This window comes from Thermoplasmata archaeon (genome assembly GCA_038874435.1).
Taxonomy (GTDB): Archaea; Thermoplasmatota; Thermoplasmata; order Lutacidiplasmatales; family SKW197; genus SKW197.
The window spans coordinates 1-57,671 of the sequence record JAVZCK010000011.1; the positions used below are offsets into that span (position 1 = coordinate 1).

35 protein-coding genes (1 of these 35 running past the window's edge) are annotated in these 57,671 nt (G+C 42.7%); 27 read left to right on the forward strand and 8 right to left on the reverse strand.

Annotated elements, in window-relative coordinates; all coding sequences use genetic code 11:
* Positions 1 to 177: 177 nt before the first annotated feature.
* From QXD64_05520 to QXD64_05555, 8 genes are all read left to right on the forward strand, one after another.
* Complete coding sequence (locus QXD64_05520; GenBank protein ID MEM3396773.1) at positions 178 to 399, forward strand: hypothetical protein; 222 nt, start codon at positions 178 to 180, stop codon at positions 397 to 399.
* 56 nt (positions 400 to 455) lie between these two features.
* A complete protein-coding gene (locus QXD64_05525; protein MEM3396774.1) occupies positions 456 to 1,931 on the forward strand; it encodes a glycine--tRNA ligase in 1,476 nt (491 codons plus the stop codon).
* 62 nt (positions 1,932 to 1,993) lie between these two features.
* Positions 1,994 to 2,161, forward strand: a complete 168-nt coding sequence (locus QXD64_05530; protein MEM3396775.1) for a rubredoxin — start codon at positions 1,994 to 1,996, stop codon at positions 2,159 to 2,161.
* 2 nt (positions 2,162 to 2,163) lie between these two features.
* Entirely contained in the window at positions 2,164 to 3,339 is a 1,176-nt protein-coding gene (locus QXD64_05535; protein ID MEM3396776.1) for an FprA family A-type flavoprotein, read from the forward strand.
* Between the two features lie 57 nt (positions 3,340 to 3,396).
* Positions 3,397 to 3,777, forward strand: a complete 381-nt coding sequence (locus QXD64_05540; GenBank protein ID MEM3396777.1) for a desulfoferrodoxin — start codon at positions 3,397 to 3,399, stop codon at positions 3,775 to 3,777.
* 10 nt (positions 3,778 to 3,787) lie between these two features.
* Positions 3,788 to 4,444, forward strand: a complete 657-nt coding sequence (locus tag QXD64_05545) for a peroxiredoxin (protein MEM3396778.1) — start codon at positions 3,788 to 3,790, stop codon at positions 4,442 to 4,444.
* A gap of 10 nt (positions 4,445 to 4,454) precedes the next feature.
* On the forward strand, positions 4,455 to 5,030 hold the full coding sequence (locus QXD64_05550; GenBank protein ID MEM3396779.1) for a rubrerythrin family protein: 576 nt from the start codon (positions 4,455 to 4,457) through the stop codon (positions 5,028 to 5,030).
* A gap of 106 nt (positions 5,031 to 5,136) precedes the next feature.
* On the forward strand, positions 5,137 to 6,303 hold the full coding sequence (locus QXD64_05555) for an MFS transporter (protein MEM3396780.1): 1,167 nt from the start codon (positions 5,137 to 5,139) through the stop codon (positions 6,301 to 6,303).
* Between the two features lies 1 nt (position 6,304).
* On the opposite strand, the gene gvpD is transcribed toward QXD64_05555, so the two are convergent.
* Entirely contained in the window at positions 6,305 to 7,822 is a 1,518-nt protein-coding gene (gvpD, locus tag QXD64_05560) for a gas vesicle protein GvpD P-loop domain-containing protein (protein MEM3396781.1), read from the reverse strand.
* Positions 7,823 to 7,956: 134 nt separating this feature from the next.
* Between gvpD and QXD64_05565 the strand changes: the two genes are divergently transcribed.
* Positions 7,957 to 9,180, forward strand: coding sequence for an MBL fold metallo-hydrolase (locus QXD64_05565; protein ID MEM3396782.1), 1,224 nt, complete (start codon positions 7,957 to 7,959; stop codon positions 9,178 to 9,180).
* Here QXD64_05565 and QXD64_05570 read toward each other — a convergent pair.
* A complete protein-coding gene (locus tag QXD64_05570) occupies positions 9,177 to 12,044 on the reverse strand; it encodes a NosD domain-containing protein (GenBank protein ID MEM3396783.1) in 2,868 nt (955 codons plus the stop codon). The genes QXD64_05565 and QXD64_05570 overlap by 4 nt on opposite strands.
* A gap of 160 nt (positions 12,045 to 12,204) precedes the next feature.
* Between QXD64_05570 and QXD64_05575 the strand changes: the two genes are divergently transcribed.
* The gene (locus tag QXD64_05575) at positions 12,205 to 19,545 is read left to right on the forward strand and encodes a NosD domain-containing protein (GenBank protein ID MEM3396784.1); all 7,341 of its coding nucleotides are present in this window, start codon (positions 12,205 to 12,207) and stop codon (positions 19,543 to 19,545) included.
* 3 nt (positions 19,546 to 19,548) lie between these two features.
* Here the strand turns inward: QXD64_05575 and QXD64_05580 are convergent, their stop codons facing one another.
* The 3 genes from QXD64_05580 to QXD64_05590 are packed head-to-tail and all read right to left on the reverse strand — an operon-like array spanning position 19,549 to position 22,295.
* Entirely contained in the window at positions 19,549 to 20,859 is a 1,311-nt protein-coding gene (locus tag QXD64_05580) for an ABC transporter permease (GenBank protein MEM3396785.1), read from the reverse strand.
* Positions 20,852 to 21,580 carry an ABC transporter ATP-binding protein gene (locus QXD64_05585; protein MEM3396786.1) on the reverse strand — a complete coding sequence of 243 codons (729 nt, stop codon included), beginning with the start codon at positions 21,578 to 21,580 and terminating at the stop codon, positions 20,852 to 20,854. The genes QXD64_05580 and QXD64_05585 overlap by 8 nt, the downstream gene beginning before the upstream one ends.
* Positions 21,581 to 21,584: 4 nt before the next feature.
* Positions 21,585 to 22,295, reverse strand: a complete 711-nt coding sequence (locus tag QXD64_05590; GenBank protein MEM3396787.1) for an alanyl-tRNA editing protein — start codon at positions 22,293 to 22,295, stop codon at positions 21,585 to 21,587.
* A 102-nt stretch (positions 22,296 to 22,397) separates the two neighbouring features.
* Here QXD64_05590 and QXD64_05595 point away from each other — a divergent pair, with 102 nt between their 5' ends.
* Positions 22,398 to 24,005 (forward strand): DUF835 domain-containing protein, encoded by a 1,608-nt coding sequence (locus QXD64_05595; GenBank protein MEM3396788.1) that lies wholly within the window; start codon positions 22,398 to 22,400, stop codon positions 24,003 to 24,005.
* On the opposite strand, the gene larE is transcribed toward QXD64_05595, so the two are convergent.
* Positions 24,002 to 24,862 (reverse strand): ATP-dependent sacrificial sulfur transferase LarE, encoded by an 861-nt coding sequence (larE, locus tag QXD64_05600; GenBank protein MEM3396789.1) that lies wholly within the window; start codon positions 24,860 to 24,862, stop codon positions 24,002 to 24,004. The genes QXD64_05595 and larE overlap by 4 nt on opposite strands.
* A gap of 399 nt (positions 24,863 to 25,261) precedes the next feature.
* Here larE and QXD64_05605 point away from each other — a divergent pair, with 399 nt between their 5' ends.
* From QXD64_05605 to QXD64_05670, 14 genes are all read left to right on the forward strand, one after another.
* A complete protein-coding gene (locus QXD64_05605; protein MEM3396790.1) occupies positions 25,262 to 25,420 on the forward strand; it encodes a hypothetical protein in 159 nt (52 codons plus the stop codon).
* A 150-nt stretch (positions 25,421 to 25,570) separates the two neighbouring features.
* Positions 25,571 to 27,061, forward strand: a complete 1,491-nt coding sequence (locus QXD64_05610) for a 2-oxoacid:acceptor oxidoreductase subunit alpha (protein ID MEM3396791.1) — start codon at positions 25,571 to 25,573, stop codon at positions 27,059 to 27,061.
* Positions 27,058 to 27,900: a thiamine pyrophosphate-dependent enzyme gene (locus QXD64_05615; protein ID MEM3396792.1), complete on the forward strand. Its 843-nt coding sequence runs from the start codon at positions 27,058 to 27,060 to the stop codon at positions 27,898 to 27,900. Before QXD64_05610 ends, QXD64_05615 begins: the two co-directional genes overlap by 4 nt.
* Before the next feature lie 2 nt (positions 27,901 to 27,902).
* Complete coding sequence (locus QXD64_05620; GenBank protein MEM3396793.1) at positions 27,903 to 28,460, forward strand: 2-oxoacid:acceptor oxidoreductase family protein; 558 nt, start codon at positions 27,903 to 27,905, stop codon at positions 28,458 to 28,460.
* Positions 28,461 to 30,419, forward strand: coding sequence for a CoB--CoM heterodisulfide reductase iron-sulfur subunit A family protein (locus tag QXD64_05625; GenBank protein MEM3396794.1), 1,959 nt, complete (start codon positions 28,461 to 28,463; stop codon positions 30,417 to 30,419). It begins immediately after the preceding gene.
* Positions 30,420 to 30,842, forward strand: a complete 423-nt coding sequence (locus tag QXD64_05630; GenBank protein MEM3396795.1) for a hydrogenase iron-sulfur subunit — start codon at positions 30,420 to 30,422, stop codon at positions 30,840 to 30,842. It abuts the gene before it with no gap.
* Positions 30,839 to 31,312 (forward strand): hydrogenase maturation protease, encoded by a 474-nt coding sequence (locus QXD64_05635; GenBank protein MEM3396796.1) that lies wholly within the window; start codon positions 30,839 to 30,841, stop codon positions 31,310 to 31,312. The genes QXD64_05630 and QXD64_05635 overlap by 4 nt, the downstream gene beginning before the upstream one ends.
* The gene (locus QXD64_05640; GenBank protein ID MEM3396797.1) at positions 31,299 to 31,697 is read left to right on the forward strand and encodes a 4Fe-4S dicluster domain-containing protein; all 399 of its coding nucleotides are present in this window, start codon (positions 31,299 to 31,301) and stop codon (positions 31,695 to 31,697) included. The genes QXD64_05635 and QXD64_05640 overlap by 14 nt, the downstream gene beginning before the upstream one ends.
* A gap of 9 nt (positions 31,698 to 31,706) precedes the next feature.
* Positions 31,707 to 32,582, forward strand: a complete 876-nt coding sequence (locus QXD64_05645) for a CoB--CoM heterodisulfide reductase iron-sulfur subunit B family protein (GenBank protein MEM3396798.1) — start codon at positions 31,707 to 31,709, stop codon at positions 32,580 to 32,582.
* Positions 32,583 to 32,591: 9 nt separating this feature from the next.
* Positions 32,592 to 33,284 (forward strand): 4Fe-4S dicluster domain-containing protein, encoded by a 693-nt coding sequence (locus QXD64_05650; GenBank protein ID MEM3396799.1) that lies wholly within the window; start codon positions 32,592 to 32,594, stop codon positions 33,282 to 33,284.
* A complete protein-coding gene (locus QXD64_05655) occupies positions 33,281 to 34,945 on the forward strand; it encodes an FAD-binding protein (GenBank protein MEM3396800.1) in 1,665 nt (554 codons plus the stop codon). The genes QXD64_05650 and QXD64_05655 overlap by 4 nt, the downstream gene beginning before the upstream one ends.
* 1 nt (position 34,946) lies before the next feature.
* Complete coding sequence (locus QXD64_05660) at positions 34,947 to 35,423, forward strand: PIN domain-containing protein (GenBank protein ID MEM3396801.1); 477 nt, start codon at positions 34,947 to 34,949, stop codon at positions 35,421 to 35,423.
* Positions 35,424 to 35,794: 371 nt separating this feature from the next.
* Positions 35,795 to 41,317, forward strand: coding sequence for a kelch repeat-containing protein (locus QXD64_05665; GenBank protein ID MEM3396802.1), 5,523 nt, complete (start codon positions 35,795 to 35,797; stop codon positions 41,315 to 41,317).
* Positions 41,318 to 43,015 (forward strand): hypothetical protein, encoded by a 1,698-nt coding sequence (locus tag QXD64_05670; GenBank protein ID MEM3396803.1) that lies wholly within the window; start codon positions 41,318 to 41,320, stop codon positions 43,013 to 43,015. It begins immediately after the preceding gene.
* Positions 43,016 to 43,317: 302 nt separating this feature from the next.
* Here QXD64_05670 and QXD64_05675 read toward each other — a convergent pair whose 3' ends face one another.
* Complete coding sequence (locus tag QXD64_05675; GenBank protein ID MEM3396804.1) at positions 43,318 to 46,194, reverse strand: C25 family cysteine peptidase; 2,877 nt, start codon at positions 46,192 to 46,194, stop codon at positions 43,318 to 43,320.
* Positions 46,187 to 50,236, reverse strand: coding sequence for a fibronectin type III domain-containing protein (locus QXD64_05680; protein ID MEM3396805.1), 4,050 nt, complete (start codon positions 50,234 to 50,236; stop codon positions 46,187 to 46,189). The genes QXD64_05675 and QXD64_05680 overlap by 8 nt, the downstream gene beginning before the upstream one ends.
* Positions 50,237 to 50,494: 258 nt before the next feature.
* Here QXD64_05680 and QXD64_05685 point away from each other — a divergent pair, with 258 nt between their 5' ends.
* Both QXD64_05685 and QXD64_05690 read left to right on the forward strand, forming a co-directional pair.
* Positions 50,495 to 52,543, forward strand: a complete 2,049-nt coding sequence (locus QXD64_05685; GenBank protein MEM3396806.1) for a hypothetical protein — start codon at positions 50,495 to 50,497, stop codon at positions 52,541 to 52,543.
* 144 nt (positions 52,544 to 52,687) lie between these two features.
* Positions 52,688 to 57,671, forward strand: partial view of a hypothetical protein gene (locus QXD64_05690; protein MEM3396807.1) — the 5' portion only. The gene runs 230 nt beyond the window's last position; 4,984 of the gene's 5,214 nt are visible here — the first part of the coding sequence; the start codon lies at positions 52,688 to 52,690; its stop codon lies off the right edge, out of view.

A 57,671-nucleotide genomic window follows, 5' to 3' on the forward strand; every position in this document is an offset into this window, starting at 1 on the left:
ATAGGGGTGTAGGCCGGGAAAAAATCAGTAGGTTTCCCGGTAGTATGTCCACATCAATTCCCTTTCTAATGGTTTTTTGGGTAGTAGTGAGTATCTAGCTTTTCCAACTTCTTCGGAGATACTGAAATCACCGAAAGGTTTAAATTTGAGTGTCAGTATAAACGAAAAGGGGAAACCATGAGAACATATGTAAAACTCCTGTTCAATAGCGAAGGTAAACCTCCTCTTGAGGTAGTCAAGGACATGCGGAGCCTTGGGTTCAGACCAGAAGTCGGAGAATTTGATTTCTCCATAGGATGGAAACTTCCATCAGAGTATGGCGAAATAGTCACAAATTTACATAAAATGCTTCACGGGAGCAAGGTTCTGTACTCTCTTGTAACTAGAGAAGAGGATTAACTTCTTTCTGATGATTTTTATTTTGATTTTTTCATCTCTTGTTTAAGGTGCAAAATATGAATGCTGAAGAACTCTATGCAATTTGTAAACGCAGGGGATTTTTGTGGCAATCTGCAGAAATTTACAGCAGTATATCTGGCTTTTACGATTATGGGCATCTCGGTGCAGCATTAAAAAGAAATTGGGAAAATCTCTGGCTTAGATTTTTTCTTTCGCTTAACGAAAACTATCATCTAATAGACACTCCCACCATAATGCCTGAGGCGGCGTTAAAAGCATCTGGCCATGTGGACCTTTTTACAGACTATCTTGTCACATGTAAGAATTGCAGTCAGCCATACAGAGCTGATGCATTGATTGAGGAAGTAACAGGTATTTATGCAGAAAGCCTGGGTGCATCTGAACTGGATGCCAAAATCAAGGAGCTAAAAATTAAATGTCCCAGATGTGGGCATGAGGAATTTACAGAAGCCAGGCCATTCAACATGATGTTTCCTGTTTCAATTGGAGCAACTGGCAAGGATAAGGGTTTTCTCCGTCCTGAGACCGCCCAGGGAGCTTATCTCAACTTTAACAGAGAGTTTGAAACCTGTAGGAGGAAATTACCTTTAGGGCTTGCGATAATAGGCAGAGCTTACAGAAACGAAATTTCGCCAAGACAGGGACTTTATAGATTACGCGAACTAATTCAAGCAGAACTTCAGATATTTTTTGACCCTGAAAAATTCAACCAGCAATGTGAGTGTAGGAAAGTCTCCGAGAAACTATCAGTTGTGCTGGTTTCCCATCGCCCTGAAACTAGGTATTACACTGCAAGAGAATTGATGGAGTTTGGCCTGCCAGAATTTTATGTCTTTCATATGCTCCAAATCCAGAAATTTTACACTGAAGTTCTAGGTGTGCCTTTACAAAAATTCAGATTTTTTGAGAAATCCGAAAAAGAGAGAGCATTTTACAATAGGATTCACTTCGATGTGGAAGTTGAAATGGGAAGTTTGGGTGGTTTCAAGGAAGTTGCAGGTTTGCACTATCGTGGTGATTATGACCTCACAAGACACCAAACAATGAGTAAGGTGAGCCACGAGGTCAACATTGATGGAAGAAAATTTGTACCCCATGTGCTTGAGCTAAGCTTCGGTGTAGATCGGAACATTTGGGCTCTCCTCGACCTTTTTATGGAAAGAGAAAAAGACAGAAATGTGCTCAAGCTTAAGCCTTATCTATCTCCCTATCATTGTGGTATTTTCCCGCTTTTTAAGAAGGATGGACTAGATAAGGTCGCAGTTGAGATTTACGAGAGATTGAAGAGAGATTTTAGGGTTTTTTACGATGATTCTGGCTCAATTGGGAGAAGGTATGCGAGAATGGATGAGATTGGCACACCATTCTGTATCACCGTGGACTATGAAACAATCCAGGATGGTGAATTGAAGGATACGGTAACGATTAGATTTAGAGATACCACTAACCAGGAAAGAGTGAAAATTTCACAACTCCCAGAATATCTGGGTAAATTTTTATTGCCGTCATAGACATCTTTATTAACAATTTCTGCTTTCTCCTTCACAGGCGAATGTTAAAAGGAGTTGGGAAAATGGTGGATAATACAAAATATGTATGTCAGGTGTGTGGATATATCTATGACCCTGAAAAGGGTGATCCGGATGCGGGAATTCCCCCAGGCACAGCATTTGAGGATTTGCCTGATACCTGGGTGTGTCCAGTTTGTGGAGCTAGCAAATCATCCTTTGAGAGGATGTGAGTATGCCAAGAAAACTTGTTGATGGTGTCTACGAGGTTGGAGTTATTGACTGGGACAGGAAACTCTTCGATGAACTCATTCCGCTTCCTCATGGCACGAGTTATAACGCTTACCTGATTACTGGCTCAGAGAAAACTGCGTTGATAGATACTGTGGACACTGGTAGAGCAACAGAATTGCTTGAACATATTCACTCGCTTGCGGTAAACTCAATCGATTATGTGATTGCTAATCATGGAGAGCAGGACCATTCTGGCAGCATACCAGAGGTGCTTGAGGCATTTCCAATGGCAAAGGTTGTGACAAACCAGAAATGTAAGGAGTTGCTGAAGGCACTACTTCATGTTCCTGATGAAAAATTCATTGTTGTTGCTGATGGCGAGAAACTCTCGCTCGGAAACAAAACGCTCACATTCATCCTCGCCCCATGGGTTCACTGGCCTGAAACAATGCTCACCTATCTTGAAGAAGATAAGATTCTTTTTCCCTGCGACTTATTCGGCTCCCATTTAGCAACCAGCAAGTTGTTTGTGGAAAGCAGATGCGGTATTGAGGAACATGCTAAACGCTACTATGCAGAAATCATGATGCCGTTCAGAAACAACATTGTCTCGCATCTGGAAAAATTGAAAAAGTTTGATATAAAGATGATCGCACCAAGCCATGGACCGATGCACGCTAAACCAGAGGTTATTCTGGAGCTTTACAGAGAATGGGTTTCTGAAAAACCAGCAAATAAAGTACTTGTCCTATATGTTTCTATGCACGGAAGCACAAAAAAAGCGATTAACTACTTCGTTGAAAAACTTGTTTCAACTGGAATGCAGGTGAAACAGATTGATTTGGCTCATGCAGACATTGGTGAAATTGCAATAGAGCTCGTAGATTCTGCAACTGTAATTCTTGGAACTCCGACAGTGCTCGCAGGTGCCCATCCTGCTGCCGTTTATGCAACCTACTTACTCAATGCTCTACGCCCAAAGACAAAGTTCGTTGGTTTAATTGTTTCTTATGGCTGGGGTGGGAGAGCGATAGAGCAGATAAAGGGCATGCTTACAAATATAAAACCAGTTTTGCTTGAGCCAGTTTACATTCACGGGTTGCCTGCAGAAGCGGACTATCGTGCGATTGATAAGCTTGCAGAGGAGGTAAAGCATCGTCATGAAACTGAACTTTAGGGTCAAACACCTCAGTTCCGCTGAGGTGATGACAGAAAAAGAAGAAGAGGTGAAAAAATGACAGAATTGGGACAAATATATAAATGCCAGATATGTGGGAATATAGTGGCTGTGGTCCACGCAGGGGCTGGAAAACTTGTATGCTGCGGCCAGCCAATGACCTTGATGGAGCCAAAGAGAGAAGAGCAGGGAAAGGAAAAACATTTGCCAGTGGTGACGAAGACAGCGACGGGAATCCATGTGGCAGTGGGTTCTGTTGCCCATCCAATGGAGGAGAAACACTACATTGAGTGGATTGAGGCAATAACTGAGAAAGGCACTTACATAAGACATCTAAAGCCAGGGGATAAGCCAGAGGCCGACTTTGAGATTTCTGAGAAAGTACTTGCAGTGAGGGAGTACTGCAACATCCATGGACTCTGGGAAACAAGATTGTGAGGTGGTAGAGATGGAAGGAAAAATGCCTTTGCTCGGTGAGAATTTGCCTCCAATGGAGGTGAAAACCACACAGGGAATGATGAAACTACCAGATGCTTTCAAGGGCAAATGGTTCATACTGTTTAGCCACCCTGCTGACTACACGCCAGTTTGTACAACAGAGTTTGTGGCTTTCCAGAAGAGATACGAGGATTTCAGAAAACTAAATTGTGAGCTTATTGGCTTGAGCATAGACCAGATTTTCTCTCATCTCAAGTGGCTTGAGTGGATACAGGAAAAACTTGGTGTTGAGATAACCTTCCCGCTTATTGCCGACGATGTGGGCAGGGTCGCAAACATGCTTGGCCTAATCCATCCAGCTAAAGGGATGAGCACAGTTAGGGCCGTGTTTATTATTGACCCGAATGGAATAATCAGAGCAATTCTTTACTATCCACAAGAACTTGGCAGAAATATGGATGAAATTCTGAGAATGGTAAAGGGGTTGCAAACTGTGGACGCAAATAAGGTGGCAATTCCCGCAAACTGGCCAAACAATGAGTTGATTGGGGACAAGGTGATTGTCCCTCCAGCAAGCACGATTGCAGACAAGAAGAAAAGAGAGGAAAGCAAGGCAAAAGGTGAAATAGAGTGTTTTGATTGGTGGTTATGCTACAAAAAATTGTGAGGTGGTAAAAATGAAGAGTTTGAAAGGCACAAAAACGGAAAAAAACTTGCTAGCTGCGTTTGCTGGCGAATCTCAAGCCAGAAACCGTTATACCTACTTTGCCTCTCAAGCGAAGAAAGAGGGCTACGAGCAAATATCAGCAATCTTTCTGGAGACGGCTGACAACGAAAAGGAGCATGCAAAGCGATTGTTTAAGTTTCTGGAAGGTGGCGAGGTCGAAATCTGCGGTGCTTTTCCAGCTGGGAAAATCGGCACAACTGCGGAGAACCTGAAAGCGGCGGCTGCTGGGGAAAACTATGAACACACGCGCATGTACCCGGAGTTTGCAAAAATTGCTGAAGAAGAAGGATTTTCAGAGATTGCAGCAGTGTTCAGGGCAATTGCAAATGCAGAGAAGCAGCATGAGAAAAGGTATCTGGGCTTGCTAAAGAACATAGAGGAGGGCAAGGTTTTCAAAAAGGACAAGCCAGTTAAATGGAAATGCAGAAACTGTGGCTATATCCATGAGGGCACTGAAGCACCTGAGATTTGCCCCGCATGTGCACATCCAAGAGCATACTACGAACTTTTGGAGGAGAACTGGTAAAACAAAAACTATTCAAATTTTTTTCTAGCATTTTTTCGTAGAAATAGTGACTCAAAAACTGCCATCTACCACAAACAATTTTAATGGGTAAGGTTTGCTCAAAACCATGGAAATCAGCCAGTGCACTTTCTCAAAAAAAGACAGGAACTGCACTCTCTTCATTTCCACTGCTGGCTGGATTTTTGACGCTTACGACATCGTGCTCTTCTCAATTCTCAGCATCTACATCCTGCCAGCTCTCAATGTCACATCTCAAACATACTCAATTATTTTCGGTGTCCAGCTTGCAACTACTGCAGTTGGAGGTGTGCTCTTCGGCATCCTGGCTGACAAGATTGGGAAGCGAGAAGCCCTTACAATTGATTTTGTGGTCTACTCCCTCTCAACCATCCTGATATTTTTCTCCTATGACTGGCTATCTCTCTTGTTCGCAAGATTTGTCTCTGGTTTGGCTATCGGTGGGGAATGGGGTATAAGTTCTTCATTGCTCAATGATGTCTTGGGGAAACAGCACAGGGGACTTGGATTTGGCATCCTTCAATCAGGCTGGAGTGTCGGTGTTGGTGCAGCAGCCCTTTCAGCAAGGTTCGTGGCTGAAACAATTGGCTGGAGGTATTCCTTCCTCATAGGTGTACTTGCTCTTCTCCTTGCCAGCTATGTTTACTTCAATGTGCCCCATATCTCTCCAAAACTTCACAGCTTCAGGAAAGCACTGAAAGGTGTGGCTCTAAAACCGCTGGCTGTTGCGCTGTGCGTTTCAGTTCTCGGCATGTATGCATTCTATCTGGTATGGACCTGGCTACCCAGGGAACTGGTGAATTCAGGCATTCTCACCAGTGAGCAGATGTTCATCTTCATTGGACTTTCTGCCATAACCAATGGTTTAGGCCACATTCTTTTCGGACATCTATCTGATAAGTTTGGAAGAAGGAAAATTTTTGTATTATATACAGCTATTTTTGTGGTCGCTCTTCTATTAATCCTTTTCATCGTGCGAAAACCGTTGCTTGTGCTTGGTTCCCTGCTTTCTCTTCAGTTTGCATGTGGCTTTTTTGCTGGTTTTGGTCCCGCCTTTACAGAAATTTTCAGAGAAGACCTGAGAACAACAGGTACTTCTTTTATTTACAACACGGGCAGAGGTATCTCTGGCCTTCTGATAATGATAAATCTCCTTGGCGCCATCTCAGCAATCTTCAATCTCAGTATCCTCGCAGCCACCGCTGTTGCCTCGATCTCCGTAATTCTTGCAGCAATCCTGTATCAGCGGCTCTAACTTATACGATTGGCACAAACTTTATGTTTGGTGTCCCGAGCAATTCATCCGCCACAATTGCATATATTATTGTTCTTGGTTTGATTCCATAAATGCAGGGTGTCCTGTCTATATCTAGGATCTTGAAATATGTGTCAGCCATGTTTATGATTTCCTGAGTAACCTTCAAACCTGGCTTGAGTAAACCAATCCCAATATCCTTTGAGACCTTTATTCTAGCAACTCCACTGAACAAGCTTTTGATGGCTGGTGCATCTCCCTGGATGTATTCTAGGGCATCGAAGCCAGTGTATTCTATTATTGGTTTGTTTTCCTTACCTCTGATTGCCATCTCATTTTCCCGCCAAGTCCGTATCATTTCCTCTCTAGTCTTCGCAAGTGGCATTACATATGGATAAGGACTGGTTGCAGAGAAGTAGTCAGCGATTCTCACATATTTGTTGAAGAGTTCCTCAGAAACATACCTTGTTATCTCTTTCTTGAAACTCTCAGGATGCTCACCACCAGGCAGCACTGCAATGATGCCTCTTTCCTGCTTAAGGAAGTTTAACATTACTGGAATGAGTACAGCATTGTATTCCTCACTCCCTACATTGTCTGCAATTTCGAACACATTGTAGGAACCCTTTCTAAACCCACCACTCAGCAATCTATCCATATCAGGAATTCCAGTGCTGTAGTAGTTCTCTTTGTCGTACTGGATGTTCCACTCTTTTTGAGAGGGTGGTGGATAATATGGTGTAAAGCTTGTGAACCTTCCATTTCTTAGTGTAAGTAGATAGTACGGCTGCTTAATTTCAGTAGCTCTCAACTTTTCCAGTGTTACATGTCTCACACGTTTCCTGTCAATCTCTCCTCTGCTCAAAGTAATCAGACCATCAACTAGATATTCAAGTCCACCTGCCTCTGGCTTTTCTAGAACAAATACCACATTGGTATTGGAGTTCTCTACAAGGTCCTTCTGGATTGTCATAACAAACTCTTCCATTTCAATCCCGTATTTGTGAGTGATGCCTTCAACGCTATCTATAACGAGCGTGGCTTTGTCTGGTAGCACATGCTCTATTCTCGCATAAATTCTTTCAATTTCTGGCATTCTATTCTGCTCTAGGAGTACAGTTAACCTCGTCCTATCTACTTTTGTTGGAGGGCCTCTTTCCTGGGAAATTGCTTTAAGAAACTCCTTTGCTGTCTCAAGCCGTTGTTCCTCCTCTGGTGGCACTTTTACCTCCTCTTCTTCAGAGGGTTTGTATAGAGCTTCAAGCAAAATTCTAGATGAATCAATTATCCTCCCACGCATTTCTTTTTCTTTAAGCCATGGAAATTGGGTATACAACGCATCATCAGATACCCTTGTAGAGAGGTAAAACGACTTATCTGGTTCTGCAAGTTCTTCAAGCATCTGAAGTGCAAATGTGGTCTTACCAGTACCTGCACCACCCTTTACCATCAAAGACCTACCGCCAGGCTTCTGAAAGAATTCTACGATTTCTTCAGGGATTGATATCTGTTTTGCCATTTGGACACCCCTTGTTTTTCTCCTATATTACAAACTTATTTATAATCTTTCTCTTGAGTGTGCAAGCGGCACATCTTTTTTTTTCTTTAAACAACAGATACATTCATAAACTCCTACCTATAAGCCTATTCCCAATGCGTATAAAGTTTCTTGGTGGTGCGGACGAAGTCGGTTCGCTTGGCATGGTAATGGACACAGGGAGAGAGCGGATGCTCTTCGATTATGGAATCACGCCAGATACACCCCCAGGTCTCCCACTTCCTTCGCCTCATGTTGACTGTGTATTTTTATCCCATGCACATATAGACCATTCAGGGATGCTTCCTTGGATATCAAATCGGTATGAGTGTGAGATTTTTGCAACGCCTCCCACGATAGACGTAACTACACTCCTTCTGGAGGATTCCCTTAAAATCTCCGAGATGGAGGGCTATAGCTTGGAGTACGGTTTGAGGGACATAAGAAAAACCACTTCTCTTATGGAACCAGTTACGTTTGGAGAAACCATTGCTATCAACGATACGGAGGTGACTCTACACGATGCTGGCCATATACCTGGAGCCACTATGTTTGAAATAGTGACCAACAGGGTTTCATTGTTCACAGGAGATCTTAATTTAACCCGGACTAACCTGGTGAATGGCGCGAAGCCAGTTAAATGTGACTATCTCTTCATTGAGAGCACTTATGCTGGGAGAAATCATCCACCAAGGGAGAAAACAGAGTATGGCTTCCTTTCAAAGATAGAGGATATTGTGGATGCAGGTGGAACAGCGCTTGTGCCTGCATTTGCTGTGGCACGAACACAAGAACTTTTGCTTACGCTTGCAAATACTGACTACGAAATCTGGTTAGATGGCATGGGTTCAAAAGTTAGTAAAATTTACCTTGAGCACCCAGAGTATCTAAGAAATGCAAAAAAACTTAGAAATGCATTAAAAAATGTAAATGTGGTTAGGCATGAAGGAGATAGAAAGAGAGCAATGAAGGGAGAAGTAATTCTTACAACGAGTGGTATGCTAGATGGGGGTCCAGTTCTTGAATATCTTGAGGTAATCAGGAGAAGGGAGAATTGTGGTGTTCTCCTTACTGGTTATCAGGTTGAAGGGACTAATGGAAGATCTCTCCTTGAAAAAGGGAATGTTAAAATTGCAGGAGCTGAAGTGGAGGTCAAAGCCCCTGTTTACTTCTTTGATTTTTCAGCACATGCCGGCCACGACGAACTTCTGAAATTTATTGAAATGTGTGACCCAGAAAAGGTTGTTCTAATGCATGGAGAGTCAAGGGAGGAGCTAGCAAAAGTTATAGAAGGAAGAGAGGTTATCCTGCCTGTTAGAGGTATAGAATTTGAAATTTAGGGTTTGTATCTTCTTTTACTTTTGAGATAGAACAATGCAGAAACTCCTATGACGGCTACTACCCACAGCATTGTCTCAAACCCAGGTGTAATTTTTCCAGGTGCATGTGGTGTAACCCCGATTTCGTTACTCCAGTCGGAAATACCAAAATCATTTTCAGCGCATATCTTATAGAAATAGGTTTGTCCATTCACCACATTTGTGTCTTCAAATCCTTCAGCACTCGTGTTTCCTATCAGTGAGTATTCTCCACCTTGCTTGTCACTTCTGTATACATGATACACTTTTGCACCAGTTGATACTTCCCACCGTAAAATAACTTTTCCGTTCAGACCTTCCCCTGTTAAGTTCATTGGTTTTTGTGGCAGATTCCCCACTATCATTTCAAATTCCGAAAAACTATCTGAGTACCCTTGCTTCCGTACATGTGCATAAATTTTTATTTTCGTCTCGAAGTCCAGTGAGGGTATTTTTATAACGCTTATAAACCTGCCGTTGAGGTCGGTAAGTCCTGATGAGGGCGTAAAGTTGCAGTTCATGTCGGATGTTAGTGAAATATTTACTCCAGTTACAGTGTTGTTTTCAGATTTTACGATAATAGTGAGGTCAGTAGAAGTATTAGCCAGTGCTTTATCAACACATGAAATATTTACCTCAAGAGTTTTTAATGGGTTAACGGTTATATCACACCAGCCAGATCCATCAGCAAAGCCTGTTTTTGTCGCATTCACATGCACTCTGAAGACTGTCTGGTTCTCCACAGTTGGAAAGCTGATTACAATTGTTGTGGTTCCATTAACATCAGTGGTCTTTACACTTTCCGAGAGCATGGCATAGGGTTCCACTGTAAAGAAGAGTATCGCCTCTCCAACAGGTTTCTCACTAGAGTGGACTACAACAACCACAGTGGTGTTTTCTCCTCCGTAGAGAGCATAAGCTTCAGGGAAAAGATTTATCTGGAGGTGTGGATATTCAAGGATGTTTATTGGAATTCCAATCGTTTTTGTCACGAAGCCTGGGCGTAGAATTTTTACAGATATATTTTCGATGCCTGGCTCATTCCCACTTGTATAAGTACCAGATAGTGCACCATTCTCATCTGTGTAGCTCAGAGCTGTTACATTGCCAAGTGTCGGGAAGAATTCAACGTACGCATTTGGAATACCAATTTCAAAACAGGATACATAAATTGTGAAGGAAACATACTCATTTGTGTAAATTTCCTGCGAAGAAATGTACCACGTTACTGAAAGTGTCTGGGGAATAGGGTTTATTGCAAGGGGATAATTGTCATAGGAACCACTTTGCCCGTCAATAGGATAAGGAAAATCTACTATCGTGTCATTGTTTGCATCCAGGGACGTCCAGTCGTCCCAGAAGTTCCCACGAGTGCCAATGTACCAATTATTTTTTACACCGTTATCAGAGCACTGTGTCATACCATAGTGATTGAGCAAAAATGCGTTTTCAGCAATCGTGTTGTTTGTAGAACTTGCATCAAGTGTGATTGCATAGTGAGTTGTGCCGATAAACAGGTTTCTAGATATAGTAGTGGTTCTAGAATTTACAAATTTGATTGATATATCATTTCTAATAAATTTTGAATCTCTTATCTGTGAGTTTTCTGTGGCCATGAATGAAACTGCTTGGGTGTTGGATTTAAGGGTTAGGGAATTCAGGCCGATGTTTGTACTCTGGTGTCCTATAATCCCATATGTGCTGTTTTCAAAAATTGAATTTGAAACAGTAGCAGCAGTTGTGGATACAAACGAAATGCCAGTACTTGCATTTGTAAATCTCGAGTTCTCTACAGATAGACTTGTCGAATCTAACATAATCACGCCGTTATCCACATCACTGGCGGAGATCTCAATTAAATGTATATTTGTAGAACCAATACAGTAAATTCCGTTTTCTGCTGACCTTAAAGAAATTGAATTTAAGTTAATCCTTTGGCAATTTGCAACCTCAATTAGCACATCTCCACTACACATGGTGGTGTTAGAAATTGTGGAATCTGTGGTCGAGGCAAGAATAATTTCTCCGTAAGTGCCAGAAATTGTCTGGCCCGTCTGATTTTTTACATATAGAACTCCCTTTCCGTTCACAGTATTTCCAGTAATTGTATGAGTGTTGTAGGCCCAGTTTTCTTCTCCAATGAGGAGAAGGCTGCAATTATAGAAAACATTATTCTGGATTGTCACAGCACAGCAGTCCTCTAATGAAAGGGCATAACCTTCATCCGTTTCAAAATTACATCCTGAAACTTGGGAATTGTTTACGCCGATCAAACGTACACCCGAGTTCAATATTTCTAGATTTGAAATTTGCAGATTCTCTGACTGGGCAAGCACACATGCTGCATTTGTGTTGTTTTTGAAATTTGAATTCTTCAAATCTATTTGAGATACACCGAAAAAGTTCAGTCCAAAGTTGCAATCTGATGCAGAAATAGATGTGATGACCACATTTGATACACCAAAAATTGCAAAACCAGTCATTGTATTTTTTACTGTCACATTCTCGATTCTTGCATTAGTCAGATTGGTAAGATAGACACCATAGAAGCTGGAGAGATTTTCTGCCCAGATTGTCACGTGTCTTATTACAAAGTACAAGCTCGTATTTGCAACCCAGATCCCATGGGCTTCGCTGCAGCTTATTTCCCAATTTTGAATTACATAGGGGTCTGTGGGGGTACCTGAACCTCCTACAACACCATTTGCATAGGTAAAGTTAGAATTACCGTCTATATAGATGGGTGTGTGGACAGCTCTAGTATCGTATCCTGTGCTTGAAATCCCATATAGACCCGTGGGGGTACTCAGCAGAATTCCTATAAATAGTATGATACTCACTTTCATGGATAAATGTAATATCAAGGAAGTTAATAAATGTTGGGAGTGGTACCCGAAAAATGCAGATTTTGGTAGGTTGAATATTTCCAGTCGATGTTATTATTTGATATGAAAAATATAATAATAGTTATATACTATTAATCCATTCCACCGGTTGGTGAACATTATGAAATCAGTAGGTAGAACAACAAAGGGAGTAGTAATAGAAAATGAGAGAAGAATTTATCATGGTTTTACAAATGGAAATGCATGCAGAATGCCTGGAAAGTTTAGCCAGAAAAGAGAGCATGGTAAATTTACTGTGTTTTTTGTAATGATTTTGTTGGTTTTGAGTGTAGTTGCACTGTTTACTTTTCAGAGTAACACTACTAGCGTAGTTAGAATTGATGGCAGCTTTGAAGATTGGCAGAGTGTTGCAAAGACCTCAAAAATAAGGGATGTCAACGTGCCAGAAAATATCGATATCTCAGAGTATGCAACTGTAGAAACAGGAAAGAATGTGGCATTTTATGCAAGGGTTTATGGTAGTTTGCTGGCTGGTGATGGTAGATACATTGTTGAAACCCCATCTGACAATCCAGTTTACATGGCAACTCAGCGAGAGACGACAATTCCAAATGCAAATGGAAGAGATGTGGCTTATGTGTTTGTGGACACGGATAACAATCCGGGAACAGGGTTTAAGCCCTCTGCCAATTTTGCAGTCGGTGCGGACAAAGCGATAGAGATTGTGGGCAAGAACGGAAAGATAGAGGCAAGTCGAGTGCTTACATTCGTGGGTGTGGTGCAGCAGGAATGGACATGGGTAATTGGCGAGAGTGTGGCTGCAGCAACTAATGGCAAAGATATGGAGACGATGGCTGGTAAGAATTTACTTGGTGTTGGTGAAAATTATGCGGTTTACTTCTACATGATTGACTGGCAGAACATGGAATGCAAGCTGGAGAATGCGTTGCGGTGTGAAAATGCGAAAATCTCAGCAATGGATATGTATCTGAAGGCAGTGGATGAAAGAACAGTCCAACTAATTGAGAGCAAACCTTTCACACCTAAGGGGACGCCTCGAACACCAATTAGAATAAATGGAGATGCGGATTTCACACCAATAAACGGTGTTGTGAGCGGCTCAGGGACACAGGCCGACCCATATATTATTGAAAACTGGGACATTGACGCAGCAGGCCAGGGCTGTGGGATTTACATAGGTAACACAACATCCTATTTCGTTGTGAGAAATTGCTATGTAAACAACTCAAGTGGAAATGCTGCACAGTACTACTGGAATTCTGGAATTGCGCTTTACAGTGTGGTCCATGGAATACTCGGAAGGAATTTAATTCTAAATTGCACAAGCTATGGAATTTACATTGCTGGTAGTTCAAGCCAGAACACAGTGTACCTCAACACGGTTTCAAACAACAACTATGGCATCTACCTTTCTTCCTCCACTCTAAACAGAATTGATGAAAACAATGTCTCAGGCAACAATTATGGTGTAATTTTGTCATCATCCTCGACGAACAGGGTTACAAACAACACAATTTCTTCAAATACAAATTATGGCATTTATCTTGCCACTTCAAACACAAATCTGATTCTTTACAATCATCTGAGAAACAATGGTGGCTATGGAGTTTACTTGACTACTGGTTCAAACTCGAATGCAATATGGTGGAACAGTTTCTGGCAGAACAATGGTGCTGGCAGGGGCGTTTCTGGTAACTGCCAGGCATACGATGGTGTCGGTGCTAATGATTGGAATAACACTACAAGGCAAACAGGCAACTACTGGAGCAACTGGGATGGGAACGATTGGGCTAGTGCAAATGCTTATCCGATTGACGGTGGTGCCGGTGCAAGCGACTGGTATCCTCTCAGCAAGCCGGCGAGAGCACCTATAAGAATCAACAGCGATGCAGATTTTACATTGGAGAATGGAGTTGTTGGGGGTTCTGGAACTTCAACTGACCCATACATTATTGACGGTTGGTTGATTGATGGCGCAGGATATGGCTATTGCATTTACATAGGAAACACAACAAAGGATTTTGTTATTGAAAACTGCGAATTACATGATGCTTATGGAAATTCAGATATGTATTACTGGGATGCAGGTTTAGCATTGTATAACGCCACCAATGCCACTATCATCAAGAATCACATTTATAGTTGCACATATGGTATTTGGATGTATCACACAAGTTACCTCTCAATGTACAGCACTTTAAAATACAATGGCATCAACCAGAATAAATATGGAGTGATATGTTGGAATGTAAGGGAAATTACCATATCATACAATAGAATTGATGAAAATGAGTACAATGGTATAGATATTACTTCTGGAATGAATATGATAATCACGAACAACAACATTTCCAGAAATAATTACCGTGGCATTTACCTTCTCTCAACAACAAATAGCGAAATAACTTATAACCAGTTTTACAGAAATGCAAAATATGCGATTGGATTCGCATCCGGCTCTCTGAACAACATAATCTGTTATAACAACTTCTGGCAAAATAATCCTACAAAAGGAATTAATGGAAATCCCCAGGCATACGATGGTGAAGGAAACACATGGTACAATAGCGCATATCATGAGGGCAACTACTGGGATAATTGGGATGGAATGGACTGGGGCACATCAAAAGCTTATCAGATTGATGGTGGTCTCACAAGCGACTATTATCCCCTCTCAAAACCAGCACTGGGTCCCATACAGATTCTGAGCAACGAACAGTTTGCAGAGATGAAGAACCTAATGGACTGGGATGGTGATGGGAGCCAGAGCGACCCCTACCTAATAGATGGATACCTCTGCAATGCCCGTGGTGGCAGCTACGGTATTAAAATTGAAAATACGAATGTAAGTTTTGTAATTAGCAATTGTGATATAATGAATGCTACAGCTACCAATGCAGCAGGAATTTCACTCAGAAATGTCACCGGTGGATTAATTCAAGACAACAGAATCATTAACAATTATGTTGGAATTTATACTACCTACTCAATTATAGACATCCTAAAAAATGCAGTGAGCAACAACATTGTGGGTCTCTACCTATACGAAAATACAAACTACACCAATGTGACAGAGAACGAACTGTCAAACAACAGCAATCATGGAGTATCTATGGTGTACGCCAATAATTGTACAATTGATAATAACACATTCTTTGGTCAGGGATACTACGGACTTGCCACATTTGCCTGTCAGAACATCTCTGTAGCGAGCAACGACTTCTACAACAATTCTATTGGGTTATATGTAACGTCGACCATAAACTTTACGGCTGTTGGTAACAAGGTGTTAAATAATACTAATGCAGGAATTTACTTAGACACTATAGATACTACAATTTCATATAATAATATCTCAAATAACAAAAATTATGGGCTTATCGCAGATATGTGCTACAGAACAAACATCACCTACAATGATTTCTATTACAACACCAACTATTCGGTATATTTCAGGCTAACACCCGCTATGGGAAACTATGTGCATCACAATTACTTCTACGGAAACAACAATGCATCAAAGGGAAACAATGATGGGAAATGCCAGGCAAGGGATGATACAGGAGCTACCCAATGGTATGATGCGGTTACACACGAAGGCAACTACTGGAGCAACTGGAATGGAAGCGGTTGGGGTACACCATTAGCGTATCCGATAGACGGGAGCGCTGGTGCAAGTGATTGGTATCCATTGGGCTATGGCAAGCGTGGGCCAATTCACATAAATGGCAATGCCGACTTTGCTGCACAGGCAGCTGGTGAGGGCTGGCAGGGGGATGGCACAGAGGGCAATCCCTACATAATTGAGAGATTGGAAATAGACGCAAATGGTGGCTCATACTGTATCTGGATTGAGAACACGGATGTGCATTTCATTGTAAGAGATTGTGATTTACATAATACTTCAACAGTTGCCCAACCTTATGCAGCACTTGCTTTCTCGAATGTGAAAAATGGTACATGTGAGAATATAAATATTTATGACGCATTTACTCCAAAGATTTCGAGTTCAAGCTATATCTGGCTGAACAATTTCACTGCAGATGGGGTTACCATCCAAACATCAGATCACATTGTCGTGAACGCCTCAAACACAGGGATGTGGTTCTGGCAATCATGTAGCTACATCAGGATTACAAATAATACTCTAACAGGTGGTAAACGCATTGATGTTTGGGAAACCTCAAACTGTGAAATATTGAACAATACAGTAACTGGGGCTGTCGGTGGAGAGGCAATTAAAATATTTAAATCTACAAATACCACGATAATCAATAACACGCTTACCAACAACAAGATTGGCATCGGATTATCTAGTTCTTCAACTCACAATTACATTGCAAACAACAACATTTCCAGCAACTCTCAGTGCGGAATATATGGCACGGGCTCATATAACGATTACACCACAATTATAAATAACAACATTTCTAACAACGGACAGTACAACTTTGAGGATGGAGGGATAATTCTAGTCGGACATTATAATAATATAACTAACAATTATCTCGGAACCAACAAAGGATATGGAATCTGGGTCTTCAGCAGTGATTATGTAAGTATTACTAACAACACGATAGTTGGTATAGGGAGTACTAGGGGCCTTAATGTTGATGGGGCGTACGGTGTAATAAGTAACAATACGATTACAGGAAACTCAGATTATGGAGTGGTTCTAGAGACAAATTATGCAATATTCATGAACAACAATTGCTCTGGAAATGGTAATGGAATTTATATTCATGGTTCCAACAATACAATAGCACGAAATACGCTCCTCAACAATGTAGTTGGGATTGCCCTTTCGTATATTTCAAGCGACAACAATTTCACAGAAAATTATATAGCATTTACCAGCACCAACGGAATCAAAGCGAGTGATGGAGGTTCACCTGGAGCAAGGCGTAACCTCATAACTTACAACACAATTATTTCCAGTGGTTCCCACGGAATTTACTTATCATCCTCAACAGCAACGGGGAACATAATCCATCACAACCGCTTTATCGGAAATAACGGGGCAACCAAGGGTGTAAGTGGCAATTGCCAGGCCTACGATAGTGTCGGTGGCAACTACTGGTTTGATAGCGTTGCAAAGGAAGGCAATTACTGGAGTAACTGGGATAGAAATGGCTGGGGCACTGCGAGTGCCTACCCGATTGCTGGTGGTGCAGGAGCAAGTGATTGGTATCCATTGAGGACCGCAAGAGGCACAATTCACATAACCAGTAACAGTGAGTTCACCTCAGAAAATGGTGTGGTAAGTGGTGCAGGGACGCAAGCAAACCCCTACATAATTGCGGGCTGGGAAATAGACGCTGCTGGAAGCACCTATGGCATATGGATAGAAAATACGGATGCATACTTCACAATCCACACCTGCCTTGTTTGGAACGCCACTGGTTCTGGTAGTCCTCCATTGGGCGCAGGCATCGCATTGAACAATGTAAGGAATGGCAAAATAGAGAACAACATCTGCAATGGTTCAAGGTATGGCATTTACCTTTATGGTGGCTCCACTTCAAACACGGTAATTAACAACAACGCCTCAAACAACCAATACAGAGGCATATTCCTTGCTTCTTCAAGCACAAACCAAATCTTAAACAATACTGTTTTCAATAACACCATAGGAATTTATCTAACCGCATCCAGTTATAACACTTTATCTGGCAACCAGATAAAGAGCAATTCCCAGCACGGATTCTACATCTCCGCAGCAAGCAACAGCAACACCATAATAAACAACGATATAAAGAGCAACACGCAATACGGAATATATATCTACAGTTCTTCCCAGTACAACGATATAACGAATAACAATATTACTAAGAATGGGGCACAAGGAGTCTACATTTACAGCTCCATTAATAACAACATAACCAATAACTGGATATACAAGAATACAAACTATGGCGTTTACATCACATCTAGCTCTAGTGGTAATACAGTGGTCGGGAACAGGTTTGTTGGTAACAATGGTGCAGGCAAAGGAGTATCAGGCAACTGCCAGGCGTATGACAATGTCGCAGGGAACAACTGGTACAACGGCACCGCCCAACAGGGCAATTACTGGAGCAACTGGGATGGAAATGATTGGGGAACAGCAAGTGCCTATCCAATTGATGGAGGCGTTGCGAGCGATTGGTATCCAATTCAGTATCTACATCATGGTCCAATCCACATAACCAGCAACAGTGAGTTCACGCCAGACAACGGAGTTGTTGATGGCACTGGCACAGCATCTGACCCGTTCATAATAGAGGGTTTGGAGATAGATGCAAATGGTGGTACCTATGCCATCTGGGTAGAGAATACAGACGCATACTTTATTATAAGGAAATGTCTCCTCTGGAATGCAACTAACAGTGGCACTCTACCTGGAGGCTCAGGCATTGCCCTTAGGAATGTGCAGAATGGAGTAGTTGAGAACAACATCTGTAACAACTCAAGGTTTGGCATATTCCTCTACGATGGTTCAACAAACAACAGTCTCTCAAGCAACAATTGTTGGGATAATTTGGCCTATGGTATATATCTGTTTGCTAGCTGGACCGTGTTATCTGACAATGCGATTACAAACAATGTTGTAGGAATCTTCTCTATCGGTGACAACAACACAATCATAAACAACACAATTTCATGGAACACGAATCAAGGGATTGCAATGTATTCATCTAACGACAACATAATAGAGAACAATACGGTGATTGGTACCAGTAGCGGTGATGGTATTTATCTGGAGGATGTAAGAAACACGAAAGTAACCAGAAATTACATGATGGGAAATGGACGTGGAATTCAGATGTACAGTTCTACAGCAAACATCCTGGAGTACAACGAAATCTCTACCTCCATCTGGTGCATTTATTTGAATGCATCCGAAGCAAATGCGATAACTCACAACATTCTCTATGGCTCCAGTAGAGGTATCTACTTATATTCAACAAACAACACAGCAATTTTAGAAAACAATATCAATAACAACACCCAGTGTGGTATCTATCTCTACTCTTCCAGGAACACAACAATGGCCAACAACACCATTGCGGACAATGGCAACTATGGTGTTTATCTTACCCAGTATTCAAACGACAACACAATAACATACAATACAATAAGCCGTCATACAAGTTATGGTGTTTACATCACATTCAGTTCTACCGCTAATTACATACTTAGAAACAATTTCCTCAACAACAGCGGAAACAAGGGATACGCAGGCACTTCTCAAGCATACGACGATGTCGGTGGCAATTTCTGGTATGACAACATAGCTCAGGAAGGTAACCACTGGAGCAACTGGGATGGACATGGTTGGGGCAGTGCAGATGCATACCCGATTGATGGCGGTGTAGATGCAAGCGACAGGTATCCACTTGGTGGCCCTGTCAGCGAGTTCTCGGTTCTACCATGGCTTGCAATTGCTCTGCTCTGCATTATCAGTTTCATGCATGCCAGTAGAAAGAGAAGAAACTGAATTTTATTCCTCTATAACTTTCTTTTTCTTGAACTCTATTTTTGCTGTGAGGATTTTTTCCGAGGCAAAAAGCTTGCCAGCGATATAAAGCATTGCAACTGTGAAAACCACCTGGTAAATTACCCCGAAATAGAGGATGCCATACTCTTGAGTGTAGAGGGACTTTGAGGCAAGAATAGGATAGGAAAATGGGATGGCATAGACAATGACCTGGAGCCCTGTGGGGAGTGCCTCCACTGGCAGCATCATCAGAATGAAAACCGGGAAAATGATTGGGAGATAGAGGACACCCATTAACGCCTGGGCACTCCGCACATCTTTTGTGTAAGCCCCAAGTAACACTGAAATTGAAAGTGCAGAGAGAAATGCCAGAAACAGGGAGAGCATCATCAACAGGTAGCCCTGGGCATCTGGCACGAGCCCGAGTGTGGTCAAATTAATCTCTCCGATTGCCTGGCTGCTCGAGGTGAGCGAGTTCATGTAATAGCTGAAGCCCAGAAGGTAAGAGGCAGTAGCAATGATTGAGAGCACCACAACCCCTGTGATTTTTCCAAAGAGCAAGTAGATTCTGTTGATGGGAAGTGTGAGCAGCACTTCCAGGGTCTTCTGTTCTTTTTCAATTGCCACTGATGTGGCTGCAAGCTGTCCTGCCATTATAAGAAGAATCATTATTACCATTGGCATAGCGAGTCCTGCGGAAAGCACAGTGCCAGAAACAACACTCGGGGGAACATTCTTCACATTCCCCTTTATCACAGAATTTTCTTCCACACGGAGTGGATAGAGCAGTTCATCCGGCTTTGCATCAGGGTAAGCTGCACTGAGTCGAGAGGCGACAATAAAATCGTTAAAGGAGGAGAGGGCAGAAGCCACGACGCTGCTCTCAACCGCCTCGCCAATTCCAAAGCTTTTCAGCATCTGGTAGAGCTTCACATCAGTGCTGCTCCCGTTTACGATTCTTTCCGTAAAATTCACAGGAACCACAATGAGCAGATTTGCACCATACTCCTTACATGCCTCAAGCCCCGCACTGACATCTTCCGCAGAAATGTTTACAAGCGTTATGTTCTGGACTGTGAGAAATTGATAGAGAATGTTGGACAGTGTGGAGTTTCCGTCTTGTGCATCAAACGATAGATAGCCAGCATAAACACTCTTTGCTGACTCTTTCGCTACATCCATGGAGAGATTCACCACAGACCCCATAAGTGGGAAGATGAGCAAAGGCACAACAATCATGCCAATCATTAATCTCGGGTCTCTGAGCATTTCTCTGAGCTCTTTTACTACAATGTTCAGAAATGAGTTATGCATTTTTCACCACCGCCAGAAACACATCTTCCAGGTTGTTCCCATTGTACCTTTTTTTCAGCTCATTGGGACTTCCCTGCGCCAAAATTTTTCCCTGAGAAATCAGGGCCACTCTTGAGCAGAGAAACTCAACTTCCAGCAAGTTGTGACTTGAAATTATGGCTGTCGCTCCTGTTTCTCTCAACACTCGCTTGATTTCATTTCGCACATAATGGGCATGCAGCACATCTAAGCCCGATGTTGGTTCATCCAGAATCGCAAGCTTTGGAGAAACCATGAGAGTTCTAGCAATCTGCAATCTTCGTTTCATTCCCTTGCTGTATTCCTTGATTTTTGAATCTATTCGCTCTCCAAGAGATGCAATTCTTATGCCTTTTTCGACCATTGAATTTCTTTCTCCCTCGAAAAAACCCGCAATGAAGCGGAGGTATTCTCTCCCAGTAAGGTTCTCATAAGCGCCTGCATCCTCTGGCAGATAAGAAATTATTTTTCGAATTTGCTTCTGTTCCCTAGTTACATCCAGGCCATATATCGATGCTTTTCCTGATGTTGGAACCAACAGGGTTGCAAGAATCCTTATTGTTGTGGTTTTTCCAGCCCCGTTTGGACCAATAAGCCCGAAAATTTCACCCTCATCAATCTCCAGTGAGATGCCATCAAGGGCTCTTATTCTCTTTTCATACATTTTTACTAACTTTTCAATTTTCACTGGTTTTCCAGACATTTTTTCACTCCAGGGTATAACTGATTCTGTATCTGTCCTTCCCTTTTCGTTCCACCTTGAGTACCTTGATTCTTCCAAGTTCTCCGAGGGAATTTACATGTGTGCCAGCACAGGGACACATATCATAGCCCGGGATTTCAACAATTCTCAAGACCTTGATTTCTGGCGGAAGCAAATGGAGATTAGCTCTTTCTCCCTCCTCGCATTTTTCAAAATCTTCTCTATTCATCATGTAGATTTTTAATTGCACTTTCCTTTCAACTGCAGCATTAAATTCCTCGCAAATTCTTTTGATATCCTCATCTGTAAAATTGACGGGCATAAAATCTACTCTTGAGCGGTCTGCATAAATCTGGTTACCAACTGTTCTTGCGCTGAAAAATTTATAGACAATACCTGAGAGCAGGTGCTGGGCAGTGTGCATCCGCATGTGTGCATACCTTCGGTCCCAATCGATACACACATGGACTGTTTCTCCGATTTCCGGCATAGGACCATCAAGTTCATGAAACACCCCATCTCCAGCTTTTCTTACAAAGGTGATTTTTGCAACTCCTCTACTGCTCTGCAAAATCCCTGTGTCTGTGGGTTGGCCCCCTCCTTCAGGGTAACATGCAGTTCTATCCAGTAAAACAGAATTTCCATCAATTTTAATAACCTTTGCATCAAAATCTTTCAGGTAACAGCCCTCAGTCATGTAGAGAATCTCGGTCATGTGGTAGTGGAGGCGAAGGAAGTATATGGGATTTGTGATTCACAGCACCGCAATTAAGAATTTTTGGAATAACTTTATTTATCACTGTGCAATCTCCACACCATGGAAGAATACATCTATAAACCCACGCATGGGAAGTGCAGCAGATGTGGAGGGACAAAGCTGGTTTTCTATGACGATGGAAACGGAAAATGTGCTACTTGCGGTTATGAATTTATCTGGAAAAGATGCACGCACTGTGGCAGCAACAATGTGGAATACTTGAGTACTGGTGAGCTTGTTTGTAAAATCTGTGGTGCAAGACAAATTTTTCTCATCTGCCCAAGATGCCAGAGCCGTGATGTGACTTTTGCAGCCAACGGCTTGGGTGTGTGCAGAGCTTGCGGGCATGAAGTTTACTGGATGCGGGTAAGAAAGGAGAGTGAGGAAGCTGGTGAAAAGCCAGTTCAGAAACTTGAGATTATCCCTGCCCTTTACATAAAAGATTCAGCTATTCATTTTGCGTTAAATATCGGTAACAGGACTGCGAAAAAAATTGAGAATTTGAACATAGAGGTCCTTGTGAACAAGGAGAAACTTAAACCAGAAACGGAAACCAAGCAGATAAAATACATTGAGCCTGATGAACACGCAAGAATCATGTTTGAGTTTGAGCCACTTAAAGAGTTTAGAAACGAGCCAGTGCGGGCGAAGATTACATATTCAATTGGTGATGAGAAAACCACTATCGAAACGGAACCAAAATATCTAAGCATAGAGTTTACAGCTCTTTATCCAAGAGAAGTTATAGAGGAGCACTGGCGTGTAGCTACCCAAACGATGCGAAAAATTGAGAAGGAGATAAAGAATATACGGTTCAGTGGTGAAACACTGCACCGCATTGTCTGTGATATGATAAGGGACAAGAACATGTATCAGATTCCATTCCAGAGTGTCAAGGATGGTCGATTTTTCCGTGCTGTAACAAAATTCTTTGCCCATGACCACTGGGACAATCTTTACGCTGCGTATGTAGAAACAATTGAGGAAAGTGGAGAGGCCAGATTGATTTTAAAATTTTATTGTTCAAAGGAGGAACTGATTCTCCCATTTTATGCAAGTGTATATTCAGACCTGAGCGATAAAGTACTGAAGGCAAGACGGGAGGAAACAAAAGAGACAAAACCCTCTCAGGAAAAGGAGACAAAAGAAGAAAAGGAAACGGTGGAGACACCACAACTTCCAACCCAGCAACAGATTGAAGTCCCGCTCGAGAAGGGCTACAGTTATCTTATCTTTGAGTCCAAGACAGAGAAGGCATTTGAAATTTTTGGAGAGATGATAAAGGACTCGCCAGGGTTGTGTATCACTACAACATACCCTGATAAGGTCCGGGAAAAGTATGGGCTTGGGAGTGCTACAATCTACTGGCTTTCAGATACTGAGACCACTGCAGTGCCTGTGGTGAAACCAAGCAGGATGGAATTTGAGATTATGAGGGCAATTACTTCATTCATCAAAAGTAACAAGAATGCTGTGATTATGCTTGATGGTTTTGAAAATCTTGTGCTTGGGAACAATTTTCTGGATGCCCTCAAATTCATGAAAAAAGTAAATGATGTGGCTGCAATGCATCATGCTACAGTGCTTGTTCCGATAAGCCCGAAGGCGTTTGAAGAGAAAGATATGTATACACTGAGAAAGGAATTTGACAAGACAAGGACTGTTTAGACCCGTTTCTCATCTTCACTTTGCCAGAGTGGTGGCTGAGTGATTCCTTCATTCATGCTTCCTGCTCTATAACCATCAAGGTCTATTGAGACATGGACAAAACCAAGTTCATGCAATTTTTTACTGATTTTTTCACAGCATTCTTTATTCAATGCCTTCTCTATTTCTTTGCTTCCCAACTCAATTCTGGCATCGTTTCCATGCACACGAACCCTGACAATTTTGAATCCAAGTTGATGCAAAAATTTCTCTGCCGCTGCCACTTTCTCAAGAAGCTCCCTAGTTATCTTCTGGTTATATGCAATTCTTGATGCAAGACATGCATTTGCTGGCTTTTCAGCGACCTCGATCTCATGCATCCTTGCATACTCCCTCACATCCTCTTTTGAAATCTGGAACTCAACAAATGGGTACCAGATTCCTTCTTCATAACCCGCTTTAATGCCAGGTCTGTATTCCTTGAAGTCAGAAGTGGTGACTCCCATTGCTATGCAGTCAATTCCATTTTTTTCTGCAAACTCTTTCAGCACCTTAATCATTGATTTTTTACAATGATAGCATCTCTGGATTGTGTTCTTGCAAAACTCCTCGTCCAGTGTGCTGTGCTCAATCACTTTTAATTCCACACCAAGTTTTTCTGCTGTTGTTTTCGCATACTCCATCTCATCCTTACTGACAGTTTCGTCCTGGACAAACACACACAATGGCCTTACTGGCTTTGACAGATGTGCAAGCACCACACTGTCCACGCCACCAGAAAATGCAATCAGTATTTTCCCCTTCTCGGCAATTTTTTCCATCAGTGCTCTGAATTTTTCGTCAATGGAGGGTTCCTGCATTGAGAATACAGATATCACGAGCCCAAAAATAGTTTGCGATGTAGTAATAAAAGACCTTTGAGCATAGAGATTTTAAGGAAGGGAAGAAACAGTGTTAAACTCGACATTTTACACCTTTCGTTTTCTTTCAGGTATATCGCCAGGATAGAGAATAGTTATATGGCAACACAAACTAAAGAATTATATTAACAATGGGTTTACAATTTACTAGAATCCACCGTTGCAATTTTATTAGCAGCATATCTAATGTTTACGTTTCCTCTGCCAAGAGGCATCTGAATATGGTTAAACAATAGTGGGATGGGTTAATCTAGGAATTGCTAGGTATATGGTAGCTTTAGTGGTAACTACTGGTATGACAACAGTGTGAACGAGGGCAATTACTAGAGTAACTGGGATGGAAATGATAACGGCAGTGTGAATGCCTATCCAATTGATGGCGGTGCTGGTGCAAGCGACTGGTATCCACTGGGTGGCCCTGTATGTGAATGCTCAGGTCTCTTCTCTGTAGCACTCTTTGTCATCTCCATCATCGGATGCTGTGGGTTTCGAAGACGGATTCTCACAAAACTCTAACCACATTTTTAACTTTCTTTCACACTACTCTATTTTTTCAGTTCCAGTTCTGCCTTTGACAATCACCAGTTGTTTCTACAGTAAATATTAATTACTCCATCAGTTTATGGATTTATTGAAGTCAAAGCCAGTATGAAATGGAGGTATCACATGGCAACAACATATATTATAAAGGACGATGAAAAAACCAGGAAGTGGAAGACCCCTCATGGTGAATTATATATAATCAAGGACAGGTGTAAGGGCTGTGGTTTTTGTATTGAGTTTTGCCCGAAGAAGGTACTCGTGGAATCCAAAGAGTTCAATGCAAAGGGTTACCATCCACCAGAACTGCAGGAAGATGAGACAAAGAAGTGCATAAACTGTGGTTTCTGTGCAATGATTTGTCCTGAATTTGCAATTTTCAGTGAGGCAGATGCCCAGTCAAAAGATGTTGGTCAAATTCCAGAAAAGGAAATCCCAATACCCGAAAGCCCTAAGATACCCGAAATAAAAAAAGCAAGAGATGTGCTTACAGGCGAGCATTTCTGGAATGGGGATGTAGCTGCAGCAGAAGGCGCTATTGCTGCTGGTTGCAAATTCTTTGCTGGGTATCCAATCACGCCCTCCACTGAAGTTGCAGAACACATTGCGGAGCGGATGCCTCAGATTGGTGGCGTCTATGTTCAGATGGAGGATGAAATTGCAAGTATAGCCGCAGTTCTTGGGGCAGCCTGGGCAGGTGTCAAGGCAATGACTGCTACTTCTGGTCCAGGTTTCAGTTTAATGCAGGAAAACATCGGGCTTGGTGCAATGACAGAGACGCCTTGCTTGATAATCAATGTGCAGCGAGGCGGGCCTTCAACCGGGCTACCTACGCTCGTAGCTCAGTCCGATGTGATGCAGGCAAAGTGGGGCACACATGGCGACCATGAAATTATTGCATTAGCTCCAAACTCTCCCCAGGAATGCTTTGACCTTACCATTGAATGCTTCAATCTTGCTTACAAGTATCGCACTCCCGTTGTTCTTCTCATGGATGAATCTGTGGGCCACATGACTGAGAGAGTTGTCGTGCCTGAAAAGAGCAAAATCAAACTTGTTGATAGAAAGAAGCCGAAAGGGGAGCCAGGTAAGGTGAAGATTTATGAAGCAGATGAAGACCTGGTGCCGCCCATGCCCTATGCTGGAGAGGGCTACAACATCCACATGACTGGTCTCACCCATGACGAAAGAGGTTATCCAAGCACAATTGCTGAAACGCAAGAAAGAATGATAAAAAGGATTTGTGATAAAATCAGGGTGCATGCGGATGAAATTGTCAGGTATGAGGAATTCATGACAGAGGATGCTGAGGTCGTAGTCGTAGCTTACGGAATAACATCCAGAGTTGTGAAGAGGGCAGTTCTGATGGCAAGAGAAAAAGGAATAAAGGCAGGGATGCTTCGCCTGATCACGATCTGGCCTTTCCCAGAGAAAAAGGTAAGAGAACTTGCAAAGAAGGTGAAGAATTTTTTGGTTGTGGAAATAAACTATGGTCAGATTGTGCTTGAAGTAGAACGCTGCGCCTGTCCAAGCAAGGTTTCGTTCCTTGGGAAGATGGGTGGTGCAGTGCACACGCCTGAGGAAGTTCTAAAGAAAATGATGGAGGTGTGCAAATGACAATGCATGAAGTTGAGGAAAATCCCCTCGATGTTTATCTCCGTGCAGATAGAATGCCGCATATCTGGTGCTCTGGTTGTGGTTTAGGCATTGTCACTGGTGCATTTATCCGTGCAATTCAAAAGTCAAAAGTTGATCCAAAGCTCGTGTCTGTCGTTGCAGGAATTGGGTGCACTGGTAGAATTCCTGGCTATCTCAATTTTGACACATTCCACACAACCCATGGAAGAGCAATTCCGTTTGCAATCGGCTTAAAAATTGCGAAGCCAGAACTCCATGTTTTTGTGATAAGCGGTGATGGGGACCTCTTCGCTATCGGTGGAAACCATATAATTCATGCAGCCAGAAGGAATGTGAACATCACTGTGATTTGTGTGAACAATTTCAACTACGGAATGACGGGAGGACAGGTTGGTCCAACAACACCTGAGGATGCAAGAACCACCACCACACCGTACGGAAACATTGAGCCAGCGTTCAATCTGCCATATGTGATGGCTTCCGCTGGTGCGGTGTATGTTGCAAGATGGACCACACTCCAGCCAAGGAAGATATTGGACAGCATACTTGAAGCGATGCAGAAGGATGGTTTCTCGTTCATAGAAATAATCTCGCCATGTCCAACAGCTTACGGGCGAAGAAACGCTCAGAGGGATGCAATGGAAACCATGAAATTTTATCAGTACAAGACAAAAGTTAAGAATGGTGCAGACCCGAAGGAAGGAGACATTTCGCTTACCGGCGAAATTCTCACAGGCAAATTTGTTGACATCCAGAAAACCACATACATGGATAGAGTTAAGATGTTGATAGATAAGGCGAACAAGAAGGGGGCTTGAAAATGACAAGAACAGAAATAAAATTTGGAGGTTTTGGTGGGCAGGGCATAATCCTTGCTGGCTTTATTGTAGGAAAGGCGGTCTCGCTTTATGATAAAAAAGAGGCAGTGTTCACCCAGAGCTATGGACCTGAAGCAAGAGGGGGCGCATGTGCAGCATCCCTTGTTATTGATGAAAAGATGATTGACTACCCTTACCCGGTTTCGCCAGACATAATGGTAATTATGTCTCAAGAGGCATACCATGATTATGTGCCAACGCTCAAAGAAGGCGGCATCCTGATTATTGACGAAGACCTTGTAGCATTGGATGACACAGCCAAGAGAGCAAGCAAGATTTACAAGATTCCAGCAACACGATTTGCTGAGGAACTCGGAATGAAGATTGCCGCAAACATTGTGATGCTGGGCTTCTTTGGATATGTGGCAAGAAATGTGCTCTCCACAGAATCTCTGAAGAGGTCGGTGCTTGAAAGCGTTCCTGCAAGGTTTAGAGAACAAAATGCAAAGGCATTCGAAAAAGGATACAAATACGCACAGGAAACGATAAAGGGTGAGTAAATGGCAAGAATTGGTGTATTTGTCTGCCATTGTGGAATTAACATCGCAGGCGTTGTGGATGTTGAGAAGGTAGTGGAGGAGATTTCAAAGTATCCAGATGTGGTGCATGCCGAACATTACAAATACATGTGCTCAGACCCAGGCCAGAATTTAATTGTGAATGCGATAAAGGAAAAGCGACTAGATGGTGTTGTAGTTGCTGCATGCTCTCCCAACATGCACGAAACTACCTTCAGAAATGCCTGCGAGCGAGCAGGATTAAACCGTTATAGATGTGAGATGGCGAACATTAGAGAGCAGAGTTCCTGGGTGCATGCGGATGAGCCAGAAAAAGCAACAGAGAAGGCAATTCAGATTCTGCAGGTGACTGTGGAAAAGGTAAAATTAAATTCGGAGTTGAAGGAGGCGGCAGTTCCAGTTACCAAGCGTTGCCTTGTGATTGGAGGAGGGATTGCTGGCATTCAAGCTGCCTTAGATGTAGCCGATGCTGGTTATGAAGTGATTCTCGTTGAGAAAACTCCTTCAATTGGTGGACACATGGCTCAACTCTCAGAGACATTTCCAACTCTTGACTGTTCCCAGTGCATTCTCACCCCTAAGATGGTGGCGGTGTCAAGACATCCTAACATAAAATTGATGACTTATGCTGAGGTTGTGGATGTAAAAGGTTTTGTAGGTAATTTCAAGGTTAAAATTCATCAGAAGGCAAGGTATGTGACAAGCGATTGCAACATCTGTGGTAAGTGTGAGGAAGTTTGCCCGGTTATCGCTCCAAATGAATTTGACAGAAATCTGAGTCCACGCAAAGCAATCTATCTTCCATTTCCGCAGGCAGTGCCTGCAAGATACACAATAGATACAAATCACTGTCTCGGGCTTAACCCGCTTGTGTGTGGCAAGTGCAAAGAAGTTTGCGAGGCAAAGGCAATTGATTACGACATGCGGGATGAAGAAATAGAGGTGGATGTAGGGGCAATAATCGTTGCCACTGGCTATGAACTTTTCCCGAAGGAAAAAATTGGTGAGTATGGTTATGGCGTTTACCCGGATGTGATAGATGGACTTGAGTTCGAACGCTTGCTTTCTGCGTCTGGCCCAACAGGTGGAGAGGTTGTTCGTCCCTCAGATGGTAAAGTTCCCAAGGTTGTTGCCTTTATCCAGTGTACCGCCTCAAGAGACCCAGATTCTTACATGCCCTACTGCTCTAAAATCTGCTGCATGTACACTGCAAAACATGCAATGCTTTACAAGCATCATGTGCATGATGGCAAGGCCTATGTGTTCTACATTGACATAAGAGCTGGTGGGAAGGACTATGAGGAATTCGTGAAACGGGCAATGGAGGAGGAAAGAATCACCTACATTAGAGGTAAGGTTTCAAAGGTTTTCAGGAGAGGCGACAAAATGGTTGTCTGGGGCTCAGACACACTCAGCGGCGAGTTTGTAGAACTTGAGGCAGACCTTGTGGTTCTTGCCTCTGCAATTGTTCCAATACCTGATACGAAGAAGGTCGCAAATCTATTAAAAATCCCAGTGGATGAAAACTCCTTCCTGAAAGAGGCACATCCAAAGCTAAGGCCTGTTGAAACCCTTGTTCAGGGGGTTTACATCTGCGGTGCAGCACATGGTCCAAAGGATATTCCAGAAACGGTTGCTCAGGCAAGTGGGGCTTCAAGCAAGGCAATTGCAATTCTCTCTGGAAAAGAACTGTACCATGAGCCCACAACGGCTGAAGTGAACATGGATGCATGCTCTGGCTGTAGGGTTTGCGTTAATCTCTGTCCTTTCAGTGCTATTACATTCAACGAAACCACGCACACTGTTGAAATCAACGAGATTTTGTGCGAGGGTTGTGGCACCTGCGTTGCTGCCTGTCCCACTGGCGCTCTGAAACTCAGAAACATGACTGATAAACAAATTTTCAACATGATAAGGGCAGCTCTCTCTGGAGGTGATTAATTGGGTTTCGAACCAAAGATTGTGGCATTTCTCTGCAACTGGTGTGCATACAGTGGTGCTGATCTAGCTGGTGTATCTCGCCTTCAGTATCCACCAAACATGATTCCAATCAGGGTTATGTGCTCTGGTAGAGTGGACCCCCAGTTTGTGCTTGAGGCCTTTAAAAATGGGGCTGATGGTGTGTTTATTGGCGGTTGTCATACCCCTGGAGATTGCCATTATGTTGTTGGTAACTTCAAAGCGTTCAAACGAGTGGTGATGCTTAAAAAAATGCTGGCGCAGCTTGGCATTGAGCCGGAAAGATTGAGAATTGAGTGGGTCTCTGCAAGTGAAGGCAGGAAGTTTGCAGAAGTGAGCAAGGAATTCGTGGAGCAAGTCAGGTCTCTGGGTCCATTGAATTACGGAAAAAGGGAAAAAGCATGAAGACACTGGTAATAGGTCTTGGGAATCCGTTGCTTGGTGATGACGGAGTAGGTATAGAAGCAGTTAATATGCTCAGAACCAAACTGCGGAGCAGATTTGGAGATGTAGATGTGGAGGCAATGAACTCCTCTGGTTTTGAAGTGGCAGAGAGGATGCTCGGGTATGAAAGAGCAATTGTAGTTGATGCGATTGCTGGCAGGATGCCAGGAACTGTACATGCCTTTGGCGTAGAGCAACTGCAACCCACAATCCACTTTACCAATCCTCACGACATGAACATTCAGACAGCAATTGAATGGCTTAAGAGCCATGAGAACTTTCCTAGGATTGTGAAATTTGTTGCGGTTGAGATTTTGCCAGAGAATGAATTCAGGGAAGGATTAAGCGAAAAGGTGAGGCAGGCATTACCAGTAGTTGAGAAAATAATTATGAAAGAACTGGAAGGAGGTAAAAGAAATGCAGATAAATGAAGCTGAAATTGGAAAGCGAGAGAGTTTCATAAAACTTGTTGAGGAACTGTCAGGCCAGAATTTGTTTGCATGCTATCAGTGTGGCAGGTGCTCAGCTGGCTGTCCTATGGTGAAGAAGATGGAGCTAATTCCCAGCATGGTGATGAGGTTAGTGCAACTCGGTGATGAAAAGGTGCTCGATAAAAACACATACTGGATTTGTGCATCCTGCTATACATGTGATGTTCGCTGCCCGAAGGGAATTGACATAGCAAAGGTGATGGAGGCATTGCGACAGATAAAGCTGAGAAAGAACATGAACTATGTGGACATAAGAAAGATTGAAGGGATTGAAGAACTGCCGCAGATTGCACTGATTTCAAATTTCCGTAAGTACACTGGTTGAGGTGGTTAAATGAAAATTCCATATTTTCCTGGTTGTAGTTTAAAATCCGATGCAGCCCACTTCGAGCAATCAGCAATAGAGTTTTGCAAAGCGATAGGTGTGGAACTTGTTGAACTTCCGAACTGGAATTGCTGTGGCACTGTGCATTCTCTTACAACAGATGACATCATGCACCATCTTGCCTGCTTTAGAAACTTGATCCATGCTCAGGAACTGGGAAAAGAATTGGGTACGAATAAACTGATCACACTTTGCGCAATGTGTTATAACACTCTGGCTCAAGTAAATGAACTTGCAAAAAGAAAGCCGGATGACTTGAAGACGGCAAATGAGTTCATAGACGATCTGCCAGATTATGAGGCAAAGGTGGAGGTGCTCCATCTTCTCACATTCCTCAACAACTATGTGAGTTTTGAGAAAATTGCGAAGGTTGTCAAAGGAAGGTTGAATGGTCTTAAGGTTGCACCCTACTATGGTTGCCTGCTTGTCCGTCCAGAGCATGTGAAAATTGATGATAGAGAAAGGCCTGTTTTGCTTTCGAAACTGCTAAATTTGATGGGTGCCAAAACCGTAGAGTTCCCTTACGCTGTTGAGTGCTGCGGTTCCTATCACACAGTAAATCTGAAGGAAGCAGTTGTGGAAAAAACCTACACAATCATAAACAACGCAAGAGAAAATGGGGCTGAGGCGATTGTGCTCTCCTGTCCATTGTGCGAATTTAATCTGGATAAAAGGCAGAGAGATGTGAAGGCAGCTTATCCTACATTTGAGCCGATGCCTGTGTTCTATTTCACAGAGTTGCTAGCACTTGCTGGAGGCAAAAAAATCAATGTCAATGCACATTATGTCTCGCCTGAAAATGTGCTTGCAAAATACAAGTTATGAGGTGGTTGAATGGAAGAAGCAAAAACAATAAAAGTGTACATAATGGGAAAGGAGCATGAAGTGCCAGAGGGCCTGACGATAATGAAAGCAATTGAGTATGCTGGCTACAAGATAGTTCGTGGAGCGGGCTGTAGAGCAGGGTTCTGTGGTGCCTGTGCGACGGTTTACAGGAAGGCGAATGAATACAAGCTCAGAGTTGCCCTTGCCTGCCAGACGCTTGCCGAAGATGGTATGTATCTCACAGAGATTCCATTTGTGCCAGCAAACAAGTCGATTTATGAAATTGAAAAACTCACTCCCAAAGCAAACCTGATTCTCCAGTATTACCCCGAAGTTGCGAGATGTGTTGCCTGCAACACCTGCACAAAGTCCTGCCCACAGGATTTGAAGGTGATGGACTATATCCAGGCAATGAAGAGAGGAGACATTGCGAAGGCCGCTGAGCTCTCCTTTGACTGCGTGCAGTGTGGTTTGTGTGCTGCTCGCTGTCCTGCAGAAATTGTGCATTATCATGCCGCCCAGCTTGCAAGAAGGGTCTATGGCAAATACCTTGCAAAACCCTCTCCAAATCTTGAGAAGAGAATCAAGGAAATTGAGGAGGGAAAATATGCGGAGGAGATTAAGAAATTGAAGAGCATGCCACTTGAGGAAATGAAGAAGAAGTATATGGAACAGCAGAAGAATGCTGAGAAGGAGGAATGATAAATATGGAGTTAATAAGGGGTTATCCAGAATACATGAGAGAATCAATAGAAATGGTTGCGAAGACAAGAGAGGCAAGGGCAAAGGAAGTGATGCGCAGGTTGACACTTGAAGAAAGGGAAGCGGTGCTCAAGGGTTTCCATCCTGATTACAAACCAGATGCAAAGGTGGAAATTAAGATTGGACCAAGCAAAGGGGAGAAGGCACCGAAGGAAGTCGTGCGATTGCTTGAGGCTGAGCCATTGATTGATGAAAGCGATGTGGATTTAAAAAATGTGGACTTTGATGTGGACATTCTCATAATCGGTGGTGGTGGAGCGGGCACGGTTGCTGCCCTCTGGGCATATTACTCTGGTGTGCCAAAGGAAAACATTCTGATGTGTACAAAGCTTCGCCATGGCGATGCAAACACAATGATGGCACAGGGTGGAATTCAAGCTGCAGATAGACCTGAGGACTCGCCCGCAATCCATTACCTTGATGTGCTTGGTGGAGGCCACTTCACAAACAATCCTGACCTGGTGGAAAAGCTCGTGCTGGAGGCACCGAACATAATAAAATGGCATGAAAGCCTTGGAGTTATGTATGATAAGGATGCAAACGGCAACTTCATAGAGATTTCTGGAGGTGGAACATCCCGCTTCAGAATGCATTCTGCAAAGGACTATACAGGCATGGAGATAATGAGGGTTTTGCGGGATGAGTTTAGAAACCTAGGTATGAAGGTGCTGGAGTTTACAAGTGCAGTAGAATTGCTCACTGGTGAGGACGGAGAAGTCACTGGTGCGGTGCTTTTCAACATGGAGACAAAGCAGTATTATGTAGTGAGAGCCAAAGCAGTGATTCTTGCGACAGGCGGTTTTGGGAGATTACACATCATGAACTTTCCCACAACAAACCATTATGGGGCTACTGGCGATGGCTTGATTCTCGCCTACAGGGCAGGGGCAAAACTTGTGGACATGGACTCTGTGCAATACCATCCAACAGGTGCGGCTTATCCTGAGCCAATTGTAGGTCTGCTGATTACTGAAAAAGTTCGTGGGCTCGGTGCACAAGTGGTAAACAAGATTGGAAAACAGTTTGTGTTTCCGCTTGAGCCGAGAGATGTAGAGGCCGCTAGCATAATCAAGGAATGCTATTCTACTGAGAATTATGTGGTCACACCCACGGGACTCAGAGGTGTCTGGCTTGATTCACCGCTTATTGAGTTGTTGCGTGGCGAAGGCACTGTGGTAAAGAGTTTGGGGGCAATGCACAGAATGTTTGCACGCTTTGGAATTGATATGAGCCAGGACCCGATTCTCACATTCCCAACACTTCACTACCAGAACGGTGGCGTTGCCATAAATGTGAATGCAGAGACGGATGTGAAGGGCTTGTTTGCATGTGGTGAGGTGGCAGGTGGCATTCACGGAAAGAACAGGTTGATGGGTAACTCGTTGCTTGATGTAAATGTCTTCGGAAAGATTGCAGGCATTTCCGCTGCAAAGTATGTGAAGCACAAGCGGAGCAAGGGCAAGCTGACGCTGAGCCATGTGAAGAAATACAGGAAGGAATTGAAGGAAGCAGGAATAAAATCAGAGCTGAAGTCTCCAATGCTTCTGCCGGATTATAGGGGCAAGGCAGTGCTGAGCAGGCAGCTGGACATAATTGTGTGAAATGAAGAAGTATGTGCTGGATGCCTCTGCGGTGCTCTGTGGTAAGGATATTGTAGCTGGTGCTGAAATCTATGTGCCTCCATCAGTGGCAGAGGAGTTGGGTAGAGGGAAATACAGGAGAAAACTGGAGAATTTAGTTGGAATCTTGATTACTGTCGTCGGGCCAGATAAAGAGAGCAGGGAGATTATCAAAGAGGAGGCAAACAAAACAGGAGATTTGCTTCGACTCTCCAATGCTGACATAGATGTGCTGGCTTTGGCTCTGGATTTAAAAGCCACAATTCTCACAGACGATTACTCCATTCAGAATGTGGCGAAACACATGGGAATTGAGTATCAACCCATCGCAGAAGCGGGTATAAAGGAGGAGTTCCAGTGGGAGTATGTTTGCATGGGATGTAGAAGAAGGTTCGAGGAGCCACTGAAAGAATGCCCGATATGCGGTGCTGAAGTAAAAACAAAAAGGAGAAAAAAATGAGAAAAGTGAGGAGTGATTAAGATATCTGGGTAGACAGCACGATGCTGACTACTTTAGCTACTCCTAGAACTAGACAATGTTCATGCGACCACGCATCCTCTACTGTGCGTAAAAAAAATTCTAAGGGCTAGCAATTTTAGAGAAAAAATGGATAGAAGAGAGGTTTTCAAAGGATTCAACTGAGACAGTTGCAACTTCGCAACTGAAATCAAGCCAAGCAAAAAGTGGATTTTCAATCGCTTACAACATTTTTTGATGCAGTTTCATGAACAATCAGATTGAGACAAGCCATGCAAACTCATTAAGAGATACAAAAAATGCCAAACTCAAGCGAAAACTTTATATAAAAAAAAAAAACATTACTTATAATTATGAAGAAACTGTTACCAATATTAATCGTTTTGGTGCTGTGTATTCATCTTCCTCAGGGAGAGAATGCAGAGGGTGCAAAGGCAGGAAATGGGAACATTGAGAATACAACTGGTGCGAACTCCATAGAGCCAGCAGTCGCATGGTCATTGCCATTCCAACTTTCTGGCAATGTTACAGCTGGGCCAGTCATCAAAACTGATGGTAGCAAATACCATGCGGTCTGGGTTGAGAATAACACCACATTGTGCTATGCAAATTTCACAAGTGCAACGAATTTGAACAAAATAGTTTTAGTTAACTCTCCTTTACCAGTAATTGCGCTGGATTATGGATTAAGCAATTGCTGGCATCTCATTGCCTACACACTTGCCAATTACTCCGCCTATGTTTATTACAGCAAAACCTCCACCTACTCCTGGCAAACAGCATACATTGGCTATGGGATTAATCCAAGTGTGTATGTGAACTGCACAGGGATTGAGAGTGAAGAAACTGCTTATGCAACTGCAAGGATTGGTTTACAGAATCTTACAGAGCTTTCTGTGTATCCAAATCAGAATCAGTTCTTGCTGGAGAACGCTGAGGTAAGTGGTGATGGAATTATGCTGGCGAAACATCCACTTGCATTACTCTCTGGACTTTACTATATCCAAACAGTTGCTTATTGCAACTCCATTTACATTTTTGGTGGCACAGAGGATGGCATCCATGGTAAAAGAGAAATCTACAGATTTGATACATCAACAATGAAAATTGAGGTTGTTGGCTTTCTCCCGTACCCTGTTTTTGGTCATGTGGCTTTTGCATACGGAGATGCGGTTTACATTGCAGGTGGTTGCACCGAACTCGGGAATTGTACAGATGGAATTGTTCGTTTCTGGCTTCAAAACTACACAATAGAAATGCTCCCACTCAAGCTCCCCCAACCGATGGCATTTGGTGCTGCAGCAGTCCATCAGGGCTCTGCAATAATTCCATTTGATGCGGTCTGGATTTTGCCTGGTGGCATAGACCAATTCTGGCGATTCAGATTTGATACAATGAGCATTGAGGTAAAACCAAGAATCTGGGAAATTCCAACCAATTATTCGCACATGGGTGCTGTGATGAACGGCGATTGCCTCTTCATTTTTGGAGGGCTTTCAGGTGAGCAATTTGTAAACAAAACTTACAAAATCTGGATGCATGATGGGATGAGTTACATAGAAAGCAAAGCGTTGCCATTTGGTGTTGCCGATATGGGTTATTACATGGCTGGAAACACGCTCTACATATTTGGTGGGAGGACTCCACATGGAATAACAGATAAAATCATAGAATGCTATTTCCAACCCTGGAGCTATCCATGGGAAGAACCAAAGATTGTGGGAGTGCTTGAGGAGCCAGTTTTTGGCTTGAATGCCTGTAGAATTCGCGAGGGAGTGGATGTGTATTTGTTTGGTGGTGTAGATGAATTTGGTGCAAAGGATGCAGTGTATTACTACAAAATTGTTGATTACAGGCGAGGAAATATGCTTTATTCCACTGGATTTGAGAGTGTTGATGGCTGGTATTTGAATGTCTCTGAAGCAAATGTTGTAGAAATCACCAGAGGCAAATTGCACATAGACACAAGGGCAAATCGCTCTGGCTATGGCTACGCAGAATCACCCAGCTTCTTGCCACCAGTTGGAATTGCAGAATTTGAATTCTCAATTGATTTCATGTTGCCTTATTATGATAACCAGATGTTCTGGTTGTTGAAAGGTGCGGACTGGGGAATTGGTGTGGAGAGGAATTATTCGAGGAGTGATGAGTACGGGAGCATGATGTATGCGGATAGTTCAGGCAACTATTCATTTATCACATACATCTGGCGGAATCAATGGCATAACCTCAGGGTTGTGTATTCTGTGCCTTACTTCTATGTATTTCTTGATAATGTGTATTGCGGGATGTATTACAGGCCAGAGGTGCTTACAGCCAAAATAAGGATTGGAGACATTGAAGGCAATCCAGCAGATGCCTACGGTGCTGGCTATTTTGATAATTTTACAGTTTATTCTGTGAGTGCGGTGAAATGGAGCGTGCTGGAAAGAATTTATGTGTACTATGAGGAAGGGAGTTGCGAATATCATTTTGCAGGGCAGGTGTTTCCAATCACATTTACACCACACTGGTATGGCACTGGCACAATTTCTACAACAGTGAGTTATGAAAACGAGTTTGCGAGAATAGAAAAAGGGCAGGTGTACAATTTCACAACAGAAACCACAGAATTCAGCGTGAGATTTGTTTTGCGTTCGGAAAGCCCTGTTTCCAGCCCTGTGCTCCAGAATTTCCATTTCTTCCTGACAGCATTTGATAGTTTTGCAGTTTATGAATGGAATGAGGTGTGGCATTATGACTTTCGTCTGAAAAAGTGGGTATGGGAGCTGGATGGAAGCCCGACATGGGTGAACTTAGGTTACGGTGATGAGAAAATAGTAGGAACGGCAAAATTTGTGGATGGAAATCTATATTGCAGTGTGAAAACGATGCTTATGAAGGCCTCCAGGATTCTGTGTTATGAGAAAACTGAGAGCTGGATGCTGAGCAAGGAGATTGCCACACTTTCTGGCAGTCCTTACTATGGTTTTGATGTGGCTACCTTCGGGAAACAAATCTGGGTTGTTTATGCAGACAATGAAACTGGATTTTATCAGCTCTATATGAAATACAGCAGGGATGCTGGCGAGAATTGGGACACGAAACGAATCACATTTGGATGTGGGAATGCGAAAGAGCCAAAGATTGGATTGGACACAAGAAAGAATGTGCATGTGATTTATTTGAGCAATGAGAATTATTACTGGAATGTAAACTATTTGAAGTATGATAGCTTTGGAAGAAATGTGGCATTATGGCAAAAAGTGACAGATGTGCATGAAGGCGAGATTTATGGGTATTACAGTGATGGCACACCATACGCTGGCTACACTTCCATTGGTCTCTGCACGGATTTGAGCGGAAATCCAAGGTTGCTTATGAAAAGCGCAGAGGGAATTGTGAGGTATGCAGATAGGGTTCCTGAGGCAACAGAGCAAGTGGAAACTGCTCAGACGACACTTCTGGCATTGCCAGATACTGCATTCAGCGGAAATGCAACACAGCAAAAGAATACACTGGATAATAAGTATGAAGCAGTTGCGAACATGCTGGAAGCAGGGAACACAAGAGGAGCAGTCAAGAAGATGAAAGAAGATATAAGGCCGAAGACGGAGGGCATCTGGGTCAGTGAGGTCACAGCAATTGGCATAATGAAGGAAACAAATATGGATATTATGGCGAGCATGGAAGGACCGCAGGTAACGATTTACCAGGTGAAAATCACTTCAATAAGCACTGCAACGGTGGAATTCTATATTAACTGGGGTGCTCATGCATACCAGGATATCCATGCCTGGCTATACACATCTACAGATTGTGAGTACGAAACAAAGTTACTGTTTGAGGATACTGAACTTTCCCTCTCTGGACTTTCCCAGAATGTGGAGTACACAATTATAATTAAAGCCACAGCAGAAGATGGCACTTCTGGCACAGCTTCCAAAACCTTTATTATTTCTCTCTCCATAACCAATGTGGTGGTAGACATTCTGCAAGACGGAGTGAGATTTGAGTGGGACACGACGGTGCCAACAGCGGAAAACACAGTGAGGGTGTGGAATGGTGGTTACGACAGGACATTTGCGGAAGTAGATCCGGCCATTGAAAAAACCCATCACATCTCGCCAATATTCTCTGGACTGCAGAAAAACATGGTCTACAACTACAGAATCACAGCAAACACTGTGACTTTCTATAGCACTTTCCCGTTACCAGACCTGTATATTTATGATGTGGTTGTGAGTGCAACAGAGAACAGTGCAACCATTACCTGGAAAACGAACATAAATACAGACACAATGCTCTGGTGGAAGGTTTACAAGCCAGATTGGGATGGCTATGGGTGGAGTCTCTCCAGCAAGGCAGAGAGCACGAAGAACCACACCGTCGTCTTGCAGCATCTAAATCCAGCAGAGGACTACGATTACTACATCGTAGCAACAACAGTGGTAGATGGTCAGACATACACAGCCAGTTATGGTAGCAGAGAACAGCCACACAGTTTCACAACGGAAACAGCAATCACGGTGTTGCAAGTAGAGGACTACTACGAGCCAGCAAGAGATGAGAATGGGGTAAGGGTGTGGTGGGAGATGCCTGGAGTTGTCGGAAAGACACAATATGCAATCCGAGTTATTGAAGGGAGTAATGTAATCTACCAGACGGAGGTGGAATTGGCAGGAGAGATACAAAGTTATGAAATCCCAGAAAATGTTGGGTTAGCAAGAAATGTAGAGTATAAGTTTTCTGTGTCTGCAACAATAAACGGAAAGACAGTGGTAAAAGAAAGCATAGGGGCAATATCAGATTATGATGGAGACGGCTTAACAGATGGAGAAGAGTTACATGGGTGGGACATTACTATTTACAGTTGGAATGGCATCTCTCGCACACCAGAGCGATGGGCAACAGGACATGTTCATTCACGACCAGATAATCCTAATTCAGACAATGATGGGTGGAATGATAAAGAAGAGAAAGAACATCAAACGAAGCCACTAATTGCAGCAACGGGTGGCGGTGGTGGAGGAGGGAGACCACCATTAATTTGCAGTGTCTCGAATATTGAATATCCCTACGACCCGTCGTCTATACTCTGGATTGATGGTACCGATACGGATTGTGATGGCATTAGGGATAACGAAGATTGGAAGATGAACAGTAAAGGATTTATTGTGAAAAGCCCGCTTATAACAGAACCTAACAGAAGAGCAGTAATAGTCTGTGGTGGAACAACCGTTGATGAAGTAAATGTACTTGAAAACGATGGAGTGAGTTGGAAAGTGTATTTAGAGGATATTGGATGGGATGTAGATATTTTTGGTGTTGGACATGACAAAACCATAATAACAAACAGAATATCTACATATGCACACCATCTCTTTCAAACAGACATGTTTTTGCTGATGTTCATATGTCATGGAGGATATAACTACGAAGAGAAGAAATACATCGTGGAATGCGGTAATAGTTATATTACAAATGAGAACCTTAGAGGCTTGGTAGCTGATTTCGAAGGAAAGCTCGTAACATTCATGATCACATGCCACAGCGACGGAATAAATGATGTATGGGAGACTCATCCAGATAATAGGGTATTTATCGGGGCATCACAAACTTCCCAAGAGGCGTACTATTCCTGGTACTATCATATGACAGTGTTTTCGTGGTGGTTTCTAGAAAAAGGAATGAAAGGGGGTGGAATCTCTAACCAATATCATCCAGATAATAACCAGAATACAAGACATTCTTTATATTATTACTACGATTATATTAACAAGGTGGGAAGATATATCAATGATCCACACAATATAAACGAGCATGGCCAGCAAGTGTGTGTTAATCCTGTTTGTTACCCTTCTTTTTTCAATCTCTATCTTTGGTGGGAGTGGTAAATGACACGGATGGTAATTTTATTTTCTGTATTTTTTTTCCTCATTCTTCCCATTTTTCTAAATGCTGAAGTTCCAATCTCTGCGGAAGAAAGTGTTTCGTCACCAAATCTCAAATACCAAGACCATTCATCAATATACATAAAAGGAGACGGGTACTTTACGAAATATAATGGTGTTGTAAATGGGTCAGGAACCCACTCAGATCCCTATATAATAGAGGGTTGGAATATCTCAGGTGGCAGTTCTCCTGCTCTTGAAAAGTACTGGTGTATAAGAATAGAGAACACTAGTGCACATTTTATAGTGAGGAATTGCATTATTGGGAATTATCTTCCTTCAAGTCAGCAATCAACACCGATTTGGCTTACAAATGTCACTAATGGAACTTTTGAGAATCTTTATTGCATGCCTTTCTCTAAGAAGTTATCTGGGTCCGTTTATATAGGAATGAGAGCATGCTCAAACATAATAATAAAAAATATTACTTTTGCTAAAGGCACTGTGGTAACCACGATTTTTAGTATAGGTGAGAATTGCAGAAGAATAACTATAGAGAATGTTATAGATGAGAGTGTAAGTATTGGAAATTTTGCTTGGTTCGGGACTTGTAGCGAAATAACACTTCGCAATAACATAATGAGTAAGGGTGTAGAGTTGGATCCAGAACATGCGGATTCATGGTCAACGCACTCCATAGATTCTTCAAATACAATTAATGATAAACCAATTCTGTATTTAAAGAATTTATCACACTATTACATATGTGAGAATAATATGTCGCAGTTAATTATTGCAAATTGCACAAATATTATCATTACTGGCTTAAAATCTGATTGGAGTTTACAATACCCGATTAATATTGGATGTTCCTCACACGTGCGAATCGTCAATAATAAATTTGAAAAATATGGTTCGATCTTTAATTTGGCGGATGTGCATAATGTGGACATTTCCTATAATGTGTTCGGTGGTTCCGAAATCCTATATAATATCCATCTCGGAATAATATTGCATTCTACAAATGTTAGAATTCATCATAATAATATCCTAATTAACTCCATTTACTATGATATTCACTCATTTTTGTCTTCAGGAATAAATTCTATTTATTTCAATGATTCTTGCGAAGGTAACTACTGGCCACCTCAGTTACTAGAAATCTGTGATGTCTATGACAATGATGGAAACGGGATTGGTGATAAACCTCTTCCAGTAGACCCGATAGCTAATCTTACTCCTCTTGATTATTATCCATTGATGAGACCTGCAAGCTACTTTGATTTTTTCCCAATTGCCACCTATCACCGAGATGAGAGTTTCTTGAGCATTGTTGCACGAGTGGCGTCCCTGCGAAACATCACTCGCCTTGTTCTGTGTTATAAATATGCTGATGAACATGAGTGGTACCAGCGAATTGCCTATCCATCAACAACCACAACAGAATATGAGTTTGGGGTTTTAATTTCTCCATACAAAGCAGGTATCATCCATTACTATTTTTCAGCAACCGACGAGACAAATACAACATTGAGTTCTATTCCATTCTATGTAAAGATTTTGGAAGTGCGCAGTGAATCACAATTTTCCTATTTTGATCTGGCAATTTGCTCTGTTGGAGCAATTGTGACACTTTTTGTTGGGATTTATCTGCTCCGAAAAGTGAGAGGGAATAGGAAAAGTGGGGTAAAAAGATACTGAAAATAGTGATATTTGAACCAAATTTGTACGAGCCAATTACACAATCAACGCAATCTCCTCACGGGTCATAAAGAATAGCCATTACAAATCTTTATTTGGGAGTGGCATATAAAATCCTTCGGTAGGAGATGAGAAGCAATCGCAGTGTGTCCGTTGCCGTATCATGGGACACATCTCCTTCCTATGTGACCTCACCATTCGCCAGCCCTCATTTTCACACATTCGTCTGTACGCTTCTATTATAATCTTGCATTGCAATGCACAAAACAAGAGTAAAAACGCACCTTTGGTGCTAATCTTTATTACTCCTCCAATTTACTTTCTTCAGTTTCAGGTTCTTCTTGGATTTTTTCAGATCCCATCTCTTTTTTCTTCTCATCTTTTTTTGGCTGCTGTGGCTTTTTCGTTCTCTTCCAAGCAAAGCCGACAATCAATGCACCTGAAATAATGGAAATGAGTAGCAAGAGGATGTAGAAGTATGGCAGTTTCTCGTCTGCAACAGGGTTAGGACTTGGTGGCTGGCTAGTGGTTTTGTATACATAGACCATGCAAGAATTCTGTGGGGCTTGGGAGGGAGCATGGGCCATATTTGAAAGGGAATCAATTGCCTCAATAAAATACATTATTCCTTCTTCTGGGACCGCATCTCCGGGAATAACTGCAGAATAATTCCCATTTGCATCAAGGGACATGAGTATTACTGACCAGTTCGTCTGGGTTTGGCTTTTATAATATAGTTTGGCGGTTAGAATACCACTCTCATCAGTTATGTAAGCAGTAATCTTTATGTCATCTCCGTATTTGCTATGAGTTACTGGAATATGCCTGATGCACGGCGGTGTGATGTCCACTGAGGAAGATGTAGTAAAATTCCATGAAAAATCTGTTGTGAGATAATTCCCATCCTGGCTTTTGAGCGTCCATGCTTTTACGCTCACAGTGTAATTTGTAAGTGGTGCGAAATTCGCAAGAGCGTCAAGAGTTAGTAGCGTACCGTTTTCATCCCAGAACACATTGTAGGGAATGGACGGAGAGACCTCTATGCTGTCAGGTATTGAGCTTGTGTTCATTCTTTGAGAAAAGTGAATGGTTATGTTTGAATTTAATGGGACACTCGAGCCAGTGGGCGAGCAACTCAGGACATAAACTGGATTTGTTGTGTTCACAAGTGTACGGAATTTCCAGGTATAATTGGACTGAATATGAAGCCCAGGAACTGAAGTATCCCTTGCAATTGTGGAGACAGTTACATGACACCATGTGTCCTCCTTGATCTGCGCATCTGGCCTGAATATGAAGCTGGAGGTTGAATAACTCACCAAGCTGCATGGCACTTTGTTTCCATCAGCTATAAGTGAGAATGCATCTATCACTGAAGAGGTATTCATCGGTTCCGAAAAACCTAAATTAATGTCTGGCAGGAGGGAAACACCCATTTCCTTGTCTCCTGGTGAAACAAAAAGTAATTCTGGTGAGATGGAATCAATGAGAAATCTCGGACTCTGGTAGTATGTTATTTTACCTGTGAGCGTATTCTGGACTGATGCCCTGAAGTATGCGTTATGATGCTGAAGTGAGGGGACATACCAGTAGTATGATGTGACATTGGAAGGAAGGTCATTGAAAAGAACATAGGGGAGCTCTTCTATGAATACACTCAAGCTTGTCACTGTGGCGCTAGGCGTTTCGTTTTCTATTTCCCATACAATCTGGCATGTGGTATTTCCATTTATTCTGTCACTTGAAGGTGAAACAATTCTTATGGTGGGAATCTTTGGATTTGGAGCGAGATTAAGAGTCGGGTCACCCAGAAGAACATGCTCAACAAGAACAGCATACACAGAAGGATTGGGTGGAAAGTATGTATCATTAGATGGAAAATTTCTGTAGTAGAAGAGGTCAGAGAGATTTGCAATAGCTTCTCTAAAGCAATCGCCGAGCAAGCCAGTTTCGTTTGCGCACTGCTCATAAAAACGACTGTCCACGAGGTTTGCATCTGACAATACCCAGGTTACCCTGGTTGAACCAATTGTTGCTATTGCACCCCCGTTTTCCCATAACAAAAACCGCTCTGCGATGCAATCCTCTCCAGAGTAGTTAACTCCACAGTCAAAACCCGCAGAATCGCAAGAAAAGAAGGTAATTACAGGCAATTTCTCTTTATTGGTCAGATTTGCAATATCTTCAGAGTTGTAAACAGGTAGAATCCCGCCCTCCTGTGTGCCAAGATAACTGTAATTTCCATGACATGCAAATGCTACAAATTTGCTCCCATTGTTTATGGCGGCAGTAACATTTTCTGGATTAAGAAAATATGGAGAATCTGATGTGCCACTCCCCTCATAAACTGTGATTTTTCGGTAACCATTCATGAAGCTTCTGTAGATGTAATCACAATGTTCTTCACCCTCATAACCGTTTCCTGAAAAAGTGTTTCCACCAATGAGAGTGATGTTGTTGAACCATGGTTCTAGCGTGTGGTTTACTGCTTCGTAATTTATGATCTTGTTTACAATCAAAGCCATTTCCGTAACATTGCCGGCAGGCAATCTACCAAGTGCTACATCAGGAACACCGTCAATTTGATCGCTATCTGACCAGAATTGGGTCCAGGAGGTGGCATTAGCAAATTCTCCAAACACATTGTTTCCATTTGCATCCCAGGAGCAGAAAGAACCGTTCTGGGTGTACAGGTCTGCATAATACAGGTCACAGGGAGTGTAGTTGTTTTCATTGGGATAGACAGGAGACCAGACCTCTGGCAAATAACAGTATCTGGGTGGAAGCACATCTGCATCTCCGCCTAAAATTACATACTTTATTCCCAGGTTTTCCTTCCCATACTTTATGAAGAGCTTCATGTCTTCCTGGAGGTCTCTGCCTTCTGGATAATCTGGGATGTCCTCTAAATTAACTAGAATTGTGTTTATGCCGAGAGAGTTTTTATGGACCACAAGTCCTGCAAGTGTTGAATTGAACATAGAAGGAGCGATAATGAGCAGGTCATACTGTGGTGCCAGTGCATTCTGGGAGTGTTCGTTGTAATCCGTGTCTGAAACCCCTATGTAGGTGGTTAATTGTGCATTTGTGTCCAGCCTATTCAAGGGTGCATTGAGTGTCATCACAGGCATTATGAACAACAGGGTAATTACCGTGGCAAAAATCTGGTATCTACTCATCTTTTTTCCCTCCCTTTGCCCTTTGCGTAATCCAGACAGCATAACCAACAGAGCTAATCAACACGCACACAGAAATAACCAGGAACCAGAACGCGAACTGCGATTCTCCAGGTGAAGGAATAATCTGAGATTCTGGTTCCTCCGGTATCTGGGCAGAGATTGTTTCCACTTCTAAACACTCAACTCCATTTGTATCAGCGACGGTAACTGCAAAATAGTATGTTTTGCCTTTCTGCAAACCCTTCAAATCGCAGGAAGTGGCATTTCTCTCAGAAATTACAGTAAATGGAGCCATACCAGAAACATTGGTGAACTGACTCTGAGAAATGTATATTCTGTATTCAAGAAAATTTGGAATTGAACTCAAAAGCCAGGAAATTGAGACAGAATCTGCCTTCACCTCGTTGATTTTGAATCCCTTGATTTTTTCTACATGACTTTGTGTTATCTGAATGTTTATTTCGCACTGGTCAGTCAGACCGCCACCATCACGTGCTAGAACGCGTAGTGTGTGCATACCTTCAGAGAGAGCGGAAGTATTGAATTCACTTCCATAACCTATTATTCCATCTATGCTTGAAAACCACACTATGGAAACATTACCAAGATGACCATCTTCCACATCAGTGGCGGTTGCCTCAAACCTTATTGTTTCACCCAATGCGAAACGCTGCCCCTCTTGTGGGCTGATGAGTGAGACGGCAGGTGCATGGTTTGGCACAATGTCCAATCTTTTTATGATTGAGGCAGAGAGACCCGCAGCATCTACAACAGTGAAGTTGACATAATAGGTGCCGGGAGCAAGCTGGTATTTTGTTTTTCCCTCATAAAAACCAGAGGTGGTGTTGAATTCCAGAGTAAACTTGTAGGTGTCTAACTCAACCGTAATTCCGTTATCAGGAATACGCACATTATCAGTTGCATTTACCCTAAATTGAATTTCATGGCCAGAATATGTTGTTTCCGGATTTATTTCTGCATCGGTAATCACAGGTGGTTGCGTATCGTTCAACACATAAATTGTAATTGTCTGGCTTGCTTTATTTCCATCAGTATCATTGACAGTTAGAGTAATTGTATGAGTGCCTCCACTGAAATTCGAAATTGTGAGCACATTTCCTGCACCCAAAAAGCCCTCTTCTTTTGATGTCCAGTTGAAAAATTGAGAGTTGATGTTCTCATCTTCTGCATCAGTTGCATAACCTCTGAGTTCAATTTGAGTGCCTGCTGGAAAACATGCTTTATCTATCGGTGTGGTGATTTTAACGATTGGTGGTTTTTTGGAAACTGAGAACTGCTGTGAATTTGAATTGCCTGCGTTAAAGCCATCTGTGGCTATCACCCTGAAAACACAGTTATCTCCACCAGCATAATCAGAATGATTGAAAATGTAGCTTGTTTCTTCAAGTTCCTCTGCAACTGGCTCCCAGTTATTTCCGCCATTGCTTGAGTAAAGCAGTGAATACTTTATCTTGTCGCCGTCTGCATCGCTGGCACTCCATTTGATTTCAAATGAACCGTTGGTGAGTTGACGAACCGAATTGATGTTGACCACCGGGCTATTGGCACTTGGAACAATCTCTTTCAGGGTTATGTTTCTGTATCTGAATACGAGTTTCTCAGAGCCCTTTGGGAATGGAAGCACAACCAGAAAAGAATACCATTTTTTGCCCTGAAAATAGGCCTTGAAGCTTGTATTTGCAAGAACAGTTCCGTTGGAAGCACAGGCCTCAACAATGTAGTCGCCTGGGTCCTCTGGATTGCTGACCTCATCAGGATTTCCAGTTGTTTTGTAGAATGGGTCAAGATACAGTGTTCCATTCTTGTGGACTGCACCACTCAGGATTAGCATCTCTGTTTGAGCAAAGAGCTTAGGTTCTGCCTTTTCGTTGGTAGTAAGAAGGGCATTAAAGAGCTTCTTGTAGCAATCAAGGTCAACCCAGTTATTATAACGAACATTTGAATTAGCAGCACCCATAAAGCAGTATGTTTCCGGGCCTGGTGTGTAGGTCCCTGCAGGAAATACATATTCAAGTTTATTTTTTGAAGCTGAGAATATTGTGGTGTTTCCCAGTTTGTTGCCAAGCGGTGGGTTTACATCATACTCTTCTCCACTGAAAAATATATAACTGTTTAAACAGAGACCATAATAATGTGCAGTTTCATGGGGGAGAGCAGAAGGTACAGCATCATTCACAAGTGGTGCACATCTCCTTCCTGCGAAACTTGCACCTGATATGCTACCGAGATACTCTTTTGAAAGCACTGCAACATAAAAGTCATAGTTGGGGTCATTCTGTAAATTGTAGATTATCAACTTTTTCATATACTGGGTTGCTATGTAATTTGTGTCGAAAATATCTGCATCAAATGGGACAGGTATCGTCCACCAACTCTCTGCAGGGATAAGCTTGGTGCGATAATTGCTGGGAGTAATTGGATATGTATCTTTAAGTAAGCTGACGGCTTCATCCATGAATGGATAGATGTCTACAGGGTACGGAGTAAGTGGGAAGTAAACTGGTTTGAAAAGGGCCCTTATCATTCTTGTGGGTTTGGTTTCCACTGTAATCTCCATTTCGTTGTTCTTCTCCTCCAGTTCCGGAATCTTCTTATTTGGGTCGACCACGGCCTTTATCTTGTGGGTGCCTGCAGCAAGTCCATCCAACAAGAAATTAAACGTGTCCTTGCATAGCCAGAGTTCGACATTCTTGTAATCCTTTCTGCTCGCTTTTATACTGTTTTTTACAATACCTGCTGACACTCCATCTACGAAAAGTTCAACTTCTACTTCTGGTAGGGCACTTCCAGCTGAATCCAATTGCACCCTGACCGCAGTGGGTTTGTCTGCAACCAGAGGGGCATTTTCAATCACCTGAAGGACCTGGATATTTGTTATGGTAAGATCTGGGTAATTCCACCAGGGTGAGACAATCACATTCCCAGTTACATTGTCTCCAGTGCCGTTCGGGTTCAGGACAAAATGTCTAGGTCCTGTGTTGTTTCCCCACCAATTATCTGTGGCATTTATTACTGCACCGCTCAGTGGTCCAGTCAAACCTGCGACTTTGTTGGAATAAATTAGATTTTTCTTTATGCGCGGGGTAACTGTGGATTCATTACAGTTTATGCCAATGGTATTGTTGCAGATGATGTTGTTCTCAATCACAGGAGCTGCATCTGGCAGACACATAATTCCGTAAGTGCAATTTTCAATTCTGCAGTTAGAGATAACTGGAGAGTTTTTGTAGGCCTCTATGCAATGAATTCCACTAAAATTACAGTAATCAAGCACACATTTACTCGGGGATATTGACGGGTCATCAACGAATCTGTGGCTTATTAGGATTGTACCCTTTCTGGTTTCGCTGCAGTTTATAGCCCCGTAAAAATTGATTGGTGATTTTTCTGTTCCAACAGCGCGTAATGTTCCGTTTTTCCCATCTATAGATTCATATACAAAAATCCCAAAGACCTTTGGGGACTGTTTTTTTGACTCAAAATAAATGTCAACACCTGGCTCTATTACGAGATTGCCAAAAATATACAGTCCAGCATCATCGTATTCATCTGTGATAACATAGGGGCTCAATGCCTTGGTCCATACATCGTTGCATCTCATATAAAATCCGCCAACTCTTCCAATCAGTACGCTTATTGGATTGCTAACCACAGTTGCTGTCCCGTTTGTTTTTGAAATTTGGTAGGTATAGTTGTTTCCTTTAGAGACAGCGGAATCCTGATACTCTCGTATGTATGTTGAAGAAGTAAAGGTTAGAATGGTAACATTGTTTTTTGTGAGAGTATAGGTACAGTTGCCGGCCATGTAAAAACCATCCTGCCAGCCCAGATCTACAATGTTGCTACCTGCATAATAGAGGTATAACTCAATTCCACCAGCATCTGCAATAGATGCAGTATTTGCATTCTTATGTTCATTTTCTAAGTTCAATGTGGATTGAAGCCCAGCAGCAGGTATATTCGCAAGAAAACATATACACACAAAGCATGCAACAATCTCACGAATGCCTTTCTTAGACATAACAAGATATAGGTTTCTAAATATTAATAATTTTGTATAAAATTTTTACAATAAAACTATTCATCAACGAAGCCCATCGGCATTTGCGCTGGGCTTTTTCAGTTCACTGGACTGATAAAGAATCTATACAACATCTTCTGTTGGGAAGTTTAATATATCTGGATATATTGTGTTATATGAGGTCACCTAAAATGTGTCTTTACGGTGTGGCAAAGGTGCTAAGTACTTTACTACCAGATCTGGTGGAGGGACATATGCATGAAGGGAACAAGGTTGAAATCAGAATTGCTTGTTGCGGTCTGGATGATAAGTTTCCTTATCTGTGCAATATCCTTTGTGGTAAATAGCGAGAGCATCAACAACGAGCATGAAAACACAATTTCTGCCTCCTATCAGAACCCTACACTAAAAGTTAGTGTCTCTGTTGATAAAATAAAGGAGGGAAGACCAGTAGATGTTACAGTGGTCGTGAAAGATGCATATGGAAAACCAGTGCCCAACGCTACGGTTGGTGTATACATACTGAAGGATTCACATCTGCAACCTACAGACATTCCAAACGGGACTACGAACTCTGAGGGAATTGTAGAATTTGAAGGGATTGTAATAAGGGATGTCCCAGAAGGCACTCAGGTTTATTTTGTTGCGGTATATTACTGGGACTATGGATACTGGGCGGTAACTGTTGAAAAAGCGACATCTCTTGAACAGAATATATGTATTATTGTAGCAGTGCCAGTAATAATACTTGGAATTGCACTTATTGTTTATAGCATATTTAATCTCGTAAGGAAAAAAGTTAGTAAGCCTCGTGGTGCGGTTTTTGGTACATCCTTGTTAGTTATTACTGGTTTCTACTTATTTTTTTATTTCACAGGTTCGTTTGAATGGGATAAATTTCTGGCAGTTGATGTTTTCGTTAAATCCATAGTATTATCAATTATTGCACCGATAGTGTTAGAGATTACTGCAAACTCATGGTATGTTTCTACAGTTATTCCACAGAAACGGTTTAAAGCGGAAAAAATAGAGAAGATTTTTGCAAAACATGAAGACCCTTCCTCAGAGGCCAAAGCTCTTCAGCATGTCGATCGTAATCTTGTGTTTAAAAAATGGAATGAAATGTTTGAAAAATGGATAAAAAATCTAGAGTCGGAAAAAAATGCCCAGTACTTCCTCGAGGGCAGTAAAAACATGCTCCAATCATTTAGATGCATCAAAGAGAACAAAAATTATGGCGGAGCATCTATTGGGCGGAAGGAGGTTGAAAGTTTCTATGATGATAAAATAATACAGACGCTAAAGGAGCCATATACACTTTATAAGGAAAATGAAATCAAAAAACCAGAATCACCACCAAAAGGGTTGTTCATAAATGACAGGAAAATTTTTCCCTATTCTCAGAGAGAAATTGGATGTCCAGAATGCAATGGTAAGGGTAAAGTTAAATGCTATAGATGCTCTGGGACAGGTGTAATAAAGTGTCCAAAGTGTGATGGAAGAGGATATTTCCTAGAAAAATTTGTAGTAGAGAAAGAAATAGGGCCGAGTTCCAGTAGTAGTGGCGTAACGCATGGGCCTGTAGGTGGGTGGTGGACTGAGGAGAGGAAAATAAAGCATCCTTCAGGGGTGGAGACAAAAGTAAATATATCACACTATGCATCCTCTGGGACACCAGGGTACCTAAAATACGAAATACAACCGCTTAAAATAAAGCGCACAGAGTATGTAACACGTACCTGCGGTTTATGTGGGGGTAAGGGAAATATTGGAGTGTGCGAAACATGTAATGGAAGTGGCATGCTCGGTTGCGGGCGTTGCGACAGACAGGGAAAGTTGAGAGAGCTCCGCGTAAAGATATGGGATTGTACTGATATCATGAATTTCAACACGCATCTGCCCAGCGATAAAATAGAAATCCGCTGGGATAATTTTAATGATATTTCCTCAGTTCAGATGGAGGAAGGTAAAAAAAGCCAGGAGATCAATAGAATTCTGAGAGACCTTCAAGAGAGACATGAGAAGTGGATAAAAGGAAGTTCTGGAAGTGTGCTTTCTACGGAGTACAAAGCGTATGTATTCCCTGTAACAAAATGTATTGTTGAGTATAATACCGATACGGGCAAAAAGACATTTTCTTTATGGGCGATAGGTACTCCAAAAAAATGGATACTTATTGCACCAGAAGTCCCACTTCCACTAAAACCAAGCAAGAAATTTTCAAGGAGACACATATTGTTTGCGTTGACTATCCTTTCAGAAATTATCATCTTTGCGTTCCTCTACAAACTGCTGATATTTACATAACCAAAAACAATATCTCCCACAAAGGAAAGAGGAGAATCCGGTCTTGGCATTGACCGAAGTTGTTATGATAAACGAGACAGGGAAAGTGATTTATATTGCTCAACATTCACTTTAGCATCCGAGTATTAAAGGAGTGGTATAGGTATGTGGAAAAATATGAGCAGAATCTTCGGGATGGGTGTAGCGATTGCCTGTGTTCTCAGCCTTTTCCCATTGCCAGCAGCAACTGCGGCACCAGCGCTGACGGTCTTGCCAGATGCAGAAATTGTGGGCTCTGTTGTGATTGTAAGCGGCACTGGCTTCGGCTCGAATGTGGCGGTGAACATATACTGGGATAGCTTGGGAAACCTCCGTAATAGTACAACTACATCAAGCACAGGAACTTTCTCAATTCCAGTCGTGATTCCTCCAGCAGTGGCAGGGAAGCACACAGTAATAGCGAGAGATACCAGCAGCAACCAGGCAACAGCACAGTTCACAGTAGTCCCTTTTCTGACAATCTCACAGGCCAGTGGACATGTAGGTGACGATGTGACAATCTCACTCACTGGTTTCGGTGCAAATCTCGAAGTTGATTTCTACTGGGATGGAAATTTCTGGGGTTCTGAGTACACAAATAATGTTGGAAGCAAAACCTTCACATGGCAACTACCAGAGCTTTCTGGAGGTTATCGCGTCCTTTCTGCAGTGGATGAAGGGGGAAATACAGCCAGCACTCAGTTTCTGGTTTTCTCCACATTCACTCTCAACCCTTTGCAAGGGAGATATGGAGACACTGTGAATTTTGCAGGGAGTGGCTTTGGAGCCAGCACAGAGGTAAAACTCTATATGGATAACCAGACAAACTATCTTACCTCTGCATACACAAACAGTGGAGGAAATTTCTCAGGCACTTTCACAGTTCCGCAGTTACCTGGTGGAGCCCACACTGTATTTGCAGTGGATTCCTATGGAAACAGTGGAAGTGCTGGCTTTGAGATTCTACCACTTCTTCGCCTCTCAAAGTACTCGGGTTTCGTGGGAGATGTAGTTTCAGTTTTTGGATTTGGTTACACCGCAAACAACAACATCTCAATCTCTTGGGATACACCCCAAATACCTACCATCCCTGGCATTGTCATAGTCCAGTCAAGTGGCACCTTCACCTGCGAGATTGCAGTGCCTTTCACGCCTTACGGAACCCATGTTGTAACAGCAGCAGATGAATCCAGCTTGAGCCACTCTGTTTCCTTTTCTGTTTATCCAAGCATTACTGTGGAGCCAGACCATGGTCTCCCTGGAATCTTTGTCTCTGTAAACGGTACTGGCTTTTCTGCAGGTGTTTCCGTTTCCTTGATATGGGATTTCGGACTACCAGGATACCAGGCACTTGGGGCAACAAATACGAACACCACAGGAAGTTTCAACCATCTAGTCCAGATTCCCTCTGACCAGAATGGCGTGCACACAATCACTGCAAAGGATGAGAACTGGCACTTAGCTGTCGCCACATTCTATCTGGGACCTTCGCTCTCCATTGCGAATTCCACAGGTGTCGTTGGCTCGTATAACACAATTTCTGGCTATGTGTTTTCCCCTGATGCAAATGTGACAATCTACTGGGATGGAGAACCTCTTGGAAATACAAGAACCGACGCTACCGGTGACTTCACATTCTCGTTTTTGATTCCAGCATCTCAGTACGGATTCCACACCCTTTCTGCAGTGGATGAATACAATGTTTACGCAGAAACTACATTTTTTGTAGTGCCTGAAGTTACTGTCCTTCCTGTTTCTGGCACTGTGGAAAGCACTACAACAATTACAGGGACTGGTTTCTCAGGAAATTCGATTGTCTACATATACTGGGATGGTACGAACACCTACAGGAGTGAGAGAACAGACCAACAAGGGAGTTTCATTCTTACATTTACAGTGCCTGAGGCAGCATATGGTAGCCACATCATTGAGGCAAGAGACATCACAGGGGTTTCTGCAACAACAGAGTACTCCATTATTTCAAGCATTCAGTTGAGTAAGAGTAGAGGGTATGTTGGCGAAGCGTTTACTGTGTTCTGTCATGGCTTTGCTCCAAACTCTCCAGTTACTCTGGTGTGGGATAATGTTTCTACCAGTTATTATAACATGACCACAGATTCTGGCTTTGCTGAAATCCATGCAAATGTTCCCGCTGCATTAGCGGGTGTTCATGAGTTGTATGTTTACGATTCCTTGCTCCACATTGTGCAACCCCTCCTTTTCACAGTGCTTGCGCTCGATGCACCTCAACCGATTTCCCCATCTGGCTTCGTGAACACAACCACAGTTTTGCTTTCATGGACTGCTGTTCAGAATGCGAGTTTTTACATTGGGCAGTTTTCTTCAGACCCACAGTTTGGCACTGGCGTTATTCAGTTCTCCACCAGCTCTACAACTTACCAGATAACTGGCCTCATCCATGGAAACAGATACTACTGGCGGGTTAAAACTGTTGATAGTGCTGGAAACGAGGGCAGTTTCTCAGCAGCACTGGATTTCACTGTAGACACCCTGGCACCTTCCTCTTTGCTTACTGGTCCCAGTTACATAAACACAGTCACATTTACTCTTGGTTACGCTGCTGTTGATGGCACGAGTGGAATTGCCTCAGTTGCGCTATACTACGCCTTTAACTCCTCGGATTTTGAGTTCTACGCAGCATCCACACTTTCCACAGGCACCTTCAGTTTTACTGCAAAATATGGAGACGGCATCTATAATTTCTACACTGTGGCAAGGGACGGAGCAGGAAATGTTGAACCAGTGAATGGGACGAAACTCACAGTTGTTCTTGACACTACCAGGCCTTCAGCATTTGTTTCTCCGTTGCCATCCGTCGTGAACACCAGCATTATAGAATTGGATGTGAGTTATGCAGATACTGGAAGTGGTGTAAGCTACTTTATGCTCTTCTATTCCACAGATGATGGAATTACTTGGGAGTTTTGCGGGAATTATACCACAACGCGTGTACAATTCGCGGCTCCGACAGAGGGAAAATATGTGTTCCAGGCAATTGCAGTGGATTATGCAGGCAATGTGGAGGCAATGGGTGGAGGAGAGGCATGGACATTTGTTGACCTCACAGAGCCAGTTCTGTCGGTGAGTGTGGAGGGCACAATTGGCGGTAATGGCTGGTATCTTTCAACAGTAAGAGTTGTGTTGCAAGCAGAGGATGCAAGCAGTGTGAGCATCTACTATTCTCTCGATGGTGGGAATTTCTGTTTTTACACCTCAACAATCAGTATTTCTGATGATGGACTCCATAACCTTGTCTGTTATGCAGTGGATGCAGCAGGAAATGCAAATTCTTCTGTGAGCATCCAGATAAAGATAGATAGAACCGCACCAGTCACCCAGCACTCCCAGATTCTTGAGTGGTACAATGCCACATATGCCACAATAAACTTTTCAGCGAGCGATGGAGCAAGTGGTGTGAAATCCACAAAAGTGAGAATAGACGATGGAGAATGGATTACGCTAAACACTGGTTCTGGCACTTCTCCACTGACGGTTATAGGAAATGGTATCCATAGAGTGCAGTATTACTCTATGGATGTTGCCGGGAATCAAGAGCCACTACAGGAATTTTATGTGAAAGTAGATGGAGTTGCACCCACTACAGAACAAACGATTTCTGGCAACACTGGCAGGAATGGTTGGTTTGTTTCTGGGATAAAGATCTGGTTAACTTCAACAGATGCTGTAAGCGGAGTTTCGGCTGTATATTATTCAGTGGACAATTCCACATTCAGGCAATACGCAGAGCCCATTGAGATTACCACAGATGGCATTCATCTCGTAGAGTATTATGCACTAGATGTTGCAGGGAATGTAGAGGCAAAGAAGACGATTACAGTGAAAATTGATACAATGGCTCCCTCTTCCTCAGTTAATGCAGGTGCAGAATGGTATAAAACATTGCCAGTGAATCTCACGATAGATGTTGCTGATACTGGGAGCGGGGTGGCTGGAGTGTATTACTCAATCAACGACCTGCTGTGGATAAAATCCAGCACAATTTCTCTCAATGCAAATGGAGTTTACACGATAAGGTATTATGCAGTTGACAACGCTGGGAATATGGAAGAGATAAATTATGTGGTGGTGCGAATAGATGCTGAAGCCCCTAGAACAGAATACACTGTGAGTGGTAACCTTTCCCTCAACGGATGGTATGCAGGAACGGTGCAGGTCTTCCTGAGTGCAGAGGATGATGTAAGCGGTATCTCTACAATCTGTTTCTCAGTTGATGGCTCTCCATTCTTTAATTACACTGGCCCTGTCTGGTTGACTGGTGATGGAGTCCACATCCTGAGATTTTATGCAGAGGATAAAGCAGGCAATGAGGGAGTAGAGCAGTTCCTTACGATAGGAATCGACGCAACTCCTCCAGAAACCACTGCAAATGCCTCCTCTACATGGTATTCTCAAACCCCAGTGGTTCTGGAACTGGCTGCAGTGGACGAAACTTCCGGTGTGGCAGTAACTTTCTACAGAGTGGATGGTACCTCATGGAGAACTGGCACAGAAGTAAATCTCACGATGGACGGAATTTATACGATTGAATTTTACTCTGTTGACATTGCTGGGAATCCAGGGAGGGTCCAGCGTCTCACCGTGCGAATAGATACCACAGCACCAGTTGTGGATTTGAAAGAGATGCCAAAGGAAGAGAAGCCAGTTTCTGGCATGCTTCGAGTGATATTCGAGGCGAGTGACCTCTCTGGAGTTGCTAGAGCCACATACTCAATAGACGGCACTACAAGAACACTTTTGGCTGCAGGCAATCTCTACACCATTGAGATTGACACTTCTTCTATTGAAGATGGCGCGCATGTAATTGCAATTGAGGTTACAGATAACGCAAACCACACCACACGGCTTACTAAAACAATCAGAGTGGATAACAGCCCACCAGCAATCAGTTCTCTTACGCCCTCAGGAGGAGATGTGGTTGCAGGAGAAGTCAGTATCGTTCTCATTCTCGCTGACGACTCAGAAATCTTAGAAATTACACTCTACCTTGACAACAGCCCAGTAACATTTGAGAGAGAAGGTAACACTGTGAAATACAACTGGAAAACCACACTGGCGGATAATGGAAAGC

Bases quoted from the DNA above. Each gene is read 5' to 3' on its own strand.
- QXD64_05520 (MEM3396773.1), top strand. From the start codon at position 178: ATGAGAACATATGTAAAACTCCTGTTCAATAGCGAAGGTAAACCTCCT.
- QXD64_05525 (MEM3396774.1), top strand. From the start codon at position 456: ATGAATGCTGAAGAACTCTATGCAATTTGTAAACGCAGGGGATTTTTG.
- QXD64_05530 (MEM3396775.1), top strand. From the start codon at position 1,994: ATGGTGGATAATACAAAATATGTATGTCAGGTGTGTGGATATATCTAT.
- QXD64_05535 (MEM3396776.1), top strand. From the start codon at position 2,164: ATGCCAAGAAAACTTGTTGATGGTGTCTACGAGGTTGGAGTTATTGAC.
- QXD64_05540 (MEM3396777.1), top strand. From the start codon at position 3,397: ATGACAGAATTGGGACAAATATATAAATGCCAGATATGTGGGAATATA.
- QXD64_05545 (MEM3396778.1), top strand. From the start codon at position 3,788: ATGGAAGGAAAAATGCCTTTGCTCGGTGAGAATTTGCCTCCAATGGAG.
- QXD64_05550 (MEM3396779.1), top strand. From the start codon at position 4,455: ATGAAGAGTTTGAAAGGCACAAAAACGGAAAAAAACTTGCTAGCTGCG.
- QXD64_05555 (MEM3396780.1), top strand. From the start codon at position 5,137: ATGGAAATCAGCCAGTGCACTTTCTCAAAAAAAGACAGGAACTGCACT.
- gvpD (MEM3396781.1), bottom strand. From the start codon at position 7,822: ATGGCAAAACAGATATCAATCCCTGAAGAAATCGTAGAATTCTTTCAG.
- QXD64_05565 (MEM3396782.1), top strand. From the start codon at position 7,957: ATGCGTATAAAGTTTCTTGGTGGTGCGGACGAAGTCGGTTCGCTTGGC.
- QXD64_05570 (MEM3396783.1), bottom strand. From the start codon at position 12,044: ATGAAAGTGAGTATCATACTATTTATAGGAATTCTGCTGAGTACCCCC.
- QXD64_05575 (MEM3396784.1), top strand. From the start codon at position 12,205: ATGAAATCAGTAGGTAGAACAACAAAGGGAGTAGTAATAGAAAATGAG.
- QXD64_05580 (MEM3396785.1), bottom strand. From the start codon at position 20,859: ATGCATAACTCATTTCTGAACATTGTAGTAAAAGAGCTCAGAGAAATG.
- QXD64_05585 (MEM3396786.1), bottom strand. From the start codon at position 21,580: ATGTCTGGAAAACCAGTGAAAATTGAAAAGTTAGTAAAAATGTATGAA.
- QXD64_05590 (MEM3396787.1), bottom strand. From the start codon at position 22,295: ATGACCGAGATTCTCTACATGACTGAGGGCTGTTACCTGAAAGATTTT.
- QXD64_05595 (MEM3396788.1), top strand. From the start codon at position 22,398: ATGGAAGAATACATCTATAAACCCACGCATGGGAAGTGCAGCAGATGT.
- QXD64_05610 (MEM3396791.1), top strand. From the start codon at position 25,571: ATGGCAACAACATATATTATAAAGGACGATGAAAAAACCAGGAAGTGG.
- QXD64_05615 (MEM3396792.1), top strand. From the start codon at position 27,058: ATGACAATGCATGAAGTTGAGGAAAATCCCCTCGATGTTTATCTCCGT.
- QXD64_05620 (MEM3396793.1), top strand. From the start codon at position 27,903: ATGACAAGAACAGAAATAAAATTTGGAGGTTTTGGTGGGCAGGGCATA.
- QXD64_05625 (MEM3396794.1), top strand. From the start codon at position 28,461: ATGGCAAGAATTGGTGTATTTGTCTGCCATTGTGGAATTAACATCGCA.
- QXD64_05635 (MEM3396796.1), top strand. From the start codon at position 30,839: ATGAAGACACTGGTAATAGGTCTTGGGAATCCGTTGCTTGGTGATGAC.
- QXD64_05640 (MEM3396797.1), top strand. From the start codon at position 31,299: ATGCAGATAAATGAAGCTGAAATTGGAAAGCGAGAGAGTTTCATAAAA.
- QXD64_05645 (MEM3396798.1), top strand. From the start codon at position 31,707: ATGAAAATTCCATATTTTCCTGGTTGTAGTTTAAAATCCGATGCAGCC.
- QXD64_05650 (MEM3396799.1), top strand. From the start codon at position 32,592: ATGGAAGAAGCAAAAACAATAAAAGTGTACATAATGGGAAAGGAGCAT.
- QXD64_05655 (MEM3396800.1), top strand. From the start codon at position 33,281: ATGATAAATATGGAGTTAATAAGGGGTTATCCAGAATACATGAGAGAA.
- QXD64_05660 (MEM3396801.1), top strand. From the start codon at position 34,947: ATGAAGAAGTATGTGCTGGATGCCTCTGCGGTGCTCTGTGGTAAGGAT.
- QXD64_05665 (MEM3396802.1), top strand. From the start codon at position 35,795: ATGAAGAAACTGTTACCAATATTAATCGTTTTGGTGCTGTGTATTCAT.
- QXD64_05670 (MEM3396803.1), top strand. From the start codon at position 41,318: ATGACACGGATGGTAATTTTATTTTCTGTATTTTTTTTCCTCATTCTT.
- QXD64_05675 (MEM3396804.1), bottom strand. From the start codon at position 46,194: ATGAGTAGATACCAGATTTTTGCCACGGTAATTACCCTGTTGTTCATA.
- QXD64_05680 (MEM3396805.1), bottom strand. From the start codon at position 50,236: ATGTCTAAGAAAGGCATTCGTGAGATTGTTGCATGCTTTGTGTGTATA.
- QXD64_05685 (MEM3396806.1), top strand. From the start codon at position 50,495: ATGAAGGGAACAAGGTTGAAATCAGAATTGCTTGTTGCGGTCTGGATG.